At 48.1% G+C, this 57,671-nt stretch carries 52 protein-coding genes and 1 tRNA gene (1 of these 53 cut by a window edge); 28 read left to right on the top strand and 25 right to left on the bottom strand.

Annotation, left to right across the window (positions count from 1 at the left end):
- Positions 1–72 precede the first annotated feature (72 nt).
- Positions 73–1,044, top strand: a complete 972-nt coding sequence (rhuM, locus tag ACTJJJ_RS30910; protein ID WP_440703828.1) for a RhuM family protein — start codon at positions 73–75, stop codon at positions 1,042–1,044.
- A gap of 56 nt (positions 1,045–1,100) precedes the next feature.
- Here rhuM and ACTJJJ_RS30905 read toward each other — a convergent pair whose 3' ends face one another.
- From ACTJJJ_RS30905 to ACTJJJ_RS30890, 4 genes are read right to left on the bottom strand one after another with little or no spacing between them, the layout of a single operon-like run.
- Entirely contained in the window at positions 1,101–2,873 is a 1,773-nt protein-coding gene (locus ACTJJJ_RS30905; RefSeq protein ID WP_440703827.1) for an SAVED domain-containing protein, read from the bottom strand.
- 4 nt (positions 2,874–2,877) lie between these two features.
- Positions 2,878–3,357 carry a Mov34/MPN/PAD-1 family protein gene (locus ACTJJJ_RS30900; protein WP_440703826.1) on the bottom strand — a complete coding sequence of 160 codons (480 nt, stop codon included), beginning with the start codon at positions 3,355–3,357 and terminating at the stop codon, positions 2,878–2,880.
- Complete coding sequence (locus ACTJJJ_RS30895; protein WP_440703825.1) at positions 3,350–5,110, bottom strand: ThiF family adenylyltransferase; 1,761 nt, start codon at positions 5,108–5,110, stop codon at positions 3,350–3,352. Before ACTJJJ_RS30895 ends, ACTJJJ_RS30900 begins: the two co-directional genes overlap by 8 nt.
- Positions 5,111–5,112: 2 nt before the next feature.
- On the bottom strand, positions 5,113–6,165 hold the full coding sequence (locus ACTJJJ_RS30890) for a nucleotidyltransferase domain-containing protein (protein WP_440703824.1): 1,053 nt from the start codon (positions 6,163–6,165) through the stop codon (positions 5,113–5,115).
- Positions 6,166–6,288: 123 nt separating this feature from the next.
- Here ACTJJJ_RS30890 and ACTJJJ_RS30885 point away from each other — a divergent pair, with 123 nt between their 5' ends.
- Genes ACTJJJ_RS30885 through ACTJJJ_RS30875 form a run of 3 tightly spaced genes read left to right on the top strand, consistent with a single transcriptional unit; the run spans position 6,289 to position 8,126 of the window.
- Positions 6,289–6,960 (top strand): sigma-70 family RNA polymerase sigma factor, encoded by a 672-nt coding sequence (locus ACTJJJ_RS30885; RefSeq protein WP_440703823.1) that lies wholly within the window; start codon positions 6,289–6,291, stop codon positions 6,958–6,960.
- A gap of 3 nt (positions 6,961–6,963) precedes the next feature.
- On the top strand, positions 6,964–7,320 hold the full coding sequence (locus ACTJJJ_RS30880) for a hypothetical protein (RefSeq protein ID WP_440703822.1): 357 nt from the start codon (positions 6,964–6,966) through the stop codon (positions 7,318–7,320).
- Entirely contained in the window at positions 7,317–8,126 is an 810-nt protein-coding gene (locus ACTJJJ_RS30875; RefSeq protein WP_440703821.1) for an ImmA/IrrE family metallo-endopeptidase, read from the top strand. Before ACTJJJ_RS30880 ends, ACTJJJ_RS30875 begins: the two co-directional genes overlap by 4 nt.
- A gap of 236 nt (positions 8,127–8,362) precedes the next feature.
- On the opposite strand, the gene ACTJJJ_RS30870 is transcribed toward ACTJJJ_RS30875, so the two are convergent.
- A tRNA-Phe gene (locus ACTJJJ_RS30870) sits at positions 8,363–8,435 on the bottom strand.
- A 236-nt stretch (positions 8,436–8,671) separates the two neighbouring features.
- On the opposite strand from ACTJJJ_RS30870, the gene ACTJJJ_RS30865 reads away from it, so the two are divergent.
- From ACTJJJ_RS30865 to ACTJJJ_RS30850, 4 genes are all read left to right on the top strand, one after another.
- A complete protein-coding gene (locus ACTJJJ_RS30865) occupies positions 8,672–10,030 on the top strand; it encodes a 4Fe-4S dicluster domain-containing protein (protein ID WP_440703820.1) in 1,359 nt (452 codons plus the stop codon).
- A 12-nt stretch (positions 10,031–10,042) separates the two neighbouring features.
- A complete protein-coding gene (locus tag ACTJJJ_RS30860; protein ID WP_426292541.1) occupies positions 10,043–10,840 on the top strand; it encodes a (Fe-S)-binding protein in 798 nt (265 codons plus the stop codon).
- 90 nt (positions 10,841–10,930) lie between these two features.
- Positions 10,931–11,431: a hypothetical protein gene (locus ACTJJJ_RS30855; protein ID WP_188939047.1), complete on the top strand. Its 501-nt coding sequence runs from the start codon at positions 10,931–10,933 to the stop codon at positions 11,429–11,431.
- A gap of 47 nt (positions 11,432–11,478) precedes the next feature.
- Positions 11,479–11,961 (top strand): gliding motility lipoprotein GldH, encoded by a 483-nt coding sequence (locus ACTJJJ_RS30850; RefSeq protein ID WP_188939048.1) that lies wholly within the window; start codon positions 11,479–11,481, stop codon positions 11,959–11,961.
- Between the two features lie 9 nt (positions 11,962–11,970).
- Here the strand turns inward: ACTJJJ_RS30850 and ACTJJJ_RS30845 are convergent, their stop codons facing one another.
- Complete coding sequence (locus tag ACTJJJ_RS30845) at positions 11,971–13,188, bottom strand: AI-2E family transporter (protein ID WP_229223362.1); 1,218 nt, start codon at positions 13,186–13,188, stop codon at positions 11,971–11,973.
- Here ACTJJJ_RS30845 and ACTJJJ_RS30840 point away from each other — a divergent pair.
- The gene (locus ACTJJJ_RS30840) at positions 13,187–13,996 is read left to right on the top strand and encodes a hypothetical protein (protein ID WP_440703819.1); all 810 of its coding nucleotides are present in this window, start codon (positions 13,187–13,189) and stop codon (positions 13,994–13,996) included. The two genes, ACTJJJ_RS30845 and ACTJJJ_RS30840, sit on opposite strands and share 2 nt — an antisense overlap.
- An 87-nt stretch (positions 13,997–14,083) precedes the next feature.
- Positions 14,084–14,794, top strand: a complete 711-nt coding sequence (locus tag ACTJJJ_RS30835) for a response regulator transcription factor (RefSeq protein WP_188939050.1) — start codon at positions 14,084–14,086, stop codon at positions 14,792–14,794.
- A 3-nt stretch (positions 14,795–14,797) separates the two neighbouring features.
- On the opposite strand, the gene ACTJJJ_RS30830 is transcribed toward ACTJJJ_RS30835, so the two are convergent.
- Positions 14,798–17,293, bottom strand: a complete 2,496-nt coding sequence (locus ACTJJJ_RS30830; RefSeq protein WP_440703818.1) for an AsmA-like C-terminal region-containing protein — start codon at positions 17,291–17,293, stop codon at positions 14,798–14,800.
- Positions 17,294–17,505: 212 nt separating this feature from the next.
- Between ACTJJJ_RS30830 and lysS the strand changes: the two genes are divergently transcribed.
- Positions 17,506–19,221, top strand: coding sequence for a lysine--tRNA ligase (lysS, locus tag ACTJJJ_RS30825; protein WP_440703817.1), 1,716 nt, complete (start codon positions 17,506–17,508; stop codon positions 19,219–19,221).
- A 63-nt stretch (positions 19,222–19,284) separates the two neighbouring features.
- Here lysS and ACTJJJ_RS30820 read toward each other — a convergent pair whose 3' ends face one another.
- Positions 19,285–19,479 carry a cold-shock protein gene (locus ACTJJJ_RS30820; protein WP_188939053.1) on the bottom strand — a complete coding sequence of 65 codons (195 nt, stop codon included), beginning with the start codon at positions 19,477–19,479 and terminating at the stop codon, positions 19,285–19,287.
- Positions 19,480–19,831: 352 nt separating this feature from the next.
- On the opposite strand from ACTJJJ_RS30820, the gene ACTJJJ_RS30815 reads away from it, so the two are divergent.
- A complete protein-coding gene (locus ACTJJJ_RS30815; RefSeq protein ID WP_106594006.1) occupies positions 19,832–20,053 on the top strand; it encodes a PspC domain-containing protein in 222 nt (73 codons plus the stop codon).
- On the opposite strand, the gene ACTJJJ_RS30810 is transcribed toward ACTJJJ_RS30815, so the two are convergent.
- The 4 genes from ACTJJJ_RS30810 to ACTJJJ_RS30795 all read right to left on the bottom strand — a co-directional run bounded on the left by ACTJJJ_RS30810 (position 20,034) and on the right by ACTJJJ_RS30795 (position 25,571).
- Entirely contained in the window at positions 20,034–21,062 is a 1,029-nt protein-coding gene (locus ACTJJJ_RS30810; RefSeq protein WP_188939054.1) for a glycosyltransferase family 2 protein, read from the bottom strand. The genes ACTJJJ_RS30815 and ACTJJJ_RS30810 overlap by 20 nt on opposite strands.
- A gap of 10 nt (positions 21,063–21,072) precedes the next feature.
- Positions 21,073–21,420 carry a YbaB/EbfC family nucleoid-associated protein gene (locus tag ACTJJJ_RS30805; protein WP_188939055.1) on the bottom strand — a complete coding sequence of 116 codons (348 nt, stop codon included), beginning with the start codon at positions 21,418–21,420 and terminating at the stop codon, positions 21,073–21,075.
- Between the two features lie 57 nt (positions 21,421–21,477).
- Positions 21,478–23,406, bottom strand: coding sequence for a gliding motility-associated C-terminal domain-containing protein (locus tag ACTJJJ_RS30800; protein ID WP_440703816.1), 1,929 nt, complete (start codon positions 23,404–23,406; stop codon positions 21,478–21,480).
- A gap of 188 nt (positions 23,407–23,594) precedes the next feature.
- Entirely contained in the window at positions 23,595–25,571 is a 1,977-nt protein-coding gene (locus ACTJJJ_RS30795; protein ID WP_440703815.1) for a gliding motility-associated C-terminal domain-containing protein, read from the bottom strand.
- A gap of 181 nt (positions 25,572–25,752) precedes the next feature.
- On the opposite strand from ACTJJJ_RS30795, the gene ACTJJJ_RS30790 reads away from it, so the two are divergent.
- From ACTJJJ_RS30790 to ACTJJJ_RS30780, 3 genes are read left to right on the top strand one after another with little or no spacing between them, the layout of a single operon-like run.
- Complete coding sequence (locus ACTJJJ_RS30790) at positions 25,753–27,006, top strand: bifunctional 3,4-dihydroxy-2-butanone-4-phosphate synthase/GTP cyclohydrolase II (RefSeq protein WP_188939058.1); 1,254 nt, start codon at positions 25,753–25,755, stop codon at positions 27,004–27,006.
- Positions 27,003–27,431: a GNAT family N-acetyltransferase gene (locus tag ACTJJJ_RS30785; RefSeq protein ID WP_440703814.1), complete on the top strand. Its 429-nt coding sequence runs from the start codon at positions 27,003–27,005 to the stop codon at positions 27,429–27,431. Before ACTJJJ_RS30790 ends, ACTJJJ_RS30785 begins: the two co-directional genes overlap by 4 nt.
- A 39-nt stretch (positions 27,432–27,470) precedes the next feature.
- On the top strand, positions 27,471–28,448 hold the full coding sequence (locus ACTJJJ_RS30780) for a bifunctional heptose 7-phosphate kinase/heptose 1-phosphate adenyltransferase (RefSeq protein ID WP_188939060.1): 978 nt from the start codon (positions 27,471–27,473) through the stop codon (positions 28,446–28,448).
- Here the strand turns inward: ACTJJJ_RS30780 and ACTJJJ_RS30775 are convergent, their stop codons facing one another.
- On the bottom strand, positions 28,449–29,429 hold the full coding sequence (locus ACTJJJ_RS30775) for a hypothetical protein (protein WP_440703813.1): 981 nt from the start codon (positions 29,427–29,429) through the stop codon (positions 28,449–28,451).
- 56 nt (positions 29,430–29,485) lie between these two features.
- Positions 29,486–31,009 (bottom strand): hypothetical protein, encoded by a 1,524-nt coding sequence (locus ACTJJJ_RS30770; protein WP_440703812.1) that lies wholly within the window; start codon positions 31,007–31,009, stop codon positions 29,486–29,488.
- 54 nt (positions 31,010–31,063) lie between these two features.
- Between ACTJJJ_RS30770 and ACTJJJ_RS30765 the strand changes: the two genes are divergently transcribed.
- Positions 31,064–32,059, top strand: a complete 996-nt coding sequence (locus ACTJJJ_RS30765) for a polysaccharide deacetylase family protein (RefSeq protein WP_440703811.1) — start codon at positions 31,064–31,066, stop codon at positions 32,057–32,059.
- A 581-nt stretch (positions 32,060–32,640) separates the two neighbouring features.
- Here the strand turns inward: ACTJJJ_RS30765 and lpdA are convergent.
- Positions 32,641–34,038 (bottom strand): dihydrolipoyl dehydrogenase, encoded by a 1,398-nt coding sequence (gene lpdA / locus ACTJJJ_RS30760; protein WP_188939064.1) that lies wholly within the window; start codon positions 34,036–34,038, stop codon positions 32,641–32,643.
- Between the two features lie 331 nt (positions 34,039–34,369).
- On the opposite strand from lpdA, the gene prfB reads away from it, so the two are divergent.
- The 4 genes from prfB to ACTJJJ_RS30740 all read left to right on the top strand — a co-directional run bounded on the left by prfB (position 34,370) and on the right by ACTJJJ_RS30740 (position 38,174).
- A protein-coding gene (gene prfB / locus ACTJJJ_RS30755) for a peptide chain release factor 2 (RefSeq protein ID WP_188939065.1) occupies positions 34,370–35,444 on the top strand; the annotation gives its coding sequence in 2 pieces (ribosomal slippage) (positions 34,370–34,429 and positions 34,431–35,444; 1,074 coding nt in all).
- A 100-nt stretch (positions 35,445–35,544) separates the two neighbouring features.
- Positions 35,545–36,327, top strand: a complete 783-nt coding sequence (locus ACTJJJ_RS30750; protein ID WP_426292527.1) for an alpha/beta fold hydrolase — start codon at positions 35,545–35,547, stop codon at positions 36,325–36,327.
- 23 nt (positions 36,328–36,350) lie between these two features.
- Entirely contained in the window at positions 36,351–37,646 is a 1,296-nt protein-coding gene (locus ACTJJJ_RS30745; protein WP_188939069.1) for an MFS transporter, read from the top strand.
- Between the two features lie 93 nt (positions 37,647–37,739).
- A complete protein-coding gene (locus tag ACTJJJ_RS30740; protein WP_188939070.1) occupies positions 37,740–38,174 on the top strand; it encodes a DoxX family protein in 435 nt (144 codons plus the stop codon).
- Here ACTJJJ_RS30740 and ACTJJJ_RS30735 read toward each other — a convergent pair whose 3' ends face one another.
- The 5 genes from ACTJJJ_RS30735 to ACTJJJ_RS30715 all read right to left on the bottom strand — a co-directional run bounded on the left by ACTJJJ_RS30735 (position 38,175) and on the right by ACTJJJ_RS30715 (position 43,000).
- Positions 38,175–39,050: an AraC family transcriptional regulator gene (locus tag ACTJJJ_RS30735; protein ID WP_188939071.1), complete on the bottom strand. Its 876-nt coding sequence runs from the start codon at positions 39,048–39,050 to the stop codon at positions 38,175–38,177.
- A gap of 151 nt (positions 39,051–39,201) precedes the next feature.
- Positions 39,202–39,525, bottom strand: coding sequence for an RNA polymerase sigma factor (locus ACTJJJ_RS30730; RefSeq protein WP_188939072.1), 324 nt, complete (start codon positions 39,523–39,525; stop codon positions 39,202–39,204).
- Between the two features lie 31 nt (positions 39,526–39,556).
- Entirely contained in the window at positions 39,557–40,537 is a 981-nt protein-coding gene (locus tag ACTJJJ_RS30725; protein WP_440703810.1) for a dihydrodipicolinate synthase family protein, read from the bottom strand.
- Positions 40,538–40,603: 66 nt separating this feature from the next.
- Positions 40,604–42,187, bottom strand: coding sequence for a sodium:solute symporter (locus ACTJJJ_RS30720; protein WP_440703809.1), 1,584 nt, complete (start codon positions 42,185–42,187; stop codon positions 40,604–40,606).
- A 126-nt stretch (positions 42,188–42,313) separates the two neighbouring features.
- Positions 42,314–43,000: a TVP38/TMEM64 family protein gene (locus tag ACTJJJ_RS30715; RefSeq protein ID WP_426292523.1), complete on the bottom strand. Its 687-nt coding sequence runs from the start codon at positions 42,998–43,000 to the stop codon at positions 42,314–42,316.
- A 109-nt stretch (positions 43,001–43,109) separates the two neighbouring features.
- Between ACTJJJ_RS30715 and ACTJJJ_RS30710 the strand changes: the two genes are divergently transcribed.
- The 3 genes from ACTJJJ_RS30710 to crcB all read left to right on the top strand — a co-directional run bounded on the left by ACTJJJ_RS30710 (position 43,110) and on the right by crcB (position 45,103).
- Positions 43,110–44,255, top strand: a complete 1,146-nt coding sequence (locus tag ACTJJJ_RS30710) for a cystathionine gamma-synthase (protein WP_440703808.1) — start codon at positions 43,110–43,112, stop codon at positions 44,253–44,255.
- 79 nt (positions 44,256–44,334) lie between these two features.
- A complete protein-coding gene (locus tag ACTJJJ_RS30705; protein ID WP_188939076.1) occupies positions 44,335–44,694 on the top strand; it encodes a DUF3127 domain-containing protein in 360 nt (119 codons plus the stop codon).
- A gap of 25 nt (positions 44,695–44,719) precedes the next feature.
- A complete protein-coding gene (gene crcB / locus ACTJJJ_RS30700) occupies positions 44,720–45,103 on the top strand; it encodes a fluoride efflux transporter CrcB (RefSeq protein ID WP_426292520.1) in 384 nt (127 codons plus the stop codon).
- A gap of 6 nt (positions 45,104–45,109) precedes the next feature.
- Here the strand turns inward: crcB and ACTJJJ_RS30695 are convergent, their stop codons facing one another.
- Both ACTJJJ_RS30695 and ACTJJJ_RS30690 read right to left on the bottom strand, forming a co-directional pair.
- Complete coding sequence (locus tag ACTJJJ_RS30695; protein WP_440703807.1) at positions 45,110–45,763, bottom strand: AlbA family DNA-binding domain-containing protein; 654 nt, start codon at positions 45,761–45,763, stop codon at positions 45,110–45,112.
- A gap of 189 nt (positions 45,764–45,952) precedes the next feature.
- The gene (locus tag ACTJJJ_RS30690; protein WP_013927448.1) at positions 45,953–46,174 is read right to left on the bottom strand and encodes a DUF2795 domain-containing protein; all 222 of its coding nucleotides are present in this window, start codon (positions 46,172–46,174) and stop codon (positions 45,953–45,955) included.
- 322 nt (positions 46,175–46,496) lie between these two features.
- Here ACTJJJ_RS30690 and ACTJJJ_RS30685 point away from each other — a divergent pair, with 322 nt between their 5' ends.
- The 4 genes from ACTJJJ_RS30685 to ACTJJJ_RS30670 all read left to right on the top strand — a co-directional run bounded on the left by ACTJJJ_RS30685 (position 46,497) and on the right by ACTJJJ_RS30670 (position 50,814).
- The gene (locus ACTJJJ_RS30685) at positions 46,497–47,228 is read left to right on the top strand and encodes a copper homeostasis protein CutC (protein ID WP_188939079.1); all 732 of its coding nucleotides are present in this window, start codon (positions 46,497–46,499) and stop codon (positions 47,226–47,228) included.
- 36 nt (positions 47,229–47,264) lie between these two features.
- A complete protein-coding gene (locus tag ACTJJJ_RS30680) occupies positions 47,265–49,721 on the top strand; it encodes a penicillin acylase family protein (RefSeq protein WP_440703806.1) in 2,457 nt (818 codons plus the stop codon).
- 10 nt (positions 49,722–49,731) lie between these two features.
- Positions 49,732–50,097, top strand: a complete 366-nt coding sequence (locus ACTJJJ_RS30675; protein WP_440703805.1) for a hypothetical protein — start codon at positions 49,732–49,734, stop codon at positions 50,095–50,097.
- 96 nt (positions 50,098–50,193) lie between these two features.
- Positions 50,194–50,814, top strand: a complete 621-nt coding sequence (locus tag ACTJJJ_RS30670) for an OmpH family outer membrane protein (RefSeq protein WP_188939082.1) — start codon at positions 50,194–50,196, stop codon at positions 50,812–50,814.
- 163 nt (positions 50,815–50,977) lie between these two features.
- On the opposite strand, the gene ACTJJJ_RS30665 is transcribed toward ACTJJJ_RS30670, so the two are convergent.
- From ACTJJJ_RS30665 to ACTJJJ_RS30655, 3 genes are all read right to left on the bottom strand, one after another.
- Complete coding sequence (locus ACTJJJ_RS30665; protein WP_229223366.1) at positions 50,978–51,730, bottom strand: succinate dehydrogenase/fumarate reductase iron-sulfur subunit; 753 nt, start codon at positions 51,728–51,730, stop codon at positions 50,978–50,980.
- A gap of 75 nt (positions 51,731–51,805) precedes the next feature.
- The gene (locus tag ACTJJJ_RS30660) at positions 51,806–53,794 is read right to left on the bottom strand and encodes a fumarate reductase/succinate dehydrogenase flavoprotein subunit (protein ID WP_188939085.1); all 1,989 of its coding nucleotides are present in this window, start codon (positions 53,792–53,794) and stop codon (positions 51,806–51,808) included.
- 46 nt (positions 53,795–53,840) lie between these two features.
- Entirely contained in the window at positions 53,841–54,512 is a 672-nt protein-coding gene (locus tag ACTJJJ_RS30655; RefSeq protein WP_188939086.1) for a succinate dehydrogenase cytochrome b subunit, read from the bottom strand.
- A 289-nt stretch (positions 54,513–54,801) separates the two neighbouring features.
- On the opposite strand from ACTJJJ_RS30655, the gene ACTJJJ_RS30650 reads away from it, so the two are divergent.
- A protein-coding gene (locus ACTJJJ_RS30650; RefSeq protein WP_440703804.1) for a gliding motility-associated C-terminal domain-containing protein crosses the window boundary here: on the top strand, positions 54,802–57,671 show its 5' portion. The gene runs 37 nt beyond the window's last position; the window shows 2,870 of its 2,907 coding nt (coding positions 1–2,870); it begins with the start codon at positions 54,802–54,804; the stop codon falls past the right edge of the window.

The raw sequence follows: 57,671 nt of genomic DNA, 5'->3' as shown, positions 1-57,671 counted from the left end.
CATAAACAACTAACAATCAAAATGTTACGAGCCAAAACTAAGGTGCAAGGCTTAATTCTTTAAATTATTGAAATGCAAAAGCAAATTGAAATATATCAAAGTACTGATGGTCAAACTCAAATAGAGGTAAAGTTCGGAGAAGAAACCGTTTGGTTAAGTCAAAGGCAGATGGCTGAACTATTTGATAAGGATGCAGATACCATCGGGCTGCACCTGAAAAATATATTTGTCGAGGGGGAGTTGGAAGAGGAGGCAACTACCGAGGAATCCTCGGTAGTTCAGCAGGAAGGTAGACGTAACGTACGCAGGAAAATTAGGCTTTATAATCTTGATGCTGTCATTTCCGTAGGCTATCGAGTGAATTCAAAACGCGGTATCCAATTTCGCCAGTGGGCAACCCAACGCCTTAAAGATTATCTGATCCAGGGCTACGCCGTTAACGAGATACGCCTGGCTCAAAAGCAACAAGAAGTTCAAACCTTAAAAGACGGAATCCGAATATTAAGCCGAGCAATAGAGACGAATATTAACCATGATGACCTCAGCTGGCTCGAACAATTTGCCAAAGGGCTTGAGTTGCTTGACGACTATGACCATGAACAATTGGATATGCAAGGCATTACTGTGCGTCAGGCCATATATCCTGACCTGGCTGCCTACCAAAATATAATTGTAGCCATGAGAACCGATTTCGACTCGGCCATTTTCGGAAAAGAAAAAGATGACAGCTTCCAAAGTTCTATCGCTCAAATCAGTAAGGGCTTTGGTGATGTCGATTTTTATCCCTCAATTGAAGAAAAGGCGGCTACCTTACTCTATTTGATAATCAAAAACCACTCGTTTGTTGACGGAAATAAGAGGATTGCTGCCGCATGTTTTTTATTCTTTTTGGAGGTCAATGACCTATTAAAATCAAAAGAAGGCGTTCCAATTATTAGTAATGAAGCGCTTGCAGGGTTGACCCTTTTTTCGGCTGCAAGCGGAGCCGAGCAAATGGAAACAGTTAAGAGACTGATTCTCAGTGTACTTAATAGAAATCAATAACTCATAATATACGACTCGCGAAATGAGAAGCATCGTGAAATGTCTTACCCAATATTTCAACGAGGTAGTGCGCCACCCAGCTGGTGAGCCGCCTCAAATATACCTTCAAAAAACAATTTGACAGATTCATGGTCTCGATATAGAAATGCTTCCATTAGTTTTCCCATATTAGCATTTACAGCATCCTCACGTCTAAAAAACTTAGCGTTTTCCAAGACGATACCAAGGGACAGCTCTACTGATTTGTCAATTTCCTCCATTGACATAAAAATTCTTCCAGAGCCAACCGTCACTTGAGGACCTATGAGTTCAATTGTTGGAGCCTGTGAAAGTACTTTCAAAGCAATACTTAGACTATCGCAACGGTTTACTTGTATATGCCTCCAATACCAGTTCAATAGCCGCCTTACGGACCTAACTTGAAACCGGGTTACTTTCGCACCTGGAATGAATGCCCAGGTAGAACGTAAAAGAAGATCCAACTGTCCTGTCAAAAAGTCAATCTCACGATCTGTTACCTGTCTTCTGTTATTTAGCTTTGTATAGTCTAATTGATGCATTATGGCATATAAATCTGCCATGTAGTCCAACCTTTCAAGACAGTTTTCAAATCTGCCGATCCCTTCGACGCTAAATTTAGTCAGTGAATGGTGATGGTGGATGTATTCATGAAATAGGAATAGTCTGATTAGCTCTTCCACCTCATTTTCATCTTTACAGGCCTTCCAAAGTCCAATCAACATAGAGTCACTAAACTTCCATTCGTTACGAAGATTGGTATACTCATTCCCGGGACGCGGTACCCGATCTATCCTGTCCTTTTGGTTTACCACTTCCCATATCGCAGGCAGCGGCGGGAAGGGTCGGACCTCCTTTAGAATTTCATGGTAGGAGAGTTGGTCAAACCAGTTAGCTTCTTTTGCCCTCTCTTTTTTGTTATCCGCATACTGTTGGACTTGATCTAATACCCTTGGAAATATTTCCTCCCTAACTTTTCTAACGCTCTCAATTTCATCCTCGGTCAATTGAAGCGTGCTAGATCTAGCCTCCTCCGCTGTGAGATGTATAGCTTTTCTTTGCCCTGTTGCCGTGCGATACCTGTATGTTTGCACTGTTACATTATTTCGTAACTGCAGTTCCTGGCCTATCACGAAACAAACCGGGGCGGGAGCAGCAACAAAAAGATGAATCAATGACAGATTAGGCCTGTTAAGGATCAGCGACGCAAGAGCTTCTCGAAACTGTAACCTGATCTCCTGAACATGACGGTCACTCCTAACAACGCTCGCAACCGAAGGCACCAAACCGTCCAACTGGATCCGAATGTCAGCCAACCGATCCTTGCCTGTCACCGATTCCACTCCATCATCATCGATGGCAGCCGATATTTCAACCCGTATTATTGCAACCCCGCTTTGCGTTACTATTTCCTTTGGTAAGCCTAGGGTTTTAAGCTTTAAAGCCTTGTCTTCCTTATCCCAGTCCCAGGAATCATTGTCTCTATCGTAGTTGAACGTTTTCACGTAACGAGAGTCACTCAAGTATGCTCCCAAAGTAATGATATGAGGAATTTCCGCTATGCCGAGGTACAATACTTTCACCGCCTCCTTAGCGTCAGCTAGCTTGTGAATCTCCCTAGCCTTCTCCAAAATATAACTTTCTGAGTCATCCCATACTCCCCCTTCTATATCGTATTTTTGCATGTCCACCTCCACTATCTCCCGAGGTAACTTAGAATCCGCGTCGGACAAAACACTGAGTGCTTCTTTTGTATCGATTGAGCGTAATCCAGGCTGGATAATTATTAATAAATTTGAATAATCGTTCATTATATTAAATTTGATTTAGCTGTTGAATTTTGAACGGTTTACGGTAAGCCTTCCAAACTGCAAATGTTTTCGTACCGACAATTACAAAGTACAAGGCCTCCCTTTCCTCGAAGACTTTCTTACATTGCAATTTCCAGGCACGAATGTCTCGCTTTGACGGTTTCGGATGACATTCCGCGTGTGTATGCCACTCCCCAAGGTAATTGCAGGTGCCTTGACTTTCAATCCATTTCTGATCTAAGATAGATTGATGAGGGCGAGCTGATCGTGAAAATCCAAACCGATTCTGCTGATCTCCGAGCATCGGCATTGTAATGTCATCGATGACAACATCATGGTTGCCACTTATCAAACGCCCTAGTAGGATGCCACCCGCCTCCGGCGCAGCTATGGACGTTTGGGAAAACTTAACCATGCGAGACAAAATTCCCGACGAAAACTTCAACAACCCCTTATTGTGCTGAAAAACAACAATGTCATCCATTAGGCTCACGTTTCTTGCCACAAATAGGGCAATTTTCTCTAAAAAAAAACCTGCTTTGTTGATCAAGATTTTCTTGGCTTAAATTGTACCGCTTGTTTAAACGGTATCCTTCCTCCAAAAAAGTGCTTGAATCTCCCTTCCAAGATATGAGTTCGTTTTTGCACTCCCTCGATAAGGACCTTAACGCCAGGCGTACTGATTGGACAGCTGTTCGTACAGAGTCCAAAGAACCGTAAGGTGTGTACAAACTGCCACATCCGCTTAAATCTTTCAAAAAAGATTGATCGGCTGCCGCGAAGGCAGCCCTGTTAATCAAGCCCTCTTCTGTAAAATCATAAAGACATTCTAAACATCCTGGTAAATGCGGATCTTGGACTACAATCGAATGCCCACCTATACCATACGGTTCTAGCCAGGTGAATAATACAGGCGTATTTTTCTCCGGTTGACGTATCAATCGATTTATAAAGCGATTAATTGTCGGTTCACCGGTAGCAAGAATTACGAGATCATAAGAGATCCAGTCAAACTTATTATCTAAGAGAAGGTTCTCAATACGAGCAGTAATAGTGTTGATCTGGACGAAAGGAACATTCTGCTCTAGTTCCTGCCTCAACGCTTCTGTCTTAAAATTTCCGACTGCATATTGACCTACCGCATGCCGTAATACGTTTTCATGAGAAAGTACATCATTGTCTATCAATGTGAGAGTTCCAACGCCTGCCTTCGCGAGTTCAGTAATGATGTAACCTCCCACAGAGCCGCAACCTATAACGGCAACGCGTTTTTTTTCAAGTAAGGGACTCGCTCCCCCCCGTGGGAAAAGATAATCTCTATCTACACGATCAACAAACACCGGCTGGAGGCCGGTTATTTCTGAACCTTCAAAGAGCGGGTGTCGATTCGCTACTCCCGTGAAATATACACCGAATACGATCATACCACCTGCCGGTCTCCGTAATCCGAATATGACTAACTCTTTCCTTTTGTAGTCCGATGACAGATATTTTAATTTTCTCTTCGTTTCGGTGGAGGTATATTGTTCAAACATATTTTGTACAAAATTCAATGTCCAAAAGCTATCGTGAGGCGGTGGTAATAATTCACATTGCGGTTCCAATGGGATGTATACAGCTGTGTGATTCAGAAACTTCATCTTCTTCGCCTCGGCGGAGAACGATCTGATCTGGCTTTCGTCATCAGCAACGAACGCTTGCGGCTTTATTTTCGAATTGTTACTGATCTCTTTGGCCAATAAAATTTTCTTTGCACCGTGCGATAACCTTAAAACACCTTTGACGGAGATAGAATTGGGTAAGCGGGCCCAATACTCTGAAAAGCTATTGATTAAATCACTTCTATTTTCACCAGTGCTGCCATCCATAAGAGTCTTTGTCACTCTTTTTAAAGCTTCTACAACGATCGTCTCAGGATTATCGAAGTCTAGAAGCTGGCTGTCAGCAGCGGAATAACATATGTACCCATCATGCTCTAAATGGGGTATTTGCCCTAAAACATCATGCGGGCGTAGGTAGACGATCGGAAGAGATAACGGAAAAGAGATGGTAAATCCAATATTGATTCCAACTTTGACACCATTTATCTTTATGAATCCCTCAATCGCAGAAACTATCCCCTTGGATCTAAAATCCTTCGGTAACGTCGCCATTACGGTCCATTGATCAGATTCCAATAAGCTTATAGAAAGCCGCTCAACAATCGAAGGCAAATCGTAAGTAGGATAATCATTCATACTCAGGCAGATTCATGCGTCCCGATTATTCCGGCAGATCCAGATCGTTGAGCCGTTTGGCTTTTTTCCGGTACTGGGAAATCATTGCCAAAGACCTTCTTACTCAATTTTTCACAGGCAGTTACTGGATCCACGTCATTTTTCGCGGCGAGCAATGCTTCAGAGAAAGCCATCAGACATTCTCCAAATGCTTTCATTTGTTTTGTTGTCATCTTTTCAAACAAGTCATTACCTGGGGCCACGGGGAGATGCACCTTCAGTCTTTCGGCGGCGGATGTGTAGTCATATTGAAAATTAGCCAACATACTCTCGACCAAGGATTTTAGGGCTTCCAAGTCGTTATACTTCTGGGATATAGGATCGGAACAGTGTGGTTGAAACCAGTTGTACGCAGCAACTGTAAGCGCAATCCCACGAGGAGCTTGGTATCCTTCGCTTGCGAAGTTGAAATCTTTCCAACGCTTTAAGTACCGGATTATTCTTCTAAACTGATGACGTTCGTTTGTCTGAGCAAACTTCCTCTCCAATAAATCTGCAAGCAATCTAGGATTAGATTCTATCCATAACCTTTGACTTGAATCCGAGTTCTCCCTGCCTATTGCCAAGTAATCCAGGCCTGAAGCATTTTGTGAACCTGCCGAGTAAATCGCGATGTCGACATGATAAATTTTCTCACTATTTTGCTGGTAGAATACCGTCACGCATGGACGTCTTACCCTCACCTCCTTCGTATGTCCTGACAACGCTTCGTAAACGCGGCTTTTCAGTACAACCGGATCTACATAATCATCCTTGGATATCTCAAAATAAAGGCCCTGATCTATGTCGAAATCTCCGTTGAGGGGCTTAATACCGGTCCCTAGTTCATAGGAGCCCTGATCTCTGAAATAGTACTTCGGGCATTTCTCTCCATATTTTTCGAAGATACCCGGCAACCTATCATTCAATTTTGTACGTATGATATCTCTCTTCTCAATGAGTGTTTTCTCCTCGTTGAATCTGCCCAAGCGGATTGACGCGTTGAACTTTTCAAAATACTTCTGCAAATCTGCCATTTTAAAATTCCGTTTAAGTTAAATTAAATCACCGTTTAATATGATAAGTGGGAACCGTGACAAAGTACTGTGTCACGGTTTTTATTTATATATTTGAGCTCCCCCAACTCTATCTATAGTACAATGGAAATCGAAAAAAAGCCATTAATTGAAACCGGTGAGGATTCGGATGAAGATCTGCTCGTCATCATTTCAATGAAGGATGAAATTGAAGCCCGTAAATCTGCGTTTGATACTTTTTATAATAGGCACGCGGGATTCCTGTGGGAGTATATCAAAAGAACTGGCACCTATATTTTCTCTGAACAGGAAATGCACGACATCTTCAATCGTTCCTTTATGAACGTTTATGACTATAGTGATTCATTTGACCTGAGAGGAGAATCAAGCCGTGAAATTATTGGAAAAAAGATCAGAGGTTGGTTGGTCGCAATTGTTAAGACTCAGGTAAAAGTCTATCTGAGCAAGGGAAGATTTATTGCAAACGACGAGATTTTGAACTATCAAAAAATGGTTCGCGCATCAAAGTCTTCTTCTCAACCGACTGTCTCGGGAGAGATTCTTTCAAAAGCTCTTTCTACGCTATCAGAAAGAGAACAGCACATCCTGCTAACTTATTGGCAGTTTCATGAACCAGGACAAGGGGAGCAATCCAAAAATATGCCATCTGTTGTTCTCGAGTCTTTATGTGACAGATATGAAACCTCCAAGGCTAATATCCGGCAAATTGTACATAGAAGCTACGGTAAGGTAGTTCAATTTATCAAGACAAATTACCCTGATAGCCTTAAATAAATAATGGAACACGATAATACATTTGAATCGGATCGCTCGGCCGAAGATAGAATAGATGACCATCTATTAAGGTCTCTGAAAGTCCATGGTTTCGTTTTTTCCGACACGGAAGACGAAGTAGAAGCATTTTATCTAGATTATCTCGCACAAAGTCCCCCTCTGCCAGAAAATCTGAGAAATTCTTCGGATATTTTTAAAAATAATGAGGTAAAAGAAACTAGAATAATCGATCTCCCTTCAAATAAGCAGGTTGTTGAGAATTTGGCACAAGCGGCAAGGGACGGAAGTAATATTCCTGTCGAAGTAATGGAAAAAATGAAAAAAGACAGGCTTGCCACTGAAAAATCAAAAAAATCATGAGCTCATTTTTCTGGGAAGCTAGAAAACGAATCGTTGGCTCATTAGCAGAAGAAATATCTTCCTACTATTTCCCTCTTCAGTCTGTCGATCCTGCTCTTATTGCGAATGACGAGGGCATTACATTTAGCTACGGAAATTACCAGAATTCATTTGATGGCTTGTTGCAACATCAATATGGAAACTTCCATATTTATATTAATCTCGACCGTTTACAATTCGAAAATGCTCCGAGAACGCGTTTCACTTTTGCCCATGAATTAGCCCATTATTATATTGATGATCACAGAAATGCATTAAAAAATGGTCTAGTCCCTAGTCACCCGTCCTTCAACGCCCTTTTTTCCAAAAATCCTGTCGAAATCGAAGCTGACTATTTTGCAGCATGCCTACTAATGCCGTCAAAAAGTTTTCAGAGCAGATGTTTAAAAAAACCACTATGCTCAGACTTAATAGCCGAATTGGCGAAATACTTCAATACGAGTATTTCTTCGGTCATATTCAGGTATTTTGAACTAAATATGTTTCCTATGGCTATTGTGTGCTCAAAAAATGGGCGCATTGAATGGGTGCGACCAACTCGGGACTTCAAATACAAAAAATTTTACGACAAAGGAGACGCAGTGCCAAATTCAACGGCTGCTGGAGAGTTTTTTTTTCAAAATAGAAAGTATGAAACGACAGAGATTGTTTATCCAGATGACTGGTTCCTAGACGAAGAGATGGACACATCGGAGCAACTGTACGAAAAATGTTATTACCAATCTAACAATACTGTTTTTAGTCTAATTTGGAAAAAAGAGAAGTAGCTTCCTGATTACCGAGGAGTATGTATCATTCGTGAAGAATAGTTGTTCGAGACGCCACCCGTGCAAGTAAGAGCACTACGTTTGTTCTAGTTCAAGAACCAAAGCTCGGTATTCCTGACAAACCCTGAAATCCGACAATTTGAATCTAAAATTTTCGTCTGTAAACTATTTTGTAAACCAAAAACAATAACGCCTTGATAAATCATTGATTATCAAGGCGTTATGACATTTTAAAGTGGTGATGGACGGAATCGAACCGCCGACACATAGATTTTCAGTCTATTGCTCTACCGACTGAGCTACATCACCGATTCAGTTGGTACCTTTTGGGACTGCAAAAATAGATGTCTCTCTTGGGTTTACAAGCGTTCAAGCAAAATATTTTTTCAAATGTTTATAAAAATGTTTCATCTGAGCGCTATCCAGTTGACTTTCTTTAACTTACAAAAAAGACATTTTATTTAATACCAAATCCATTTGCGCCGAAATACATTTTTATCATACCTTGTTAGTATGCAAGCATACCAAACTAGCCCCATTTCGCTATGGCGATCATACAGCAAATCATCTTTATAGCCGCCCTCGCAGCGGTGGCTTGGCTGATCTACCGGCGCGTCGGCATTATCGGAAAGACGATCCGGCTCGGGAAGGATGAGGACCGGACCGACCAGCCCGCCCGACGACTGTCGATTATGATGCGCGTCGCGTTCGGGCAGAAAAAGATGTTCGATCGCCCGCTGATCGGCTTCCTGCATTTCGCAGTATATGCCGGGTTTATATTGATCAATATCGAAATACTGGAAATCATCCTGGACGGTGTTTTGGGCACGCACAGGGTGTTTGCCGGCCCGCTGGGTTTCTTTTATCGTGTTCTGATCGGCTTTTTCGAGTTGCTGGCATTGGGTGTGCTCATTTCCTGCTCGATCTTCCTTATCCGCCGCAGCCTTCTGAAAGTTGAACGTTTCCAACCGGCGCGTCATCGTGAAATGAACGGCTGGCCGCAGCTCGACGGTAAGTTAATTCTCGTCTTTGAGATCGTACTGATGATCGCGATCCTCAGCATGAACGCCGCCGATAGCGCATTGCAGGACCTTGGATCCGCGCATTATCCACTCGCGGGCGACTTCCTGATCAGCCAGTGGCTGAAACCGCTTTTTGCGGGATGGAGCGAGGGCGCATTGATCGCCTACGAACGCGTCGCGTGGTGGATTCATATCCTCGGGATATTCGTTTTTTCTGTGTATCTCACCTATTCAAAGCATTTGCATATTGCATTAGCATTCCCCAATACCTATTTCTCCCGCCTGGAACTCAAAGGAGAAATGAAGAATATGCCCGAGATTACCCAAGAGGTGAAAATCATGCTGGGGCTGGAAACACAGGCGGGTGATGCCGCGGTCCCCGAGCGGTTCGGTGCAAAGGATGTGGCAGATTTGAGTTGGAAAAATCTGATGGACGCCTATTCGTGTACAGAATGCGGTCGCTGCACAGCGGCATGTCCGGCGAATATGACGGGCAAAAAGCTTTCGCCTCGGAAGATCATGATGGACACGCGCGATCGCCTCGAAGAAGTCGGCCGCAATATGTTGGCTAACAAGGGCGAATTTGTGAATGATAACAAAAGTCTGCTCGGTGACTATATCCTGGAAGAGGAAATACTCGCGTGTACCACGTGTAATGCATGCGTGCAGGAATGTCCAGTGCTCATCAACCCGCTCGACATTATCCTGCAATTACGCAGGCACAAGGTCATGGATGAGGCGCAAGCGCCGGGTTCGTGGAATATGATGTTCCAGAACCTGGATACCAACCAGGCGCCGTGGAAGTTTTCACCGAGCGATCGTTTCAACTGGGCTTCCGCAGTGGCGGATAGCGGCCCGGAAAGCAATTCAACAGCGTCATAAAGCATTATAAATATGAGTGAGATCGCATACCGGGTGCCTACAATGGCCGAAATGGCGGCAAATAACGAAACGCCCGAAGTTTTGTTCTGGGTAGGCTGCGCCGGCTCGTTCGACGATCGCTACAAAAAGGTGACGGTCGCTTTTGTGAAAATACTTAATAGCGCCGGGGTGAAATTCGCGGTGCTTGGTACCGAAGAAAGCTGCACCGGCGATCCGGCGCGACGGGCGGGAAACGAGTTTACGTTCCAAATGCTGGCGATGTCGAATATCCAGGTTTTGGATATGTACAATGTAAAAAAGATCGTCACGGCGTGCCCGCATTGTTTCAATACACTTAAAAATGAATACCCGGCACTGGGCGGAAATTACGAGGTCCTGCACCATTCGGAATACCTTCAGCAACTGATCGATGCGGGTCGCGTGCGCTTGGAGAGTGGCGAATCATTTAAAGGGAAAAAAATAACTTTCCACGATTCGTGCTACCTCGGCCGCGCGAACGATGTGTACGAAGCACCGCGGCATGTACTGGAAGCGCTGGATGCGGATCTGGTCGAAATGAAACGCTCTCGTACGAAGGGGCTTTGCTGCGGCGCAGGCGGTGGGCAAATGTTCAAGGAGCCTGAACCAGGAAAAAAAGATGTGAATATCGAGCGAATCGAGGAAGCATTGCAGACCGGCGCCGATACGATTGCCGTGGCTTGCCCGTTTTGTATGGTAATGATGACCGACGGTGTCAAGAACAAGGAAAAAGAACAGTCGGTGAAAGTATACGACCTTGCCGAACTTATCGCACAGGCAAAAGATTTGTAGCCGGAAGTTACGAGAACTATGCCGTTAGCACGGTTGTTTTAAAATAGCAATACAGTAAACCGTTTGACCGGCATTTAACCCTTTTTAATCATGTACATCCCTTTTAGTGATATCGATTTTCAATCCCGGGTCTGGGTTTATCAGGCCGATAGGGAGCTGACACCCCAGGAAACGGGAATTATCACCGAAACGCTGAAAGCTTCTCTCGACACCTGGGAAGCGCACGGCAAACCACTCACCGCATCCGGGAAAATATTCGAACACCGCTTCGTCGTGATCGCCGTCGACGAACGCGACGAGCTGCCAAGTGGTTGCTCGATCGACAAATCAGTGCATTGGTTGCAGGAAATCGGGCAACGGATGAACATCGATTTCTTCGATCGCTCGCTCGCTTATCTCGATGACCATGGCCACGTGCAGACTATCCCGGTACCGAAAATCAAGCAGGCGATCATTCAGGAAACGATCCAGCCAACGACCACGGTCTTCGATAACCAGGTTGGCACGAAGGCACAATGGATGAACGGCTGGAAGATCTCCGCGTCCAATTCGTGGCTGAACCGTTATTTTACGGAACAAACCAGTTTATAGAGAGCGAGAAACAGGTACTTTTGCAATTCAACATATCAGAGTCTTTCATGAAGTTCTTCCGGCTGGCTGTCGTCGTCTTTTTTGTGTCCCTTTTATCAGGTTGTGATGAAAACGTCGTCTACAAGGCCCATGAGGACATTGATGACGGGCTCTGGTATATTAAAAACAGGCCTTCGTTCAAGGTTGAGATCACCGATACGACCCAGACTTATAACCTGTACTATTTGCTGAGGAACGCACTGCAGTATCCTTACCATAACCTTTATATTACCCGTAACTTCACCGGGCCCGACGGAAAGGTCATTTCCAATACATTGGAAGAGGTTTTCATTTCAAATGAAGTCACTGGCAAGCCTTACGGCCACGGCCTGGGCGATCTGTTCGACCATAAAATCCCTTTCCTGAAAAACTACCGGTTTCCGCGTTCGGGAACCTACACATTTACAATTTCACAATCCATGCGCCAGAACCCGCTTCCATTTATCATCAGCGCAGGCATTAGCGTAGAAAAAATCCCGGTAAAAAAATAACGAAACGGCTTATACAGCCGGCGGCGCAGGAGGAACTTCACCCTCCGGCTTCTTCCTCGGCCTGTTGCGGTTTCGGCGATAAGGCTTTTTCTTGAATTCTTTTACAACGGTCTGCTCTCTGGCCATGTCGGCTTTTTCTTCCGCTACCTCATGCACGGGCTCTCCCAAAAGGAACCCGTAAGGTTCGAGGCTCGGGATCGTGTCCATGATCACTTTAAGAATTGCCGTAACAGGTAGCGCGAGGATCAAACCGGAAAGCCCCCAGAGCTGGCCTCCGAGAAACAACGCAATAATAGCAGCCAGCGGGTTCACACTCACCTTAGATCCTACAATGTGTGGTGTAATGAGATTTCCTTCGAGGAACTGCACGAAACTCATAACCCCTATTACTCCCACCGCATACCAGGGCGAATCCATGGTTACTATGGCCAGTAACGCCGGTAATATCGAACCGATGAGGATTCCGATGTAAGGTATCAATATCAGGAAGCCGGCCAGGAACCCGAAAAATATCGCATGCGGAACGCCCAGGATCAGCAAACCAACGCTGTTCAGTACGCCCACGATCAGGATCACGAGGAACAGGCCCGAGAGATAGCTCTGGATTACTTCATAGATTTTTTTCAGCAGCAGATTCAATTCCTCATTTGGCACGCTACGGACTGCCTTGTGCACAAACATCCTGAAAAAATCGCGGTAGAGGAGAAAAAAGAATATGTACAGCGGGATCAGCACAAAGGTTGAAATCGCACCGGTTGTCGTCACTAGCGTGTTGAGCAGCACAGCACGGCCTTCGCTCAACGCATTGATCAGGTACTTTTTAGCTTCGCTCACCTGCTGGGTCCGACTGATATTCAGGTAACGCTCCCCCATCGTGAGCGTCTGGTCGAGAATTGCCTCGGCTTTTTCGGTTATGCGTGGAAGCTCTTCCGCAAAACTGCCGATTTGGACGGAAACGACGTAAACAAGGACCACAATTACCGTAAACAGTGCGAGAATGCTTAACAGAATAGCTCCTATTCGCGGAACCCTGCGTACTTCGAGCCATGCGCAGACCGGGTGCAGCAGGATGGCCAGCAATATCGAAAATGCAAGCGGGATAATCGTTTCCCTGAGTATGTAGAGGATGTATACCGTCGCAATGAGCGCTACCAGCGAACTGGCGAGCTTCAGGTACACCGGGGTTTCTCTATCTTTGTTTGGAAGAGGACGCAACGTTGAATTCATGAACAAGTTGATATATCTGTGGTTAGCGGTCAAAACGGTGTTCTGTACCTGCCAGCCGGATCACAGAACGAATCATTTCAAGAAAGTTAATGCGCATTACAAAAATAGCAAAATAGGAAAGCTTCCCGCGGTAGCGTCGGAAAGTTCGGGATTGGCCAAAGGGCCACAGCCCGGTACATTCTGGACGCATAATGACAGCGGCGGCAAACCCGAACTCTACCTTTTCGACCTTGACGGTAAATTACTGGATACAAAAGCCGTTCCCAATGCGAAAAACACCGATTGGGAGGATCTCGCTCAGGACGGGGAAGGCAACATTTACATCGGAGACTTTGGTAATAACACCTCTCAACGCAGCACTTTCGATATTTACCGCTTCAATCCGGAAAGTAACAGCTCCGAGCATATTACTTTCCACTACCAGGCCGCAGCGCCCGACTGCGAGGCCTTTTTTTATCACCGGGGAAGTTTGTATCTTTTTTCGAAAAACTGGGGCAAGAACAAATGGGTTAAACTGTATCGTCTGCCCGCCGAACAGGGCGACCACACCATCGCCGCCTCGGATAGCATTCGCATCGACGCCCAGGTCACCTCAGCGGCTATCGGCCCGGACGGTAAAACATTCGCGCTGCTGACTTATGGGAAGGTGTTGCTATTTGAGACAGCCGGTGACAACATCGATTTCAGCAAGCCAAAGGGATGTTTTCGCTTTTCAAGGAAACAAACCGAGGCCGTTGAATTTTTGAACAATACCGATATGCTGATAACCAACGAACAGGGCGGCTTCTATCGAACTACTTTTCGATGATGTTATGTTTGTGTTAACAATAGATTTCCTCATGTAATGTGAACATCACATCCACTAATTTCGAATCGCGTTTTAATCAACAAAACAATGAGCACTGCCAAATCTGCAAACTCGGCCCCGAAAGTACTGGTAGTTGACGACGATTCCGATATAGTTGAACTTCTCGAATATAATTTAACCAAGGAAGGCTATTCGGTATTAACGGCTTCCAACGGAAGGAAGGCCATCGACATTGCCAAGGCATTTGTACCCGACCTGATCCTTCTCGACATTATGATGCCGCAACTCGATGGTATCGAAACCGGAAGGATCCTCCGCCAGAACCCCGATATCAGGAATACCTACATCCTCTTTCTCACTGCCCGTTCGGAAGAATATTCGGAAGTAGCGGCGTTCGAAGTAGGTGCCGACGATTATATCACGAAGCCCATCAAGCCGCGTGCATTGATGAGCCGCATTAATGCACTGTTCCGCCGTGAAGCCCAAAAAGCCGAGTCGGGCGATACTATTGAAATCCTTGACCTGTCGATCAACAGGAAGAACTATACGGTAACCCAGGGCGGGGAGAAGTCGACTGTTCTGCCTAAAAAGGAATTTGAATTGCTGTTTTTCCTCGCGCAAACACCTAATAAGGTTTTCAGCCGCGACGAACTGCTGCAAAAGATCTGGGGTGCAGACATTTACGTACTCGAGAGAACCGTCGACGTTCACATCCGCAAATTGCGGGAGAAGCTTGGTGACAGCTACATCAAGACTTTGAAAGGAGTGGGCTACATGTTCAGTAACGAGCGGGAGTAACCGTTACCGCTCTACGCCTTCCAGCTTTTTGACCTCAGATTCCTCGTCTTTCGACTTGTCCTTCTTCTTTCTGCGGAAGGCAAGTTTGATATTGACCTCTCCGTTTTCATCGATGGCCCGGAGGAATATTTTGGAGCCATCTTTCTTTTCTGGATTATTGGGATCTAAAACGTAGGTCGAATCACGTTTTTTGAGGTTGCTGAGGGGAATTTGAATGTTGATATCGGTTTTGTTCCCAAAGCTGTAAATACCGTCGATGTAGAGTGTGAGCACGTTTGATTCAACTTCCATCGGCGCTATTTCCACCTCCTGCCCGCTAAGCCTGAAATCATTCCGGATGGGGGCGAATTTGACACGCTCGAAGTTCCTCTTTTTGAAAATGAGCTTCTTCATCTTCATGAAAGGCTCGAAGTTAATAATGTACGCATTCGTCAGGTCGATCCTCAGCAAGCCTTTCATACTCGAAGGCACCAGCTTCACACTATTATTCAGGGTTGATTCAAAGCTGAAATCGGTGTTCAGGATACCTTTCAGGTTCTCGTGTGTAAGTGTTTTTTGTCCAAAATCGTCGAAGGAGTAAAAAACGGAATGAACATCCGCGTTCGCTATCTTTCCGCGGACAGCCATGCGTGGCATTTTACCGGCATTGTCCATCTCTCCCGAAATTCGCACCTGACCTTTGCCAAAAGCTTTCAACTGAAAATATTCGATGCTTACCGCATTGTTGCTGATCGTAAACTGACCTTTCACATCCCGGCCCGTAAAGTGCCGATACATTACTTTTTTGGCGTCCAGTTTTGCGACGATCTCCAATTTGTCGATCGCATTGTCGAGCAAATCCGAAAGTTTCAGCGAGTTTTTGGGTTTCGACCTGGTGGTACCCCTTGCCGCGAGCAGCGTTTCGAGCCAGTTCAGTTGCCATTCCGGAATGTTAATGTCGACATTGGCGCGCAACGGTTTGGGCGAGCCGAAGAGATAAGGTATCAGGTCGAGCAGCGTTCCACGCACATAGAGCATATTCTGGCCGTCGTGAAACCGGAGATTGGGCAGCACCATCACCTTTTCGTTGAAAGTAAGATCTCCGTTGACTTTGCTGATTCTTACTTTCTGCGGCAGGTAATCCATCGCAATATTTTTAAGCATAACCTTCCCAGTGACCTTTCCGTCAAAGTTGTCGTTTTTGGCATTGTAGAACTTCCTCAAATTACCGCTGAAATGGAAGTCGATCCTGGCCGAGCCATGTTTGAAACGGTAACGAGCGGGATCGAGTAATGCACCCATATTGGTGGAATCAGCTTCGATACGGCCATCGATATCCGCCCTTGGGTTGCGGAAGTTATTGACAACCAGCTTGAATGCGAATGGTATTGTTTCGAAAAAGCCCGTGATCTTGGGTGCTATCAGCCTCGAATTGAAGACATCGGCCAGTTTTGTCGTATCGGCGCGGTTGGTGAACGTGCCGGAGGCCCTCATTTTGCGTAGCACACCCACCGGAAGATTGTACCGGAATGTATCTGTTTCAAAATGCACATCTACCTGTGGTTTAAGTCCCGGTCGGCCTAGTATTCCGGCTATTTTGACCTGCGTATCCACATTTGTCTGAACGCCGATCGAATCGATCTGTTTTTGCAGCCGGTCGTTCAGCAATGGTAATGCATTCTTAACCGCAATACCTTTTGCATCGAAGTTGAGATGGAATATTTTAATGGTATCCGAAAAGTCGAAAACGCCGTTAATTCCAATCCGATCGTGTGTAGCGCTTTCGAGCGTCGAAGGATAGATTTTCAGCTGCTTTTCATCATCGTCATAACCCAAAACCAAGGCCAGTGAAGTTTCCTGATTTTTCAGAAAAGTACCTTTATCGACCTTAAACGTCAATCCATTGAACAGCACTGCCCCTGTCAAAGTAGCGTTCGTACTCGAATCTGTTCGTTCGATAATGTTAGTGGCGTCATGAAAGAGCGCACCGTAATACTTCTCTTTGACAGAATCGGAATAGGCCAACGCAAAATTCAGAAAGCGTACATTCCCCAATTTTTCTATGATTTTATCGGGGTCCTTTTTTTCTGACTTATCTTTCTTCTGATCGTCGGATTTGAAAATCGAAGCATTCGAATAACCATCCCGCTGAACGAACATTTTTAGGCCGCCGTCTTCGAGCACCAGGTTTTTTACTTGTATGTCTCCTGAAAAAATACGTTTGAGGTCGAGTGCGACGTGAATTTTCTCCGCTTGAAGAAACGGTTTATGGTGAACGTTGTAGAGCGAGTCGGTCAGCTTTACGTCGTACAACGTAAAATTCAATCCCAATCCGCCATAAAACGGTCGAAACTTAAAATCCCCTATTTCGAGGTTTCCGTTAAGATTTTCATTAATCAGTTCCTGCGCCCTCCTGAATAGCTTTTCCCTGTTTTTATAAACCCAAAGTTCCACAGCTCCGAACAGCAACGCACCGACCAGAGCGACGATACCGATGATTTTTAAGGCCTTTTGAAACATGAAACGAAGAGGTTTTAGCGCTATTGATGAAAGAGGAAGAATTCGCTCCGATTTACAATATAAGGAAGACAATAATAGCGTGCCAGAAATAATGTCCCACCGGCAGTTACAGCATCTTACCGGCCGCCATACTCGCTATTCAACGCAAAATGTAGTAGTTTTGCGCACTCTTTTGGAATACCTAGTTCCATTTACCAATCCATTGCTGTAAGATGCTACTGAGCGAACAGGAAATACTGCGCCGTCAAAAACGCGAGGAACTCATGCGAATGGGCATTGAGCCTTATCCTGCGGAAGAATTTGTCGTAAATGCCTACGCGGCCGACATTCTTAAAAACTACGAAAACAATAAGATCGACTATAAACACGTGACAATGGCCGGTCGGCTGATGGGCTTCCGTATTATGGGAAGCGCTGCATTTGCCGAGTTCCAGGATGCCACGGGACGTATGCAGCTGTACTTCCGCCGCGACGATCTTTGTCCCGGCGAAGACAAGACTTTGTATAATACCGTTTTCAAAAAACTGCTCGATATCGGCGATATTATTGCCGTAACGGGTTTTGTTTTCACGACGCAAACCGGTGAAATCTCCGTGCACGTGCAGGAGTTCAAAATACTGAACAAATCGCTTCGCCCGCTGCCGGTTGTGAAACGCGACGAAGACGGGAATGTGCACGACGGCTTCACCGATCCGGAGCTGCGTTACCGCCAGCGGTACGTGGACCTGATCGTGAACCCGGAAGTTCGCGATATATTCATCAAACGGGCACGGATCATCACCACTATGCGCTCCTATTTCGATGCGAATAGCTGGGTGGAAGTTGAAACGCCGGTACTGCAATCCATTCACGGCGGCGCAGCTGCACGTCCGTTCACGACACATCATAATGCGCTCGACCTGGGTCTGTACCTGCGCATCGCGACCGAGCTGCATTTGAAACGCCTCATTGTGGGCGGCTTCGAAGGGGTTTATGAATTCGGGAAGCTGTTCCGCAACGAAGGAATGGACCGTACCCACAATCCCGAATTTACAACCGTGGAGCTTTATGTGGCTTACAAGGATTACCTCTGGATGATGAATATGACCGAGGAAGTGCTCGAAAAAGTGGCGGTGGCCGTCAACGGTACTACCAAAGCGAAATTCGGCGAGGTTGAGCTGGATTTCGCGGGACCTTATCCGAGATTAAGCATTACCGACGCGATCAAGCAATATACCGGCCTGGACGTAGAAACGCTGGACGAAGTAGCGATCCGTGAGCAATGCCGCGCCTGGGGAATGGAAGTGAACGAGAGCATGGGCAAAGGCAAGCTGATCGACGAGATATTCGGGGAAAAAGTAGAATCAAACATCATTCAGCCTACTTTCATTATTGACCACCCGGTTGAAATGTCACCGCTGACGAAGAAACACCGCACCAAAAAAGGGATGGTAGAGCGTTTTGAGCTCTTTGTGAATGGCAGAGAAATCGCAAATGCTTACTCTGAGTTAAACGACCCGATCGAGCAGAAAGAGCGCTTTGAAGACCAGCTGCGCCTGAAAGAAAAGGGTGACGACGAAGCGATGGAGATGGACGACGACTTTATCCGCTCGTTGGAATACGGTATGCCGCCCACCGCGGGTATCGGTATCGGTATCGACCGCCTCACCATGCTCCTGACCAACAATGCGAGCATTCAGGAAGTGATTTTCTTCCCCCAAATGCGCCCCGAAAAGAAAGCGGAGATCGCGAAAGAGTCGGATTACGTAAGCGCTGGCGTACCGGCGGTGTGGGTACCGGCGCTGCAGAAGATGAATATCCTAACGATCGAGCAACTGAAAAGTGCAAATGCGAACAAGATCTTCAATGATTTGGGGGGAATGCGCAAGAAGCTCAAAATAGACGAAAAAATGCCATTGCTGGACGACGTGAAGTCCTGGGTGGAATAGCTTATAAAATAAAAATGCCGCTAGTGAGCGGCATTTTTATTTTCTCTTGCAGAAAAAATACAATTATAACTTTTTTACCTGCACAGCGTTAAGTCCTTTTTTTCCTTCAACGACTTCGTATTCCACTTGGTCATTTTCACGGATAGTAAGTCCTCCCAATCCTGTCACATGGACAAAAATGTCCTTTTTTGTGTCGTCTTCCACGATGAAGCCGTATCCCTTAGCTTCATTGAAAAATTTTACAGTACCTGTTGGCATAATAGTTGAAATAAAAAAATTGAAATAAGGTGAAAATACCGGAGATATGTAGGCGTTTCAGTTAAAAGTCGAAATGGCTCTACCAAATAATTGAGGGAGGCTCAACGCATTAGCAAAAGAAATTTTGGAAATTCTTCCGAAGACATCTTGATTATAATGAACTACTTACAAAATCTTCAATCACAAAGAAACAAAAATTGTTTGTAAAACAATTTATTTGATTAAAGAATTTGAAAATTTAACGAGCAAGCGGTATTTTGCCATTTTGGCTCATTTAAAGCAAATTTCATGCATCAAAATTGCATATTCCAGTGAAAATCGCTAATTATGAGGCAATTATCAAAAAACAGGTATGAACAAGTTTAGGTATTTCGTTGAAAACCAAATATTTGGAGTTTGTGCGGAACTGGGAGAAAAGCTCAATTTCCCGGCTAGCAGCATCCGGAAATACTTCATTTATGCCACTTTCATGACATTCGGCTCGCCCATTATCCTGTATCTTGTGCTTGCGTTCTGGATGGATCTGCACCAGCATTGGCGCCGGCATAACAGCCCTACAATCTGGGAGCTTTAATAGGGTCAATACCTGTAAGCTTGCCGAATTTGTGTTTTCCAAGCACAAAATATTCCCAAACGACACTTCTGTAATAAAGCGGTGCCCTGTACCGGGTCCGTTGCGTCTTCCGTGTTAGTTCCGGGATCATGCCGTAAAAGGCAAAATGCGCCCTGACGATGGCCAATACGTCGGGCCATGCGCCTGTGGCCATAAACCGCACGCTGGAAATACCGTCGAGCACGAGCCTGATCAGCACCGTTTTCCACCGCCGGCCTTTCGGCAGGTTTTTGTAGAGCATGATCAGGTTATTGCGGTAGTTCAGAAATGTCTTTCTCGGGTTGGATTTGTGCAGGGTTCCGCCGCCAACATGGTAGACCGTCGATTTTCCGCAATAGGTAATACGGAAGCGCATATTGAGCAGCCGCCAACAAAGGTCGATCTCCTCCATATGTGCAAAAAACGATTCGTCGAAACCTGATGCTGCATGGAATGCGGAAGACCGTAGGAACAGGCAGGCGCCCGTGGCCCAAAACACATCCTTTTCATCGTCATACTGGCCCAGATCTTCTTCCCGGGTATCGAAAATACGTCCGCGGCAGAAAGGATAACCCAGGTAATCCATGTATCCGCCAGCCGCGCCCGCGTATTCGAAGTGCGTGGGTAGGTCGTACGCGCGTATTTTGGGCTGACAGGCCGCGATAAGCGGATCCGATTCCATGAATTCGATCACGGGAGTGATCCAGTTTTCGGTTACTTCAATATCCGAATTAAGTAAAATGTAATAGTCGGCCTGAATGCGTCGCAAAGCATCGTTATAGCCTCCCGCATAACCCTTGTTTTCACTGATTACAAGCGTATTCAGGGTGGGATAATGCGTATTCAGCCAGTCGAGAGACTGATCTGTGGAAGCGTTATCGGCAATCCAGATCGCATGGTTTCCGGAGAACTCGATGACTTTTGGAAGGAATTTTTCGAGATAATGCTGACCGTTATAATTCAGGATTACAATCGCAACAGAGGGAGTCATCGGTGTTCGGTTATTTCATAAAACCGCCCAAATCCAGCCCTGGAATATTGGGAAGCACCCCATCCGTTACCTTTTGCAGATGTTGTTGGATTTTGGATTCGATATTTTCATTGGCCTTATTGACGGCAGCAACGATGAGATCTTGCAGCATTTCTTTATCGTCAGCGTTGATGAGATCCCTGTCAATATCCAGGCTCAGCAGCTTTCTCTTTCCGTCGACGGTAGCCTTCACCATTCCACCGCCCGATTCCGCGGTCTCAGTGATGTGGACAAGCTGGTCTTGTGCTTCTTTCATACGCGACTGAAGATCCTTCATTTTGCCCATGAGGCCCATCATGTCCGCCATATTTCCAAACATAGCTGTACTTATTAAGTTTAATAACTTCAAAAAACTCCTTTTTACGGAAATAGTTCCTTACCGTAAAAGCATAAAAGTACCGCTTTTTTCAACAGTTTGATTGATGTCGTCGACGAAAGTCATCTTGTAGTAGTAATACCCGACGGGCGCACTGGTCCCTTCGACGGTTCCGTCCCAGCCCTTGGCAATGTCGTCGGAGTGGAAAACGACTACCCCCCAGCGGTTCATGACGGATATGTTAAATGACTGTAATTGCTCTGATTTTGCTTCCAGGATATCATTAAAGCCGTCGCCATTCGGGGTAAATGCATCCGGAACGAACACGCCCGCACTCCGGCGGTAATTGATGACGTTCGACAAACTTTCGAAATCGCCGTCTTGCGAAACGGCTTTTATCAGGAAATTATATTCCAGGTCGCTCTGACTATTCAGCTTTACGGTGTAGCTCGTATTTTTTTGCACCGGGATATCTTGGGAAGCCCCAGCCGAACCTGTTTGAACGACATTGTATTCTTCAAAACCGCCCATGATCGGGCTAGCGCCGGTCCAGTTCAGAGTTGTCAGGTTTTTATTTAAAAGTATGGTACAAATGGGTTCCGAAACAGGCACTTTCTGTCCGCAGGAGTTTTCGTAGCTCATTCGATAACAATAAGACAACTCGCTGGTTTTGGCATTATTATCGATGTAATCGCTCTGGTTGTAAAGCGTTATGATTTTCTTAAATAATGTACTGCCCGCTTCTGCCCGCTCGATCGACAGTTCAAACGATGTATTAGGGCCCGCGCCAGGCACTTTGGCCTTGATAGCCACACTATTCTTGTCCAAAACTGAAACCGAGCCGCCACCGATAGGCTTCGCGCTCCCTGTTTCAACTTTGATACCCACAGGAGCAGACGTGGACGTAGCATCCTTCAATTTCGCCACCACCTGGTATTCTACAAACGTGCCGCATTCTACATCTTCATCGGTGTAACTGGTTTCTCCTATTGCGGTGAAACTCTTGATAATTGTACCGTCTCGAAGCAGGTCGTACCCCTCGAACTGAGACGCATCCCCGTACTGATTCCATTTCAAACTATTCGCACCGTCGGCTGTATTCCCGGAGAGCGTCATTGTAGTAATTGGCAGCGTTTCGGTGCTGCCCGCGCAAAGGTCTTCGGATGATAACCTTACCTTGTATACCTGATCTTTGTTAAGTCCTTTGATGTCGTAAGGCTGTGTCCCCCCGGAGGAACGCGTTCCGGAAGTAGTGAAAGAAGTACCATCTGTACTATATTGAATGTTGGTTGGAATACCGGCTACGCCCTTGTAAGTAAGCCGGACGGTACCGTCACTGCGCATTTCCACAGCACTTGTTTGAATTTCGTTAAGCTGAGGGCGTTCAAATGTAATCGGAAGGCTATTAACCCTGCCTTTATCACAAGCCTTGCCTCCTGCATACAACCCTGTGATCGAAACGGTAGGGGGTGTCGCCACGCTTGTATAATTATGTTCAAAAGTCAGAGAACCCCCTTTTGTCCAGGTCGTCGTTTCTTTATCACCCCATTTAATCTCTACTTGATCGTATGCTTTCAAAATCGCATTGTCGATCAGCGTCATAACGATTTTACCGCCTCCACATGACGAATATTGGGCTCCGATCACCCGGGTTTCAAACACTGTGGCCTTGTTACATTTATAGGCAATGGTACCGCCGGAAAGAAAGGCCTTTTGGAGGATGGTAAAAGTTCCGGGAACATTGTATTGATACGAAGGTAGATCGCCGCTATAACCGGGGTTTGCCTGGCCCCTGTAATCAAAATTGTATGATACGTCTATAGAATTACTTAATTGATTGGTTATCTTCACAATAAGTGGCGCACAACCTTCTGAAGGGGAAATGGAAAATGCACCATCTGCTTTTCCACAAAGGTCCTGGGCGGAAACAAATGACGGGAAGTACGAAAATAATATTCCGAGACAAAGAAGAGGTAGTGTTATTCTCATAAGTGTGGCATATTTAACCCTAAGCTTTTTTCAAAGACGATAGATAAAACAATAAGTTTCCGGGAATCTTAACGAATTCAGAAAATGCAATAGCAAAAATAAGCTATTTAGGGGTGGCAATTGAGCGTACCTATTAAACGGGCATATTAAAAAAGTATTATCCCGCGAGAAATTGTCTTAGAAAAATCCTATCTTATTAGCAGAAAGCTCCCATTTTTGACCATAGTCTGGCCAGTAGCGTTGGTCGCTTCGATCTTATAGAGGTAATAACCGCCCGGCGCTTTGCCGGTCTTCACGTTCCCATCCCAGCCTTCGGCGATGTCGTCGGTATGGTAAATCACCTCCCCCCAGCGGCTGAAAACCGACATTTTGAAATCCTTGATAAAATATCCCTTCACCTCGAAGCGCTCATTGTAGGCGTCGCCATTCGGTGTAAATGCATCGGGAACGAGAAGAATCGCTTCACTTCTGAAATTCAACAGGTTGGATAAACTCGTGAAGTTCCCGGATTTAGCCTCAATACGGTATCCAAACTCGGATTGGGATGCGAGGTCGAGCGTATGGCTGGTTGAAAGGCCTTTCGGCATTGCATCGATCACGTTCCCACCCTGGTCCACTTGTTGTAAACTATACGTTTCGATGTTGCCTGTGAACGGCGGATCCGGAGTCCAGACAATGTCGGGCGTATTGGCAGTCAGCAAAATAGAACAAACCGGCGTGCTGAACGACGGCGATTTCATTTTACACGCGTTCTCATACTGGAAACGGTAGCAATAAGAGTTCTGCGAAGTACTTACATTCGTATCGTCCCATTGCAAGCTCTGGTTACCCGCAGGCGAAACCAGCTCAAAATTTGAGCTACCCAGTAATGCGCGCTCCACGATCAGATTATAAGTGCTCGTGAGCCCCTCACCCGAGAGCTCCACTCTGGTAGCGATGGTATTGTCGTCCTTAACAGTAACCAGCGCACTGGCAATATCGCCCGGCGACGAAGTTTTGGGCTCCAGACTGATAGGCGCCGAATAGGAGCGGACGTCGTTCTCTACAATCGCAACGATCTCATATTTGTAAGTATTACCGCATTTGACATCCGTATCTTCATACGAAAGCTTGTCCGAAGTGTTGAAAATTACAGCTCCGTTGCGTTTCAACTGATACTCTACCAAGCCATTGGTATTGGGTTCGCTCTCCCATTCGAGTGAAATGATTTCATCGAGCGACAGGCTTCCCTGTCTGATCGCAATGCTGCTCACGATCGGGCTTTTTATTACATTCCCGCAAATGTCGGTCGACCAGAGCTGAAACCGGTAAACTACTTTCGGATCCAGCTGAGGCACGGTTGCAGATTGAGCGCCGCCAGTCTGCCCGCTTTGATTGGTATAAATGAATTCTTCGTTTCCCCTGGCAATGTAAACTTTGGTCTCAATACCTTCCATTCCATCATATATAAGCTTCGCATCGCCATTGCTTGCAGGCATTTCAACACTTCTGATGCGGATACCGGCCAGCGATTGCGGCGCGTCCGCCGCCAAGGTGGTCGAATTGGATTCCGTGGTACACACACTGTTGGTATAAGAACCCTTCAATGTAATGGCCGGCACACTGTTGCCCGACGCGTAGGTATGCTCGAAAAAAGCAGTGGAATTTGTTTTTAGATTGACATTCTGCGTCCTCCCGTCGCCCCAGTTGATCGTCACCACATCATATGCTTTGGTAATAGGATCGTCCCCGAGCGTAACCCTCACCTTGCCGTTGGGACACGTTACAAGCTCAGCCTGGGGCCCGCGGGTTTCTTTTACGGTCACATCTTTGCACAAGCTGAACCCGGCCACATCCTTGACACTCCCGTATTGCAGGATCGTGTAGGTGCCAGGTTCCTGGTAGGTGAAGGTGGAATCCTGCGTTGTTTCGCTGATATTAGGAGGGGAATTCTGGCTGCGATCGAAACGGAAAGCGTATGTAAGGCTCTCAGGTTTCGGTACCAGGTTTTTTACATTGACCGTCATCGGTGCGCAACCGACTTCCGGTGTTACGGTAAATGCTCCCGTAGTTCCACAAAAGCTCTGAGTAGCCCCTGTCCTTGCACCAGCGCCCTGACCTGAAACTTCTTGAATAACAAGCGAAAAGATGCTGAAAAGAAATAGGGTCAGTAGCTTATGTTTCATAGTGAGTAAAGTAGGTTCCGCCGGGTGCGCTGATGCGGGTTGCCCCATTGAAACGGATCATGCAAATCCTTTGTTCAATTTGTGACGGATGTCCAAAAATAGAACTTTCGACATTATCAACGTACCTTTGCAGAGTAAAAACGAGTTTTAGTTTAAAACTATTTTTTCATTAACCCGATTAATGAGTAACAATACTAACCCGATTGCGCTGGACTCTATCGAAGACGCCATCGAAGCAATCAAAAGAGGGGAGCTTATCATCGTTGTAGATGACGAAGACCGTGAAAACGAAGGTGATTTTATCTGCGCTGCCGAGCTGGTAACGCCGGAAATAGTCAATTTTATGGCGAGGGAAGGCCGCGGGCTCATCTGCGTGCCGATTACCGAAGAGCGTTGCGCCGAACTCGAACTCGAAATGATGGTGGGCAACAACACCGCCCTGCACGAAACCGCATTCACGGTTTCTGTCGACCTGCTCGGGCATGGCTGTACCACCGGTATCTCGGCCAGCGACCGCTCCAAGACCATCCAGGCACTTGTAAGCAAAGATACAAAGCCCACAGATCTGGGCCGCCCCGGGCATATTTTCCCGTTGAAAGCCAAAAGAGGCGGAGTGCTTCGCCGCACCGGCCATACCGAGGCTGCGATCGACTTTCCGCGTCTGGCGGGACTGTCGCCTGCCGGTGTTTTGGTTGAGATTCTAAACGAAGATGGGTCGATGGCACGCCTGCCTCAGCTGCGTGAGATCGCCAACCGCTTCAATCTGAAACTTGTCAGCATCAAAGACCTCATCGAATACCGTCTCCGCGAAGAATCGCTGATCAAGCGGGAGATCGGGGTGGATATGCCTACTAAATGGGGCCATTTCGACCTGATCGCCTACCGGCAGATCAACACCGGCGACCTGCACCTTGCATTGGTGAAAGGGACCTGGGAAAAAGACGAGCCGGTTCTCGTACGCGTACACTCGTCGTGCGTTACAGGCGATATCTTCGGTTCCTGCCGTTGCGACTGCGGCCCTCAGCTGCACGCTGCCATGGAAATGGTAGACCAGGCCGGTAAAGGTGTGATCGTTTATATGAACCAGGAAGGTCGCGGAATCGGTCTTTTGAATAAATTAAGGGCATATAAATTGCAGGAAATGGGCCGCGATACCGTGGAAGCCAATCTTGAACTCGGCTTCCCGATGGACGATCGCGATTATGGCGTGGGCGCACAAATCTTGCGTGACCTCGAACTGACCAAAATCAAGCTCATTACCAATAATCCCAAGAAACGCGCCGGACTGATCGGTTATGGCCTTGAAATTGTGGATTCGGTAGCCATCGAAATCCCGGCTAACCCGTACAACGAAAAATACCTGCTCACCAAGCGTGATAAAATGGGCCACAGCCTGAATAATCTGACCATCGTAGGACATAACAAAGGGGTATGACGATCGAAACCGTCCAAAACGATGCCGATATTCTCAAATGCCGCGGCGCCATCCAGGCGCTGCGGCCATTGTTGACCGACGACATTTATACGGAAGCCGTCAGGCAAACCCTCGCCGATAACCGGCAAATCATTTTCATCGAAGATGGCAACCCCGATGCCGCCGCAGTAGCCGTTTTTGAAACCGGTTACAATCTTTTTCGTGGAAAATACATCTACATCGACGATCTTTCGACTTTGCCGACGCAACGTGGCAAGGGTTATGCAGGAATGCTGCTCGACTGGATCGCGGATTACGCGCAAAAAGAAGGATTCAATGAAATCCACCTTGATTCGGGCGTAAATGCGGCCCGAACCGACGCGCACCGGCTCTATCTCAATAAAAGATTTCAGGTTACCAGCCTGCATTTTGTTGCCAAAGTCTGATTTTTAATAGCAGATCTGGCAATTTTAGCACATAACTACATGACAATCGATCAGGTTTTTGAAGCATTTGATACCCTTCGAGTACTGGTAATCGGCGATGTGATGCTCGATTCCTATGTTTGGGGAAAAGTTGAAAGAATATCTCCGGAAGCACCCGTACCGGTGGTCAATGTTCAAAAAAGGGAATACCGGCTGGGCGGCGCGGGCAATGTGCTGCTGAATGTACAATCATTGGGTGCAGAGGCCATTATCTGCTCGGTAATCGGCACCGACAGCCCCGGCGACCTCCTCGAAAACAGTCTGAAAGAAAAAGGATTGAACTGCGAAGGCCTGATCCGCAGCGACGACCGCATTACTACTATTAAGGAACGCATTATCGCCGGATCTCAACAGGTTGTCCGCATCGATACCGAGACCGACAAACCGGTTTCCAAATCAGAAACTGAAAAACTGATTGCGAAAGCCAAGGAGCTGATCCCATCCTGCCAAGTCATCATATTTGAAGATTACGACAAAGGCGTACTCACGCCCGAATCTATCGCTGAGATCACCGCATTTGCCAACGCGAACAACGTTCCGACCGTTGTTGACCCAAAAAAGCGCAATTTTCTGGCCTATAACCACGTCACGCTTTTCAAACCTAACCTGAAAGAGCTCCGCGAAGGTTTAAAATTGGATTTCAATGTGGATAACCTCGAAGAACTGAAAACAACGGTTCAGCATTTGAAAGATTCGCTCCAAGCAAAAGGCGCATTGATCACTTTGTCGGAAAGAGGCGTTTTTATTGATTTTAATAATGAAACCCACAAGCTTCCGGCACACATTCGTCAGATCGCCGACGTTTCCGGTGCAGGCGATACGGTAATCAGCATTGCCGCGTGCTGCGTGGCATTAGGCCTTCCGCCGAAAAGCGTGGCAGCTATTTCTAATCTTGGCGGCGGACTGGTGTGTGAAATGGTCGGAGTGGTTCCTATCGATAAGGCATTGTTGAAATCGGAAGCCCAAAAGCTCGTGTAGCTACCAATTGATGCCGCCTTCTCCGAGACCCATTCTTCGTGTAAATCGGGACGACAGCCGCGACCGGCTCGTGATGTAGCGCACGCTCGCACCTATGTAAGGCGTGGTTGCGGGTGTGTACGAGGTAAGGTTTTCACGGGCGCTGTTGAATGTGCGCAATTGCCGGAAAGTAGTCACACCAGCTTCCACCGACACATTCAGCACCGAAAACAGATGTACATTGGCAGCAACGCCGGTTTTGATCTGGCGGTAATTCTCGCGCCGCAATGCTTTTTCCTCCGGTGTCTGCACCTGGAACCCGCCGCTGTAACCGCTCAGCCCCGCCAGGAAATCGACATTGAACCATTTGGTAGCCTTGTAATTCGCATTTACCATAAACGGCAGCAATGCGGACACGCGCCAGTGTTTCCCCAACCCCTTATTTACCCCAAATACCGGGATAAAACGCAGCTTCTGGTTATAAGCCAGCACCGAACCATACATGAACTGGGTACGAAACCCCAAAATGTGCATTCTTGCCGCACCGCCCCAGAAAAACGGCTGCGGGCTGAAAAACGTCTCATTACTCTCCGTCATCCCCAAGCCGCCGCCATACACCCAAAGCCTGTCCTTAATGCTCGCCTGCAAACGAATCACCCCGAGGGATAACGTTTTATAGCCGTTGGCTGGATCATTCTTACCATCGAAAGTGGGCTGTATTTGTGTGTACTGGGCGATGGCGACTGTGTGTACAGCTCTCAGATCAAACTTTTTACGCAGGCTGTAACCGAGCTGCACCTCGCTCTGCAAAGGTATGATCCCGAAAAAACCTGTCCTTGAAACGCCATACTCCCGCGTCCCGTCGAGGCTCGAAGGCACGGTGTAATCTGCTTTGAGGGTCAGATTGGGATAAAAAAGGCGGCTTAGGGAAAAGTGCTGGGCTTGTGCGGGAATAATGGTGCACAATAGCAGACAGGTTAACAGGTTGCGCGAGTTAGCCATGCAGGAAGTTAGGGGGATGCGTTAAATGTTGGCACATAACGGATAAACGGGCCGTGCTATTGTCCGCGGACGCTGCGGCGGAATTGTTCATAGCTCATTTCCAGCGGAGCGTCACGTGTCATGCCATGCGGGCAAATCATCTTTTCAACCGTTAATGCCTCCCGGTCAACCATGTCACACAAGTTTTTTGCCCAGGGCGCGTCATTTTGCTCTCCTGGTGGCATGGGCCCCAGGTAGCCATTGACATAAATAACTTTTTGATTACTCAAATAATAACACACCTGCCATTGATCGTATTTCGGATTTGGGTTAGCATTGAGAATAATCGCCCGGCACCCGTCCTTTTCAAAACCTGTTTCGAATGGATGTAAAGTTCCGCTTGAAAACCGCATACGCCATGCTGAGTCCTCTTTGGGATTGTAGCCGCGCCATTTATCTTCCGACAAATAACCCAACCCTTTCGGAAAATATAGCTTCGTCCGTGCATCAAACAGTCCGGAAAGCGCGCAAAGAGAGGAAATCGTCTCTGCTCCGAAAATATTCCGGATACCTTTTCCCGGAAACTTCTCTTCAACCGATTTTCTCATTTTATCAATAATTACCTCATTATAAATGAACCCGGTAAAAAGATCGACTACCTGATCATTTGTCCTGACTAGTGTACGCACGTTCCCGAAGTGCTGCCCCGTCAACTCCATAATAAACAAACCATTACCAATATCCGTAAACCTAAATCTGGCTTTCTCTTCCGGAGTTGGTTCACGAGCGAAGGTTGAATCAGGAAATGGTTCATTAATGTTACTCCAAGCCAGGTTGTATTTGATAGTGATATCCATACGAGTATTTATATCCTCCCAACTGGACGGCATCAAAAACCCCGCGGACTCCCGGTAATCCCTGAAAACATAAATGTCTTTATAATGCTCCGGCCCCTTTCCAATCAAGGGGTCCGTGTCAACACGTGCCATGACGATACGGTGCAGAAGCCCGCTTTCCTTTGCTATCGCCACATCAATCCACTTTCCGTCTATTTTAACCTGTACGAGATGGCAGTCTTTATTTTCCAGCGTTGTTGTGCCTGTGTAATGAAGTTCGACAGAGTCCGCAACCATATATTGCAGCATGAGAACGGGATTATCGCATAATAAGCTTTCCATTTTTCCCTGGTTAAGCCCTGTCACGCTCCGGCTCGTATCTAATGAACTTGTTCTTATTCGGACCATCTTTTTTAAGCTCAAATCGGCAAGAAGAATTTTCACCTGTCCTTCATGCATTGCCGTCGATTCCCGATAAAAACTCTCATTGGCACGTTTCATTTCGATAGCAATTTGTTTTTTGACCGAGTCGGGGGCAGCCCTGGCGATTGAGTCAAGCAAATCGAGCATTGCATTGCGTTGCACAAGTTCCGAAGACAGCTTGCCAAGCCCGTCGAAAGTGGCAAGGCGTTTGAAACTATTGAGTTTTTTCCCGCCGGTCATTTTCAAAAGAGACCTCTTTGCAATTTCCTTTGGCGATATTTTTTGGGCAAATAAATAACAGGGGCAAAAAAGAAGTAAAACCGCTAGTACAAAGTTCTTCATGAATGGTATAGCTTGTTAATGATGCAATGGCAAACATAACCAAATAATGATATTATGAAGAAACTGGTACTGCTATTAATCACGTTGCTGTCCGGTAACGTGTTCGCTCAAACCGAACCCACCTACGCCGAAAAACTGGGCTATCCCAAAGGCAAAAAGGTACTCATCATCCACGTTGACGATGTGGGAATGTCCTATGAATCCAATCAAGGTGCCATCAAAGCTATTCGCGAAGGCGTTGCGAACTCGCTGAGCGTGATGATGCCCTGCGGCTGGGTGCCGGGGTTTGTGCATTACTGGAAAGAGAATAAAGATATCGACGCCGGCCTGCATTTGACGATGACCTCCGAATGGAAGGACTACCGCTGGGGCCCGCTGGCGGGTAAAACCAATGTCAAAGGCCTCACCGATTCCGAAGGCGCGTTGTGGCGGAGCGTAGCAGATGTTGTTAAAAACGCATCGCCCGACGAAGTGGAAACCGAAATTCGCGCGCAGCTCGAACGCGCACGCACAATGGGATTCGAGCCCACGCACCTCGACTCGCATATGGGCACGCTCTTTGCAACGCCGGAGTTTTTAGAGAGATATTTAAAAGTGGGAATGCAGGAAAAGATTCCGGTAATGTTCCCAGGCGGCCACAATACGGCCATTAAGGGAGAGGAAAAAATGATTGCGGAACGCTTCGAAATGACCCAAAACGTTGGAAAGCAACTCTGGGCAGCCGGATTACCCGTACTCGACGATCTCGAAAACAGCAGCTACGGCTGGAAAGGCCCCGAAAACGGCGACAAATCCGAAAAAGCATTACAGAAATACAAAACTGCCAAGTACATTGAAGCGATCGGCAAACTGAAACCCGGTCTCACGATGGTGATCATGCACTGCACCATCCACACCGAAGTTTTCCCCCACATCTCCGACTCGTGGCCTACCCGCGAAGGCGATTTCCTGGCCATGATAGACCCGGAATTGCGGAAGTATATTGAGAAGGAAGGGATTGTGCTGACGACCTGGCGGGAGGCGATGCAGAGAAGGCAGAAGGTGAAGTGACCATTGTTCTTCCCAAATACGCTGTAATTCTTCTACATCGGCAAGATCCTTCTTTTTTGCCGATGCTTTTTTCTCCGTAATGAGATCTCGCAAATGAATCACGCGGAACGGTATGCCGTCGAAATCGTTTGCCAGCAATGCATGTACAAATGCTTCGGTATTCTCACGGGTATTACCTATCCAGAGGTCCATATCCAGTGTCGTTCTTATATACCCATGAACCACCCCAGCCATACCTCCCACCAAGAGATATTGAACCTGATGTTGGTTTAAACTTTTCAAGAGCTGCAAAACGTCCTCACTGCTAATGTCCATCGAATGCTTGTTTTTGTTTCTTGGATTCGAACGATAGAGCTTGTCCGCCACGCCATTCAAGTGAATAAGCGCTTCGAGGTTTTCAGAATATTGCTTGGTGAATACGCCGGCAGACATGGAAGTTGAGCAGGTGTTTTCTAATTCAATTCCTTTAACTCCCCAAAACCAACAATGCCCGGGAAAACCTCCCGGGCATTGCCATTATCATATTTCGAACGCAGACGGCTGCCACTCGGCGGTCAGTCGTCAGCGATCGGCGGTCCTGCTTACAAATCGATCGCCTCACCGTATGCCGCCTCAGTTGCGCCTTTCAGTGCTTCCGACATGGTTGGGTGCGGATGGATCGCGCGCATGATTTCGTGGGAAGTAGTTTCCAGCTTGCGGGCTACTACCACCTCAGCGATCATTTCGGTTACGTTCGCGCCGATCATATGGGCTCCGAGGAATTCGCCGTATTTCGCGTCGAAAATTACTTTTACGAAACCGTCGGTAACGCCCGCTCCCACCGCCTTACCAGAGGCTTTGAATGGGAATTTACCAACTTTGATATCGTAACCCGCCTCTTTCGCCTTTTTCTCGGTAAGACCTACCGATGCGATTTCAGGCTGGCAGTAAGTACATCCAGGAATGTTGCCGTAATCCAATGCTTCGGTTTTGTGACCTGCGATTTTCTCTGCGCAAATGATTCCTTCGGCAGTTGCCACGTGTGCCAATGCCTGGCCAGGGGTACAGTCGCCGATCGCGTAGAAGCCGGGAACACTGGTTTCGTACCACTCGTTTACGACGATTTTGCCTTTATCGGTTTTGATACCTGTTTCTTCCAGACCGATATTTTCGATGTTTGAAACGATACCTGCTGCCGAAAGCACTACATCAACTTCGAACGTTTTCTCACCTTCCGGCGTCTTAACAGTCACTTTGCAGCCTTTGCCACTGGTATCCACTTTCTCAACCGAAGAGTTGACCAAAGTTTCGATACCGATCTTTTTGTATTGCTTCGCGATCTCTTTTGAAATCTCTTCGTCTTCAACCGGAACCAGATTAGGGAGGAATTCCACCACGATAACCTTGGTTCCCATTGAGTTATAGACATAAGCAAACTCCATTCCGATCGCGCCCGAACCGATTACCAACATGGATGCCGGCTGTTTTTCAAGACTCATCGCCTTGCGGTATTCGATGATTTTCTGTCCGTCGAGCTTGATGTTCGGCAACTCGCGCGCGCGCGCGCCGGTCGCGATGATTACCCCTTTTGAAGCGCTGTAATCGGTCTTTTTGCCATCCTTATCAGTTACTTCAACCGTTTTCTGGCCTTTTACTTTCCCAGCACCCATGATGACGTCGATCTTGTTCTTTTTCATCAGGAACGACACCCCTTTGCTCATGGTATCGGCCACGCCTCGGCTGCGTTTGATCACCGCACCGAAATCAGCGGCGTATTCAGTTGCATTGATACCATAGTCTTTTGCATGCTTGATGTACTCAAATACCTGAGCACTTTTCAGGAGCGCTTTGGTTGGGATACAGCCCCAGTTGAGGCAAATCCCTCCTAAACTTTCTTTTTCAACAATAGCAACTTTAAGTCCTAATTGGGAAGCACGAATGGCCGCGGGATAACCCCCAGGGCCGCTACCAATTACAATCACATCATATGTTTGAGCCATTTTCCGGTATTTTTATTGTACGAAATGGGTTGACAAAATTTTGACGCAAAGTTAAGACGATTTGCCAGAATGCCTACATCTGAACTTCGGCCTATTTAAGTGAAACAGACCGTTATGGTTAATTGTTCTACCTTTGTGAAAGGTTAGTTCCTGCCATAATCGGAATGGTTTAAGCACAATGTCACCCTGAGCGAAGTCGAAGGGTAAATGCGACATCGTTCACGCCCTTCGACTCCGCCCAGGGTGACAATACCGTAACTATCAAGACAACAGGGACATAATTACCTGACTAACAGTAAAGTATTTTTCAAACTTAAATTCAAAAAATTCAATGACTGCAGAGCAATTGAAAGACTTGAAAGCCCGTGTAGAGGCTTTGGGGAGGTATCTTTGACTACGCTAACCGAAAACAACAGCTAGCACAACTTGAACAGCAGACTGTTCAACCCGAATTCTGGAACGATTCGACCCGTGCGGAAAAGGTGATGAGAGAAATCCGCGGTCTGAAATTCTGGACCAACGGATACGAAGAACTCGCCCGCCTGCGCGACGATCTGGACACGATCTGGGAATTTTATGAGGCCGACGAGGCCACCGAAGAAGAGGTCGACGAAGAAGGCAAAAAGCTCTCTGACAAACTGGACGAAATCGAGTTCAGAAAAATGATGGGAGAAGAAGGCGACGAATTACCTGCCGTGATCGAAATCAATGCGGGAGCAGGTGGAACCGAGTCGCAGGACTGGGCTTCGATGCTCATGCGGATGTACATCATGTGGGCGGAAAAGAATGGTTATAAGGTCCGCCAGGTGGATTTGCAGGATGGCGATGTGGCCGGAGTAAAATCCGTAACGCTCGAAATTGACGGCGAATATGCCTATGGTAACCTGAAATCGGAGAATGGTGTACACCGCCTCGTCCGCATTTCGCCGTTCGACTCGAATGCACGCCGGCATACCTCGTTTACGTCGGTGTATGTGTACCCGCTTGCGGACGACAACATCGAGATCGACGTCAACCTCGCCGACATCACCTGGGACACTTACCGCTCGGGCGGCGCCGGTGGGCAGAACGTAAACAAGGTGGAAACCGCGGTACGTTTGCATCACAAGCCGTCGGGAATTATCATCGCCTGCCAGCAGGAGCGCTCACAGCTGATGAACAAAGAGGTGGCGATCCGCTTGCTGAAATCGCGTTTGTACCAGATCGAGCTCGAAAAGCGCAACTCGGCCCGCGCCGAAGTGGAAGCTTCCAAGCGCAAGATCGAATGGGGCTCTCAAATCCGCAGCTACGTCCTCGACGACCGCCGCGTAAAAGACCACCGAACCGATTACCAGACTTCGAATACCGAAGCGGTACTGAATGGGGATATTAATGCGTTCATCAAGGCTTATTTGATGGAAGCCTAAGGTTACTCTAAAAGACCTCTCAAACGGGCTGTTTCAATGAGCAGGGCGTTTGGAGGTCTTTTTGTTTTAGCTTAAATTTAATTTTAACGTTTAAACGCTTTTGACACTTCCGCTCCCATACGCTCAACTCGGCTCAGGCCAGCGCATTCTCCTCGCATTCCACGGAATTGGGCAAGACGGTTCCTCATGCTTCGCTCCAATCCTCGCCTCTCTCGGCATACATTATACCATCTACGCATTCGATCTCCCCTTCCACGGTCAGCATAGCGATGCACCATTCGAAGTCATTTCAAAAACCGAATGGAAACAAAGCATTCAGCATTTCCTTCAAGAAAACAACATTACCCGCTTCGACATTACCGGTTTCAGCATCGGCGGCCGCTTTGCGTTGGCAACGCTGGAAGCATTTCCGGAAAATATCGATAATGCCTTCCTGATCGCGCCTGACGGCGTTTCCGAACATCCCATGTACACGCTCGCGACGCGCGTTCCGCCCGCACGGTGGATTTACGGCTGGCTGATGCGGCATCCCGGCGTGTTTTTCCCCGGTGTACAAGTAGCACAAACCCTGAAACTAGCCAGCAAAAGCCTTGTTAGATTTACGCAACAGGTTTTAAATACCCCCGAAAAACGGCAAACCATTTACCGCTCCTGGGTGGCATTCCGGAATCTGAGATTTGATATTCCGGCATTGATCAAAACAGCGAGTGCCAATCAGGTGACGATTTACCTTTTCGCAGGAATTTATGACAGCCTGCTCAAACCCAAAGCCGTTCGAAAGCTGGCGGAGCTACTTCCTGAAAAGCAATACATTGAACTAAAAAGCGGCCATACACGCCTGGTGGAGCACGCGGCTGCGTGGATTTGCACTTTATTTAAGTAAATTGGGAAAACCTATCCCGATTTATGGAGCAAACTTTACAAAAAGACGACACCAGCTGGCGCCTCAAAGCCATTATCGGCGGATCGGCAGGTAACCTCGTCGAATGGTACGATTGGTATGCATACTCCGCCTTTTCTCTCTATTTCGCCGGCACATTTTTCCCCGATTCGAACCCGACTGTCCAGCTGATCAATACAGCGGGAATTTTTGCAGTGGGTTTCCTGATGCGGCCGATCGGCGGTTTTGTATTTGGAAAACTGGCGGATAACCGCGGACGCAAAGTGGCCATGACGGTATCGGTGTTGCTGATGTCGCTGGGCTCACTGCTGATTGCATTCCTGCCCGGCTATAACAGTATTGGAATTGCGGCACCGCTGCTGCTTTTAATCGCCCGGTTGCTCCAAGGCCTCAGCGTCGGCGGCGAATACGGCACTTCCGCCACATATCTAAGCGAAGTAGCTACCGAAGAAAGGCGCGGCTTCTTTTCAAGTTTCCAATATGTAACACTCATCGGCGGGCAGCTGATCGCATTGGGTTTGCAACTGATTTTGCAAAATATTTTTCTCACCGACCAGCAAATGCACGACTGGGGCTGGCGCATTCCGTTTATAATCGGGGCATTGCTGTCGTTGGTGGCACTATACCTCCGCGCTCACCTGAACGAAACGGAAGCTTTTCAATCCAAAGACCTGAAAGTAAAAAAAGAAGGCTCGCTGAAAGAGCTTATGAAGCACCCCAAGGCCATTTTAGTGGTAATAGGCCTCACTTCCGGCGGCACGCTGGCATTTTACACCTACACCACTTATATGCAGAAATTCCTGGTGAATACCGTCGGGCTCACGAAATACCAGTCGACCATACTGACTTTTTGCTCACTATTCATTTTTGCAGCTTTGCAGCCGGTTTTCGGGGCGCTCAGCGATCGCATAGGTCGTCGGCCGTTGCTCATTGCATTCGGGGTTTTAGGAACCATCTTCACTTATCCCCTACTTACCACCTTGAGCCATACCACCGAAATGTGGTCGGCGTTCGGGCTTCTGATGGCCGCCTTAATCATCGTCAGCGGCTATACGTCCATCAATGCGGTCGTGAAGGCCGAATTATTTCCCGTGGAGGTGCGTGCGCTGGGCGTAGGATTGCCCTACTCCATTGCAGTGGCGGTGTTTGGCGGCACGGCCGAATACCTGGCGTTGTGGGCCAAAAACCTGGGACATGAAACGTGGTACTATTGGTATGTGACGATCTGCATTTTCGCTTCGCTTATAGTATACGTCAAAATGAGGGATACCAAACACACTTCCCTGATCGAAAAACATTGATTTCTGCCCCGAAAAGGCTTTGAAAAAAGCCATTTTCTCTTGATATAGTCCATGCAATACTGTAACTTTCTTGAAACCAAAATTTGAGAAGTTATGAATATGATGGATCGAATCGAGCATTGGGGTGATACGCACCATCCGGCGTGGATGGACATCGTTCGTATCGCTTTGGGAGTATTTTTGTTTGCTAAGGGTATCAGCTTCATCAGCGATACCGCCAAGTTGTCTCATCTGGTTACCGGCCTCGATTTCCATTTGTACACCGTCACAGCCGTTCACTATGTAGCTTTTGCGCACATTTTTGGCGGGTTCCTCATCGCAATGGGATGCCTGACCAGAGTTGCATCCGTCATTCAGATACCGATCCTGCTGACTGCCGTGTTCTTTGTCAATATCCGGATGGGTTTTTCCTATCTCAATTCCGAGCTATGGCTTTCGATGATCACGCTTATGCTGGTAGTAACGTTCTCCATTATAGGCTCCGGAAGGTTCTCGATGGATGAATGGATGAAAAATCACGACAAATGATCAGACCATTTCGGGTGCGGCTTTATAAAGGTATTTCCGTTTGTATTCCAAAGGCGTCATGTCGGTAACTTTCTTGAAATGCCGGTAAAAATTGGATACATTATTGAAACCGCACTCGAAACAAATTACTTCCGTTGCCATTTTATCCTCGATCAGGAACCGGCAGGCCTGACTGATCCGGATCTCCACCAGGAAGTCGTTATAGGTCTTTTTGGTCATCAATTTAAAATACCTGCAAAAAGAAGTAATACCCAGGTTGGCGATCGACGCCACATCCTGCAATGAAATATCGTTGCGGTAGTTCGAAAGCGTGTAGGCGTAAATTTTGTTCAAGCGCAGCGTTTCCGCGTCGTTGGATTTATAGAATGCATGCGCCGATGCAATTGTTTCATATTCACTGGCTTCCGCCAGAATTTTAAGGATCGAAAGCAATGCGATCAGCCGGTCGAGATTTTCCGCATCCACGGCGGAGTGCATCAGGCGAATTACCTTCTCCCTTGCTTCGCCACGAATTAGCAGGCCTCTCTTCGCACGTTCGTATAATTTCGGGATCTGATAAGCCTCGGGCAGCAGCAGCAGCTCACTGCCGAGGCAATTAGGCAAAAAGTGGATGATAATCACTTCCACCGCCGTACTACTGGCCCCCTCCTCTGCCCGCCAGGTGTGCGGCAGGTTTTCACCGAGCAGGATCAGCTCGCCGTCGGAAAAGTTACCGATATTGTCCCCTATGAACCTGACCCCCTTTCCTTTGACCAAATAATGCAGTTCGAGCTCGGGATGATAATGCCAAACCGTGCCAAAGCCTGAGTCTTTGTCATGACGGATACTGAACGAAGTCCTTGACGCAATAGGGACCTTATGGAAATGCGGTTTCATTTTAAATCAATGCCGGCAGAGTTTAGGTTGGCTGCCATTGCTCAATTTAAAAGAATTTTTTTTAATAATCCATCCTGTACGGTCTACAAGATGCTAAAAAAATACTATTAAATAGCGTAATACTAATATTACTCACCGCCGGTTGCATAGACTAACTGGCGCGAAACGACTGAATACGGTCAAGATACTGCTTGCGTGCCGCCGGATCGTTGTATTTTTTCATCTCTCCGAAAATCTGATCTTTCAGGCTGCTAAACAGATAAGACTGAAAGTTACCCTCGCTCCGCAAGGCCAGCCGTTCGTTCCATATCTTGTTAAAAACACAATTGATGACATTCTCCGCTTCTGTTTCGTCCTTCAAAAGAACGGAACAAAATTTAAATGCAGGGACATGGAAATACGAACGGAGTTGTGTAAATGCAGCTTCGTCACCCTGGGTTACCCGATCCAAAATTTGCTGGTTAGGAAAAGTCATAGCTCAAAAATTAGGGTTTGATCCGATTGGGTTATTTCAATGGTGCTTCGAGAGTCTTTTTAAAAACACTGGTAATCCCAAGTTCCGCCTGTATCCGGTCTACCTCGTCGAGCAACTGATCCGCGCGCTCCTGCAAGTCGCCCGTCAGCTCGCCTACATCGCGACGGGTGTAAGTTGAAATAGGGAAACCTCTCTTTTGCAGACAATACTTTGCAACAATCGGATATGCCGAATGCACGATGTCCATCGAGTCCTCAAAGAAACTTTGTAGCGCTTTTACATCCTCCTGCCGTGCTGCATTGTCGTAATTTTCGCAAATCCAGACGATCAGCTCGGGATAAATGTTTCCCTGAATGCATGATAACCCAGCCGCACCTGCATTAAGCGATGCAACCGCATTCACCATATAGGCATCATACAGCCCGAAACGGTAGCCATCAGCCACTTTAATTCTACGGATAACTTCTTCGATATCCAGGCAGGTGTCCTTATGATAAATAATGCGGTTCGAGGGCAGCAATTCTGCCAGGACTTCACTGCTGATCAATCTTTTATATGGAACGGGGCATTCATAAAAACCGAGTGGAATGTCGTCCGTCAAGCTGATCAGTTCTTTGGCCCGTTCGATAAATACTTCGTCCGATTCGTCCTCATCTGCCAGCAATCCGGTAATTACGATCACCGCTTGCACACCGGTGTCATGTATACGTTTTACAAACTGCGCTTGCTCCGGGATAGGCCCGCCGAACGTTCCTGTCGCTACCACCGGCACGCGTCCCGCCGTATGTTCGACGACCGCTTGCGTTACTTTCAGCCGCTCCTCCGCCGACAACTCATACATTTCGCTTGAAAGGCAGTTGGCAAATAGCCCGGCGGCGCCCGCTTCGAGGTACAGGTCCGTCAATGCCTTTAATCCATCATAGTCGACTTCCCCCGTTTCAAGGAAAGGCGTAAGCATGACGGGAATGAAGCCTTGCGGCAACGACACGGAGGAAGACGTTACAGATGACATCGTGTTTGATTTAATATGCGTATGAGAAAAATCCCTCTAAAATCCGGCTCCTGGCCGGGCTTATGGTTACTTGCTGTGCAAAAGCACATCTTTTTCAACCGGTTCCTTACGCCTCAGCCTGGTAAGCAGCACACCGGCCAAAAAGATCGTCAGTGTTCCTACCACCATGATCATATTCTGGTGGAGCGGGTTTCGCCAATGTGAATAGGTATCGGGAAGCTGTGTCGAAAACGTCATCCAGATGATGACCACGATCCCGATAATGGTTGCCGTAAGCGCCTCGGTGTTCTTTGTGCTTTTCGAGATCATACCAAGCAGGAACAATCCCAGCATTCCACCCGCAAAAATCCCGGAAAGCATCCACCATACGTCCAGCACACTTTTTACACCGATCATCGCGATGCCGGTTACCATGCCCAGCAAACCAAATGCGGTAGTTGCGATGTAGAGCAGGCGGAGCGATTGCTTCGGTGACAGATCAGATTTGATATATTTTTGATAAATATCCACAGAGAATACCGTCGCCGAGGCGTTCATCCCCGAGCTGATCGTACTCATCGCAGCCGACATAATCGCCGCAATGATCAAACCGAGCAATCCTACCGGCACTTTGTTAACCATGAAATGCGGCATTACTTTGTCGCCATAGTCGGCTGGCGTGAGCGTCGCAGCAAGGTTTGTGATAGCGTCCGTGGTACCTCCCGGCAGCTTTTCGGCAGCTACCTGCATTTTAATAGTTTGCAGCAGCTCCGGATTGCCCTGGTAGTAGGCAAAAAGGCAAGTTCCCAGCAAGAAGAATATCATTGACACCGGCACGTAAAGGTATACGCAAAGCCACACTGAGCCTGCCGCCTCTTTCGCCGACGACGTGGTATGGTACCGCTGTACGTAGTTCTGGTCCATGCCGAAATTGTTCAGGTTCATAAAAAACCCGTAGAACAAAATGACCCAGAACGATGCCTGCGTAAAATCCGGCGCCAGCGTCCCCAGACTAAATTTATCGTTTGTTTTACCAATTTCGATAATGCTCGGCATACCGCCCGACACCCCTGCCACAACCAGGTAGAGTATCACCAGCGCACCGATGGTTTTGATCACCCCTTGCACGACCTCCGTCCAGATCACCGCCTCCATACCACCCATCACGGTGTACAAAACAATACAGATCCCCACGACAACCATAATCGTCGACATCGGGTAACCCGTTAGGGCCTGAAGGCTCAATGCGATTCCGAAGAAAATCGATCCCATACGGGCAAGCTGCGTGAGCAGGAAGCAAATCACCGCGTAAGTACGCGCCCAGGGCCCGAACCGGTGTTCGAGGTGCGTATAGGCCGAAACCTCGCCAGTACTTCTGTAAAAAGGTATGAAAAACTTGGTCGCCACCCAGGCTGCAAACGGCATCGACACGCTAAATACAAAGGAACTCCAGTTGCTTCCAAACGCCTTCCCCGGCACGCCGAGAAAAGTGTTACTGCTCAAAAACGTCGCATAAATGGAAATACCGATCGCCCAGCCGGGAATGCGCCCCGAGGCCTTGGTAAACTGATCGGCGCTGGTATTTTTACGTGAAAAGTAAACACCTACGGCAACCATCCCTGCCAGGTATGCAATCACAATACTGAGATCAATAAAAGGTAAGGATTTCATTCTACTTTTCGGGTATTTATAACTTTACCACAAAGAAACAGGATGAAGCCGATGGTTTTGTAGCGTTTTGTACCCTATTATTGTACGATATTATCAAAGCACATTATTAATTTGTAAACAACGTGCCTATGATTCTACCATACTCTTGTCTTTGAAGAAATAACCAATGCCCACGGTCGAAATAATGATCAATGCAATTAACACGATCTTCGTAGCTAATCCTTCATTCGGATGTTCGAGCAAATAGCGGATATCCTGCGCTTCCTTGCCTGCCCAGACGGCCAGTAACGTCCTTGGGATCATACCTAACGTCCCGCCGGTGAGCACTTGTTTAAAGCGTGCGCCGGCCATGGCGAAAAACAGATTCGTAATAGCGAACGGTAATACGGGCGATAGTTTTGCAAAAAATATCAGTCTCAGCTCATTTTTGTAAAACCGGCGCAGCAATGAACCCACCTGCGGATACACCTGGATCAGGTAGTTTCGCACAGACGCCGCGTGCAGGAAATGCGCGGAAACATATATAATGGATATGGCACCGATGTTCAATGCAAAAAGCATCGGGAGCGAGGACCAGCCAAGAAAGTAACCATACACCAGCGCCAGGAATGTTGGGGGCGTCAATGCGGTGGAGGAAGCCAGCGTGAGTATGAACGTCACACCGAGCCACCATTCAATCGGTAGCTCCCGGAGAATTTTTTCATGATTAATAGCCCACGCAGTTAGAATAGAGGTCGTCACCAATGGCACGATCGTCATCAATATGCTTACGACGACCGGAAGTGAGAATCTTTTTGGTGTAGACGTTTCCAAGGCTAATCGGCTTTATTTCTAATTGAATAACCAGTTGCTTTGACAAAAGGTTTTTGTGAACTTGCTTTTCTACATTAATATTTTGCGGCCACCAAGGCACCACTAAAAAATGAAATTCGCAACCAAAGCCATACATGCAGGCGTCGAGCCAGACCCGAGTACAGGCGCTATCATGACGCCGATTTACCAGACTTCCACCTACGTCCAGGAAAGCCCCGGCAAGCACAAAGGCTATGAATACGCCCGCAGCAGCAACCCCACGCGTACGGCATTGCAGAACGCATTGGCAGCCCTCGAAAACGGCAAACACGGCATTTGTTACGCCTCCGGCCTTGCCGCTACCGACGCTGTACTCAAATTATTCAAACCGGGCGACGAGATCATCGCCCCCAGCGACATTTACGGCGGTACCTACCGGCTCATGAAACGCATTTTTGAGCCGCTGGGTCTGGTTTTTAAATTTGTGGATATCGATGAAGTCGGTGAGATAGGCCGGTTGCTGTCAGAGAAAACACGCATGGTATGGCTGGAAACGCCCACAAATCCTTTGCTGAAAATCATCGATATTGAATGCATCACCCGTGTTTGCAAAGAACATAATATCCTGACCTGCGTCGACAATACATTTGCGTCGCCCTACCTGCAAAACCCGCTAGACCTTGGCGCGGACATTGTCATGCATTCGGTAACCAAATACCTGGGCGGCCATTCCGACACGGTAATGGGCGCACTCATCACCCGCGACGACGAACTTGCGGCTCAGTTAAAATTCATCCAGAATGCTTCCGGCGCAGTACCGGGTCCGCAGGATTGTTTTTTGGTGTTGAGAGGAATTAAGACACTCCATATAAGAATGCAGCGCCACTGCGAAAATGCCGGGCAAGTGGCCGTGTGGCTGGCCGCTCACCCGAAAGTCGGGAAAGTGTATTACCCCGGCCTGCCCGACCATCCCGGCCACGAATTAGCCGGAAAACAAATGCGTGGGTTCGGCGGCGTCGTGTCTTTCGAATTGAAAGACGACAGCTATGAAAAAGCCGTTCGTACCATGGAAAACCTGCAGGTGTTTGCATTGGGTGAGTCACTAGGCGGCGTGGAATCGCTTTGTACGCATCCCGCAAGCATGTCGCATGGGGGAATGCCGCGCGAAGAACGCCTTAAAATTGGTTTGAAGGACACTTTGATACGGCTCAGCGTAGGCATTGAGGATGTAGAAGATATTCTCGCCGACCTCGACCAGGCAATCGGCATCGATTAGCATTCAGCATTGCAATCGACAACCAAAACCCTTACTTTTGGAACCATTTTTGAAAGAGACACTAAAACATATTTGATCAATGGAAGTATCAGGAACTGTCATTGCTTTGCTGCCGGAAGTTACAGGCCAGGGAAAAAACGGGATGTGGCGCAAACAGGAATTTATTCTTGAAATACCCTCGCAATATCCTAAAAAAGTGTGCATTTCGCTGTGGGGCGACAAGATCGACCAGTCGAACCTGCAAGTGAACGACTCGGTGACCGCTTCCATCGACGTGGAAAGCCGCGAGTACAACTCACGCTGGTACACAGAGGTGCGTGCCTGGAAAGTAGAAAAAGCAGGAGCAAACGGTGGTGGCGCACCTTACAATGCAGGTAGCAGCCCTGTTCCACCGGTAACAACCTTCACCGAAGACGAGTCGGACGACCTGCCGTTCTAAAAATCACCTGACGCTGCCTGCCACAATGAATAACCTGATTATCGTTTTTGTAGGAGGCGGAGTGGGCAGTCTGGCACGTTACGGAATCGGAAGAGCACTCTCCCAATGGCCGTCAGTTTTCCCGTTCGGAACATTGACGGCCAATATTTTAGCCTGCCTGATCCTGGGCACCTTTGGCGGGTGGGCCACATTCAGGTCTGCCGACTTGGTGGCGACTTCAAGGCTTTTTGTAGTCGTTGGTTTCTGCGGCGGTTTCAGCACCTTTTCGAGTTTTAGTAATGAAACCATTCAGCTTTTTCTCAACGATCGCTGGATCGAGGCTTCCCTCAATATCATCATCAGCATAATTGCATGCTTCGCAGCCACTTTTCTGGGAATGTGGCTGGGAAAAACCTTTCTGGCGATATAACTGCGGTTAGCTCGACTGGTAGGCCATCGACATGGTGAACTTGTCGATCATTTCTTGCGGATGCACGTCCAGTATCCGGGCCAGCACCATTACAACCAGTGTATTCGAAGCAATTTTACGGGGGATACCCGCAAATGTCGCGAACAAGTCCACGGTCACCGATTCCTTCTCGTCGAGCAGCTTCATCAGTTTTTCTTCCTTATCCCCATATTGAAAACTGATATCCCGCTCGCCACGGCCCCGGCGCATGATTTCCTTCATTTCGCGGCTTGCCTGAATGGACTTGTCGTTCACGCGGATATACGCCTGGCGCGCGCCGGTGTCGTCTACCACATAATGCGGCTTGTCGATGCTTCGCGGGATCGTCAGCACGAGCACATCGCGGTCGGGCGTGATAGCCACACGCTCTTTTTTGAAACTGATTTTGGGGAAAATGTACTTGTCGATGGCGCGCGTGAGGGTGTATTCATCCTCATCGGCATCTTTAAGACCTTTAATAGTCTTGTCGTCACCCACTCCGACCATCAGCTTGCCGCCCCCTGAATTTGCGAAAGCAACCACTTCGCGGACGATCTTTTCGGGGTGATTGGATTTCAGTTTGAATTCCAGATGTTCCCCCTCACCTTTCTTAACCAGCTCTTTCAACAATCGAAGCTCCATCGGGTTGGAATGGATAAATTATGAGTTATGACTAAATCACTTTCGGTAACTTACCTCGTCCTCCTCATTAGTTAACGCTAACAATTTACATTCCTTTTGTCAGATTTAAAAAATATGGAAGATTGAGTTACGTAAAAAAGCGGACCATATATCATAAAAAAAACGGCACCGATAGAGTGCCGTTTTCATTTAGTATTCGTCTTCGTTGAAAAAGAAATCGTCTTTCGTGGGATAGTCGGGCCAAATCTCTTCAATGCTTTCATAAGGCTGACCATCATCTTCAAGCTCCTGAAGGTTTTCAACTACTTCTAACGGAGCGCCTGTTCTGATTGCAAAGTCAATTAGCTCGTCTTTGGTAGCTGGCCAGGGAGCATCTTCAAGGTACGATGCGAGTTCGAGAGTCCAGTACATAATATTTTCGCCTATTAATGGTTACTTTACTTTTCTGCAAAAGTAAAAAATTTGATATCTTTTAAAAGCTTAAAGCAAAAAAAAAGAAAAATAATTACCGGGTTACATGTTTAATTTTTTGACACAGAACAACCAGCTGATTATCAAACAATTGAATATTCACCCGTGATTTCAGAACTTCTCTGCGGGAGAAGCCGACATCGCCGTTGCCAGCACATTTTGTTAATGCTATGAGATGCAATATCCATGCCCGGACTTTCAATCGTCCGCTTTTCTTTCCCGAAAAACCCTTAATTTCCCTCACCATTACAAATACCATATTATGACTATTGAAATTTGCGCCTATTCGCTGGAATCGTGTATCAATGCGCAGGCCGGCGGGGCGGGCAGGATTGAACTTTGCGGCGGGCTCGGGGAAGGTGGTACCACACCCAGCGCCGGACTCATCGAAATCGTAAGAAAAAACATCGATATCCAGCTATATGTGATGATCCGGCCCAGGGGCGGTGATTTTGTGTATGATTTTTTTGAAGAAGAAATCATGCGGAAAGATATAGATCTCGCTAAAAACTTAGGCGCAAATGGCGTCGTGCTGGGCATTCTTACCCCCGACGGCAATGTAGACGTCGCACGCACGAAAGCACTCGTCGAATATGCCGCACCTTTGAAAGTCACTTTCCATCGTGCATTCGACCTCACGCCCGACCCGGTGAAGGCACTCAAAGATATTATCGCCACTGGCGCCGAGCGTATCCTCACGTCCGGTCAGAAACCATCGGCCATTCAGGCGACGGAACTGCTAGGTAAGCTCTCCAAAGAGGCCGATGGAAAAATAGAGATCATGGCAGGCGGCGGGGTTAACCATAACAATGCCGCGGAATTGAAAGCGGCGGGAGTACACGCATTACATTTGACAGCTAAAAAATTCCGGCCGGCACGCCAAAAGTTTTTCCCCGAGGGGATTTCGATGGCCGGAGAAATTCCTGATGAAAAATCAGTCATGTATTCAGACCTTGGACTGATCGAAGCGATGGTACAAGCAGTCTCCGAATAATGCCCTTTCTTCTAAAAGCACGTCAATATCCTCTCTATGAAGTTCGTAAAGGCAATTCTGTTTATCGCTATCACGGCCGGGCTCGTTTATGTGCTCGACAAGCCATGGGCGCCGGCACCCGCGCTCGGGCCATTTCTGAGCCCCTTTTGCGGGTTATGGCAAAACAGTGAAAAGGTTATCGACCCGAAAACACGCGTAACCCTGCAACTCGACAGCCTCCGCGACGAAGTGACGATCCGCTACGACGATTCGGGAGTACCGCATATTTTTGCCAAAAACGACTTCGACCTTTTTTACGCACAGGGCTACGTTACGGCCAAAGACCGGCTGTGGCAAATGGACCTGCAAACCCGAGCCGCAGCGGGTCGGCTTTCCGAAATCCTGGGCCCGGCCACGCTTGCTCTGGATCAGCAGAGCCGCCGGTTGGGAATGGGTTACGGTGCAGAAGCTAATCTGAAAGTAGCCATGACCGACCCGCGCTCCCGCGAAGCACTACTGGGCTACACAGCCGGCGTCAATGCATTTATCCGGCAACTTGCCCCAAAAGACTATCCCATAGAATTCAAGCTTCTCGGCTATAAACCGGAAGCCTGGAAGCCGATCAACACCATGTACATGCTCGAACAGATGACGCTCACGCTTACGGGGCGCTCCAACGAGCTCGCTATGACCAATGCATTGAAAAAATATGGCCAGCAAACCATCGCGCAGCTCTTCCCCGACTACCCGATGTTGCAGGAAAGCCCGATTATCCCCTCCGGCACAGCATGGGATTTCCCAAAACTACCGGTTCCGAAGGCCATTCCGCCAATGATACCGGGCGACAGCTCTTTATTGTCCTCAAAACCTTTGACCGCATTGCCCGAAAAAGCTCCCAAGGAAGAAGGCATCGGCAGTAACAACTGGGCCGTCAGCGCGGAGAAATCCATTACCGGCTACCCTATCCTCGCCAACGACCCGCACCTCGAACTTTCGCTGCCGTCGATCTGGTACCAGGTGCAGCTGCATTCACCCGACGTCAATGTGTACGGTGTGTCGCTGCCCGGCATTCCAAGTGTAATCATCGGTTTCAACGAGCGCGTGGCATGGGGTGTTACCAACGTGGATGCCGATGTTTTCGATTTGTATAAAATCAAATTCAAAAATGAATACCGGAATTTCTACTGGCATGATAATCAATGGAAACCTACGCATAAGCGCGAGGAAATTATCCATGTCAAAGGTCAGCTGAGACCCTACCGTGAGCAGATCATCTACACCCACCACGGGCCGGTAACCGATTCGGATGGCACATTCAACGATTTGCCTAACCTGGCGATCAAATGGATCGGTCATGAGCCGGGCAACAGCTTTATCACCTTTTATGAGTTGAACAAAGCGAAAACCTATGACGATTACCGCAAAGCGCTGACGCATTATGTAGGGCCGGCGCAAAACTTCGTATTTGCCGATAATGAGAAGAACATCGCCATTACCGTCAATGGAAAGATCCCTTTGAAATATAAGGAGCAAGGCAAATTCGTGCTGGACGGATCATCACGCGCCGACGACTGGAATGGCTGGATTCCCGCGGAACAGAACCCGTTTGTAAAAAATCCGCCGAGAGGCTTTGTGAGCAGCGCCAACCAGTCGTCTGCCGATACCACCTATCCTTATTATATCAACTGGAGTTTCGCGCCGTCCGAGCGGGCCATACGCATCAACGAACGTCTGCAAGCGATGACGAATGCCAATGCCGACAGTCTGCGAATGCTGCAAAATGACAATTTCAGCGTCCTTGCGCGCACATTACTACCTAAGCTGCTAAACATTCTCGAAACCCGTTCACTGACGCCCAAACAGAAGGCTGCCCATATCTTGCTTTCTAACTGGAATTATCAGAACGCGCCTGAATCGGTCGCAGCCTCCATTTTCGAGACATGGTTTCCGCTGTTAGGCCAGGCCATTTGGAACGATGATTTCTCGTCTCCTGAAAGCCCGATGGAATATCCCTCTCGCGACCGGACGCTATACCTGATCTTGAAGCAGCCGAATGAAAAATGGTTCGATAATGTCAACACGCCTGAAAAAGAGACATTACCCGACCTTGTTTATCAAAGTTTCAACGCCTCGCTCGACACGCTTACTGCCCGCAAGGGTGCCATGAGTCCCGAATGGCAGTGGTCGAAGGTGAAAGCAGCGGAGATCAGGCATCTGAGCCGGAGCATCAAGCCCTTCAATGCGCCACCGCTTATAACCGGCGGAGGCAGCAGCATTGTCAATGCGATGACGAAGCGAAAGGGGCCTTCGTGGCGAATGGTGGTTGAACTTGGCCCTACGCCGCGCGCCTATGGCATCTATCCGGGAGGCCAGTCGGGCAATCCGGGTAGTCCCTATTATCTCAACTTATTAAAAAAATGGGAGAAAGGAGAGCTTAATGAGCTGATCTACCTTACCTCGCCGGATCAGAAAGTACCGCATCTGGCTTCCAGTCTTGTATTGCAAAAACGTTAACCCGGAACTCATGAACTTCTTTATCATAGCCATACTGTCGGCGATCTTGCAAATATTCGCCCCGTGGTGGGTAATCGCCATCGTTCCGTTCGTCGTCCTGTTCTGGCGCCCGGCTACCTCGTCAGGCGCCTTCTGGACGGGTTTCGGCGGCATTGCCGTGCCCTGGCTGCTTTATGGGTACTACCAGCATTTCATCTCCGACGGCGCCATGTCGGACCGCGTTGCCAAAATATTCATGCTGCCCAACGGTATTCTTTTATTGCTGGTGACAAGCCTTATTGGCGGCCTTGTAGGTGGCTTTTCAGGCCTTGCGGGCCATTGGGCACGCCAAATTTTCCGCAAACACCCGGCACCTCTTTCGACACACGCCTCGTAAAAGCTCCGACCTGGCTCCCCGGAGGCACTTATTCATTGTACTTAAACACAAATCATTATCTTTGCGGCTCGTTCAAAACAACCAAACCTTAAAAACGTGAACAACAATACTTCATTGATCTGGAACGTCGTCCTTTCGCTTGCTGTGGCGGTGTTATTCTTCCTTCATTTTTCAAGCAAATCGTCAGACTCAGGTGCAGCCGCAGATGGTGCAGTAGTGGCAGGCCGCCGCACTGTTTACGTTCAGGTTGATTCGCTTCTGAAAAACTACGATTTCTTTAAGGATACCAGAAAAGAGCTTGAAAACAAAAATTTCCAGCTTGAAAACGAGCTGACGACCAAAGGACGCTCTTTGCAAAATGAAGTAGCCTTTTTTCAGCAGAAAGCACAAACCATGACGCCCGAGCAAGCACGCTCCACAGAGGCTCAGCTCATGAAAAAGCAGCAGGACCTGGTGGCTTACCGCGACCAGTCGGCGCAGGCACTGGGCCAGGAAGAAGCTAAAAAGAACGAAGAGCTGTACAAAAACATCCGTTCCTACATCGACAAATACAATAAGGAAAACGGCTACGAATATGTATTGGGCTACTCCCTGGGCGGCGGTATCCTGTTCGCAAACCCATCCCTGGACGTAACCCAGAAGATCCTCGACGGACTGAACAAAGAATATAAAAGCTCAGGCAAAGCAGCAGCTCCGGCTGATACTACCAAAAAGTAGTCTTTCCCCGATCAAAATAAAGAGCGAAGCAGATGGTCAAGTGGCCGTCTGCTTCGCTCTTTTGGTATAAGCCATATTCTCACCTGGTGGACGATTGCTCTCAGTCAAAACAAAACAGGGCAGCCGGTTTCCCGACTGCCCTGCGTCATGCATTTGATATATTCTAAACCGCCGAAGAAGAGAACTTCGCGCCGATGTACTCACGGTTCATGCGGGCGATGTTTTCGAGGCTGATTTCCTTAGGGCATTCTGCCGAGCACGCACCAGTGTTGGTACAAGCTCCGAAGCCTTCTGCGTCCATTTGGGCAACCATTTTCTCGGCGCGGATACTGCGTTCTGCCTGTCCTTGCGGCAACAATGCCAGCTGAGAGATTTTGGCAGATACGAAAAGCATTGCAGAGGCATTTTTACAAGCTGCAACACAAGCACCGCAACCGATACATGCCGCCGCCGCAAATGCGTCGTCCGCAGCTTCTTTTGCGATCGGCAATGCGTTTGCGTCTTGCGCATTACCGGTATTAACAGAAACGAAACCACCGGCCGAGATCACGCGGTCGAATGCGTCACGGTCTACTACGAGGTCTTTAATCACCGGGAATGCCTGCGCTCTCCATGGTTCTACCACAATCGTATCACCGTCCTTGAACGAACGCATGTGCAGCTGGCAGGTAGTTACACCACGCAGGGGCCCGTGCGGACGGCCATTAATATACATCGAGCACGCGCCACAGATACCTTCGCGGCAGTCGTGGTCGAACGATACAGGTTCCTTTCCCTCCTCGATGAGTTGTTCATTCAATACATCGAACATTTCAAGAAATGACATATCAGGAGAGACGTGATCCAACTTGTAGTTTTCAAAGCCTCCTGCTGCATCTTTATTGCTTTGTCTCCATACTTTGAGAGACAAACTCATATTTCCTTCCATACCTATATTCTTTATATCTGATTCAACTTTTAAGCGTGGCATAAATCCGTGCCACCGGAGGTTTTATTTATAGCTACGCTGAGCGATCTTGATGTTTTCATACACCAGCTCTTCCTTGTGAAGCTCCCAGTTTTCGGGTCCTTTGTGCTCCCAGGCCGAAACATACATGTAGTTTTCGTCGTCGCGCATTGCCTCACCTTCTTCGGTCTGGTATTCTTCCCGGAAGTGTCCGCCGCATGATTCGTTGCGGTCCAATGCATCTAGACACATCAGCTCGCCGAGTTCGATGAAGTCCGCAACGCGGTTGGCCTTATCGAGTTCAGGGTTGAAGTAGTTGGCGGTACCCATTACTTTCACGTCTGACCAGAAATCTCTTCTAAGCTGACGAATCTCTTCGATCGCTTCTTTCAAGCCCTGGGCATTACGTGCCATGCCGCATTTATCCCACATGATTTTGCCCAAACGGCGGTGGAAAAGTTCAGGAGAGGTTTTTCCCTGGATGCGCAGTAGCGTTTCGATACGCTCTCTCACTTCTGCTTCGGCTTTCACGAATGCTTCGTGGTCGGTAGAGATCTTTCCGGTACGGATTTCACTCGCCAGGTAGGCACCGATCGTGTAAGGGATCACGAAATAACCGTCGGCAAGGCCCTGCATCAGTGCCGAGGCACCGAGGCGGTTCGCACCGTGGTCGGAGAAGTTGGCCTCTCCCAGCGAGTACAAGCCAGGGACGGTCGTCATCAGGTTATAGTCAACCCAAAGCCCGCCCATGGTATAGTGTACCGCAGGATAGATACGCATAGGCACTTCATACGGGTCTTCGCCGGTGATTTGCTTATACATATCGAAGAGGTTACCATATTTTTCTTTCACAACAGCCTTACCCCACGTGACAATGTCGGCGTCTGACGCATTGTGGATATTGTTCTTATTGGCTTCCCCACGTCCGTAACGCTCAACCGCCGCAGCGAAGTCGAGGTAAACGGCCAGTTTGGAAGTTCCTACACCATAACCGGCATCGCAACGCTCCTTGGCAGCACGCGACGCGATGTCACGCGGAACCAGGTTACCGAATGCAGGGTAGCGGCGCTCGAGGTAGTAATCGCGCTCGTCTTCGGGGATTGCATTACCGGGACGGTTGTCGTCTTTTTTCTTAGGAACCCAGATACGTCCGTCGTTACGAAGCGACTCCGACATCAGGGTCAGTTTCGACTGGTGCTCGCCTGAAACAGGGATACAAGTCGGGTGAATTTGGGTAAAACAAGGGTTACCGAAGAATGCGCCTCGTTTGTGGGCTTTCCAGGCTGCAGTTACGTTACTACCCATCGCATTGGTCGAGAGGTAAAAAACGTTTCCATAACCGCCGGTACAAAGCAACACCGCATGGCCGCCGTGCCTTTCCAGCTCTCCCGTGATCAGGTTACGTGCGATGATACCGCGGCATTTGCCATCGATATTCACAACGTCGAGCATTTCGTGGCGGTTGTACATTTTGATAGTACCCATACCCACCTGGCGCTGCAAGCCGGAATAGGCTCCCAGCAACAGTTGCTGGCCGGTCTGGCCTGCCGCGTAGAATGTACGCTGCACCTGCGTTCCACCGAATGAACGGTTGGACAGCAAACCGCCGTACTCACGCGCGAAAGGCACACCCGCCGCTACGCATTGGTCGATGATGTTACCCGAAACTTCGGCAAGGCGGTGAACGTTCGCTTCACGCGCACGGTAGTCACCTCCTTTGATGGTATCATAAAAAAGACGGTAAACCGAGTCCCCGTCATTCTGGTAATTTTTTGCTGCATTGATCCCTCCCTGTGCGGCAATAGAGTGCGCACGGCGTGGGGAATCCTGAAAACAGAACGCTTTCACTTTATAACCGAGCTCCGCGAGCGTAGCAGCGGCAGAAGCACCGGCTAGTCCGGTACCTACTACGATGATTTCAAGATTACGTTTGTTCGCCGGGTTGACAAGCGGAACCGACGAGCGGTATTTGCTCCATTTACTTTCAATCGAACCCTGTGGTATTTTGGCATCCAGACGAGATGACGTTGCCATATATCAATAGTATTTAATCAGAAATTGAGAATGAAACTTTGCCGGATTATTTCACCCAGCCCAGATAAATCGAGATCGGCATGAGCGCGAAAAGGAGCGGGACGATGATCGAAAAAGCCGTTCCTACAAATGAGATCGCGCCGTTGTATTTCACGTGGTTCAGTCCCAGCGACTGGAATGCGCTTTTGAAACCGTGCAGCAAATGCCAGAAAAGGGAAATGCAACCCAGCACATAAATCAGCACGACCACCGGATTCTGGAAAATGTCGAGCATCATTTGGTAAAGGTTCAGCTCTTCGCCGGTCACAAACTGGTTGGACCGGTTAGGGATCCAGAAATGCGAAGTGTGAATCACGAGGAAGATCAAAAGCAACGTTCCGAGCAAGCCCATGCTGCGCGAGTACCAGGTACTGTTCGCCGCTGCATTATTGACGGCATATTTAACCGGACGGGCGTCACGGTTGTTTTTCCAAAGGAGCAAACCATCAGCGATATGGATGATAAAGCCCGCAACGAGGCCTATTTCAAGCGTACGTATAATCGGGTTGGTACCCATGAAGTGCCCCCAGTGGGAAAAGGTCTCTCCGCCATCATTATAAAATATCATGGCATTGATAGTGGCATGAATGACCAGAAAGCTAATCAGGAAAAGTCCGGTAAGAGCCATCAGAAGTTTCTTACCGATAGAGCTCGTTAACGTTTGTGAAAACCACGACATAATAAAAAACGAATGGTTTTAGTGCAAAAAAAAGAGGTATATTTAGAACCTTTCAAAGGTATATCACAAACGTGTGCGAGGCAAAAAATCCCTTTCATTTTTGCCTACCCCCTGTTTATTTATAATCATTATTAAGAATTATTTAGACTGATTAGTCTTTACAAAAGCAAGACGCTCAGCGCGAATGGCTCAGCGCCGTCTTTCAGGTTATTTTGTAACCGATTAGCACACATTTTCAAACCAGTGTTTCGTTGAGTTGTTACAACCCGGACGACTAACGAACCGCCCCATGCCCAGATCTCTATCTCCCAGGATTCTGCTTCTTATTCTGATGCTGACATTATCGCTTGGCCAGGTTTTTGCGACACACTTCCGGGCCGGGGAAATCACAGCCAGAAGGCTATCGCTCACAACGCCTACTTACGAAATCAAACTAACCGGATATTTCGATATCATAGGAGGGAAGGACGCCGCCGACCGGCAGAATTCGGTCATTTTCACCATCAACAATGCGGCGGGAACCGGGACGCCTGACTTCATTGAAGCACCCAGGATTCTTCCCTTTGTCGATATCGGCAACAACACAACACAAAACACATACATCGCCATTTACACTTTTCGCGGCGTGGGTGCCTACCGCATCTCAATGGAGGTGGATGCCCGCAACGACAACATTCTGAACCTCAGCCCCAAACCTACCCGGGCACTTAATTTTTACGTAAGCACTACATTAGAAATTAATGCCGCCTTCGGTTTGAACCGTACACCGGTCCTGCGCAACGCGCCTATTGATATCGCGGCTGTGGGCCAGCGTTACATTCATAATCCCGCGGCATTCGATGCCGATGGCGATAGCATTGCCTATCGCATGTACGTCCCGCAGCAGGGCGGCACCAACGGAGCGGGCGTTAACCTCGGATACGAAGCCCCTAACCTGACCACCCCGCCCGGCCAGACGGAGACGGGCGCTTCGCCGGCGACATTCGGCATCAACCGCATTACCGGCGACATTATCTGGGACGCCCCGGTCACGAAGGGTTATTATAATATCGCATTCATCGTGGAAGAATGGCGCGATGGAGCACTCATCGGGCAGATCGTCCGCGATATGCAGATCATCGTCGATGATGCCCGCAACGACCGGCCGGTAATACCTCCATTGCAGGACATTTGTGTCGAAGCCGGGACGTTGATCAATCAGAAAGTAAATGCTACGGATAAAAACGGGGACAAACTCAACCTGACGTCCGTCAGCGGGCTGTATGATGCCACGCTTATTAAACCAGCAATAGCCAGTTTCGCCGTGGCCAATCAGGGCGCACAGAGCAGCGTCACCGGGACATTCACCTGGCAGACATCCTGCGACCATATCCGATTGGAGCCTTATAATGTACTTTTCAAAGTGGAGGACGCCGCGCCTCCCGGATACCCAAACCCGTCCCTTTTCCGCAAGCTGGTTGATATGACGACCTTGAATATCCGGGTATACGGGCCAAAACCCACCGGCTTGAGAGGCACTCCCGTGACCGACCCTTCCGGGCCGGCTTACCGCCTCAACTGGGACGCCTACAAATGTCAGGTAACAGGCGCCAAAATCGTCATTTACCGAGCCGACCACTGCACCGATATCCCCGAGGATGTTTGTATCACAGGGATCCCGGCTGGCTCGGACTATGAAGAAATCGGGCGGGTGGATGTGAACCAGACTACCTTCCTGGATAACAATGGAGGCGAAGGCCTACGCCCGGGGGTTTCTTATTCTTACCGCATTGTGGTATTGTTCCCAAGGCCCGGCGCGAGCCCCGGCGAACCGGGCTATCTGTTTGGCGGCGGCGAGAGCGTCGCGTCGGCGGAGTTTTGTCTTAATTTACCAGTCATAAGGCCGGTCATCACTAATGTTACGGTTGACTCTACCAGCACGACCAAAGGAGTTATCACTGTTAAGTGGATGAGGCCTGCGGCAGCGGCGGGGTTGCCGGCTCAATACCGGCTGTTCAGAGCCACAGGACAAAGCGGCACTGCATTCACGCAAATCGCAACCATTAATACCAACCTCACACCCGGGGCTGCCGACACCATTTTTGTAGACAGAAACCTGAATACCGAAGCCAACGCCTACAACTATAAGCTCGAATATTATACCACCCAAAACGGCCAGCTTACCAGGTTCGACGAGTCGGAAACTGCCAGTTCGGTCAGGCTCGAACAGGCCGCTGCGCAGCCCGATCAGATCGGGTTGAAATGGACAGCCCTCGTGCCCTGGGACAATAGCAACCGCATTCACCGGGTTTACCGCGAGGATAAAACAAAACCGGGAACATTTAACCGCATTGCCGAAGTGGCTGTCGGAGCAACGCAGATATTCAGCTATCTGGATGATGGCACGGATAAATATGCGGCCGACGGCACAGTCAATGTGACCATTGTGAAAGACTCTACCTATTGTTATAAAGTAGAAACGGTGGGTTCATACAACAACAGCCAGATCAAGCCGTCGGTACTCTACAACTTCTCGCAAATTCTTTGCGTGTCGTCGTCGGATACCATCAGGCCGTGCCCACCGGTACTTACCCTCGACCCGCTGAATTGCGATTCGCTCAGACAACATCCCGAAGCTTTTTGTACTACCACCGGGTTTACCAATCACCTGAGCTGGACATACCCCAAACAAGCCGATGGCCGCGATTGCGACCCGCTGATAAACGCTTACAGGGTGTATTATGCAAGATATGAAGGCGATGCCCCGACTTTGATCGCCACAGTAACCACACCGCCGTCGCCGCTGAAAACCGCTTTCGACCATGAAGGCCTGGCGTCTTTCGCGGGTTGTTATTATGTTACGGCCGTGAACCGCTTCGGAAGCGAAAGCGCGCCCAGCAACACCACCTGCCGGGACAACTGCCCGATGTACGTGCTGCCGAACGTATTTACCCCCAATGGCGACAACAAAAATGATACATTCCAGCCACTTGAATGTCCGGCATTTGTACAATCACTGGAATTCAGGACCTTCAATCGTTGGGGCGCCGAGGTCTTCTCGACCAGGGATGTCAACATTAACTGGGATGGCAAAACCAACGGCGGCAAAGAGCTGGCGGCAGGACAATACTATTATGAAGTAACTATCAATTTTGAGTCATTTAAAAAAGAAGGTGTAGA

This window comes from Dyadobacter sp. 22481, from assembly GCF_052044875.1.
GTDB classification, from domain to species: Bacteria; Bacteroidota; Bacteroidia; order Cytophagales; family Spirosomataceae; genus Dyadobacter; species Dyadobacter endophyticus.
Note: the sequence above shows the minus strand (reverse complement) of the source record. Positions and strands in the feature narration are given on the sequence as shown.

Coding starts and splice junctions, on each gene's coding strand:
- rhuM (WP_440703828.1), top strand. CDS start 73: ATGCAAAAGCAAATTGAAATATATCAAAGTACTGATGGTCAAACTCAA.
- ACTJJJ_RS30905 (WP_440703827.1), bottom strand. CDS start 2,873: ATGAACGATTATTCAAATTTATTAATAATTATCCAGCCTGGATTACGC.
- ACTJJJ_RS30900 (WP_440703826.1), bottom strand. CDS start 3,357: ATGGATGACATTGTTGTTTTTCAGCACAATAAGGGGTTGTTGAAGTTT.
- ACTJJJ_RS30895 (WP_440703825.1), bottom strand. CDS start 5,110: ATGAATGATTATCCTACTTACGATTTGCCTTCGATTGTTGAGCGGCTT.
- ACTJJJ_RS30890 (WP_440703824.1), bottom strand. CDS start 6,165: ATGGCAGATTTGCAGAAGTATTTTGAAAAGTTCAACGCGTCAATCCGC.
- ACTJJJ_RS30885 (WP_440703823.1), top strand. CDS start 6,289: ATGGAAATCGAAAAAAAGCCATTAATTGAAACCGGTGAGGATTCGGAT.
- ACTJJJ_RS30880 (WP_440703822.1), top strand. CDS start 6,964: ATGGAACACGATAATACATTTGAATCGGATCGCTCGGCCGAAGATAGA.
- ACTJJJ_RS30875 (WP_440703821.1), top strand. CDS start 7,317: ATGAGCTCATTTTTCTGGGAAGCTAGAAAACGAATCGTTGGCTCATTA.
- ACTJJJ_RS30865 (WP_440703820.1), top strand. CDS start 8,672: ATGGCGATCATACAGCAAATCATCTTTATAGCCGCCCTCGCAGCGGTG.
- ACTJJJ_RS30860 (WP_426292541.1), top strand. CDS start 10,043: ATGAGTGAGATCGCATACCGGGTGCCTACAATGGCCGAAATGGCGGCA.
- ACTJJJ_RS30855 (WP_188939047.1), top strand. CDS start 10,931: ATGTACATCCCTTTTAGTGATATCGATTTTCAATCCCGGGTCTGGGTT.
- ACTJJJ_RS30850 (WP_188939048.1), top strand. CDS start 11,479: ATGAAGTTCTTCCGGCTGGCTGTCGTCGTCTTTTTTGTGTCCCTTTTA.
- ACTJJJ_RS30840 (WP_440703819.1), top strand. CDS start 13,187: ATGAACAAGTTGATATATCTGTGGTTAGCGGTCAAAACGGTGTTCTGT.
- ACTJJJ_RS30845 (WP_229223362.1), bottom strand. CDS start 13,188: ATGAATTCAACGTTGCGTCCTCTTCCAAACAAAGATAGAGAAACCCCG.
- ACTJJJ_RS30835 (WP_188939050.1), top strand. CDS start 14,084: ATGAGCACTGCCAAATCTGCAAACTCGGCCCCGAAAGTACTGGTAGTT.
- ACTJJJ_RS30830 (WP_440703818.1), bottom strand. CDS start 17,293: ATGTTTCAAAAGGCCTTAAAAATCATCGGTATCGTCGCTCTGGTCGGT.
- lysS (WP_440703817.1), top strand. CDS start 17,506: ATGCTACTGAGCGAACAGGAAATACTGCGCCGTCAAAAACGCGAGGAA.
- ACTJJJ_RS30820 (WP_188939053.1), bottom strand. CDS start 19,479: ATGCCAACAGGTACTGTAAAATTTTTCAATGAAGCTAAGGGATACGGC.
- ACTJJJ_RS30815 (WP_106594006.1), top strand. CDS start 19,832: ATGAACAAGTTTAGGTATTTCGTTGAAAACCAAATATTTGGAGTTTGT.
- ACTJJJ_RS30810 (WP_188939054.1), bottom strand. CDS start 21,062: ATGACTCCCTCTGTTGCGATTGTAATCCTGAATTATAACGGTCAGCAT.
- ACTJJJ_RS30805 (WP_188939055.1), bottom strand. CDS start 21,420: ATGTTTGGAAATATGGCGGACATGATGGGCCTCATGGGCAAAATGAAG.
- ACTJJJ_RS30800 (WP_440703816.1), bottom strand. CDS start 23,406: ATGAGAATAACACTACCTCTTCTTTGTCTCGGAATATTATTTTCGTAC.
- ACTJJJ_RS30795 (WP_440703815.1), bottom strand. CDS start 25,571: ATGAAACATAAGCTACTGACCCTATTTCTTTTCAGCATCTTTTCGCTT.
- ACTJJJ_RS30790 (WP_188939058.1), top strand. CDS start 25,753: ATGAGTAACAATACTAACCCGATTGCGCTGGACTCTATCGAAGACGCC.
- ACTJJJ_RS30785 (WP_440703814.1), top strand. CDS start 27,003: ATGACGATCGAAACCGTCCAAAACGATGCCGATATTCTCAAATGCCGC.
- ACTJJJ_RS30780 (WP_188939060.1), top strand. CDS start 27,471: ATGACAATCGATCAGGTTTTTGAAGCATTTGATACCCTTCGAGTACTG.
- ACTJJJ_RS30775 (WP_440703813.1), bottom strand. CDS start 29,429: ATGGCTAACTCGCGCAACCTGTTAACCTGTCTGCTATTGTGCACCATT.
- ACTJJJ_RS30770 (WP_440703812.1), bottom strand. CDS start 31,009: ATGAAGAACTTTGTACTAGCGGTTTTACTTCTTTTTTGCCCCTGTTAT.
- ACTJJJ_RS30765 (WP_440703811.1), top strand. CDS start 31,064: ATGAAGAAACTGGTACTGCTATTAATCACGTTGCTGTCCGGTAACGTG.
- lpdA (WP_188939064.1), bottom strand. CDS start 34,038: ATGGCTCAAACATATGATGTGATTGTAATTGGTAGCGGCCCTGGGGGT.
- ACTJJJ_RS30745 (WP_188939069.1), top strand. CDS start 36,351: ATGGAGCAAACTTTACAAAAAGACGACACCAGCTGGCGCCTCAAAGCC.
- ACTJJJ_RS30740 (WP_188939070.1), top strand. CDS start 37,740: ATGAATATGATGGATCGAATCGAGCATTGGGGTGATACGCACCATCCG.
- ACTJJJ_RS30735 (WP_188939071.1), bottom strand. CDS start 39,050: ATGAAACCGCATTTCCATAAGGTCCCTATTGCGTCAAGGACTTCGTTC.
- ACTJJJ_RS30730 (WP_188939072.1), bottom strand. CDS start 39,525: ATGACTTTTCCTAACCAGCAAATTTTGGATCGGGTAACCCAGGGTGAC.
- ACTJJJ_RS30725 (WP_440703810.1), bottom strand. CDS start 40,537: ATGTCATCTGTAACGTCTTCCTCCGTGTCGTTGCCGCAAGGCTTCATT.
- ACTJJJ_RS30720 (WP_440703809.1), bottom strand. CDS start 42,187: ATGAAATCCTTACCTTTTATTGATCTCAGTATTGTGATTGCATACCTG.
- ACTJJJ_RS30710 (WP_440703808.1), top strand. CDS start 43,110: ATGAAATTCGCAACCAAAGCCATACATGCAGGCGTCGAGCCAGACCCG.
- ACTJJJ_RS30705 (WP_188939076.1), top strand. CDS start 44,335: ATGGAAGTATCAGGAACTGTCATTGCTTTGCTGCCGGAAGTTACAGGC.
- crcB (WP_426292520.1), top strand. CDS start 44,720: ATGAATAACCTGATTATCGTTTTTGTAGGAGGCGGAGTGGGCAGTCTG.
- ACTJJJ_RS30695 (WP_440703807.1), bottom strand. CDS start 45,763: ATGGAGCTTCGATTGTTGAAAGAGCTGGTTAAGAAAGGTGAGGGGGAA.
- ACTJJJ_RS30690 (WP_013927448.1), bottom strand. CDS start 46,174: ATGTACTGGACTCTCGAACTCGCATCGTACCTTGAAGATGCTCCCTGG.
- ACTJJJ_RS30685 (WP_188939079.1), top strand. CDS start 46,497: ATGACTATTGAAATTTGCGCCTATTCGCTGGAATCGTGTATCAATGCG.
- ACTJJJ_RS30680 (WP_440703806.1), top strand. CDS start 47,265: ATGAAGTTCGTAAAGGCAATTCTGTTTATCGCTATCACGGCCGGGCTC.
- ACTJJJ_RS30675 (WP_440703805.1), top strand. CDS start 49,732: ATGAACTTCTTTATCATAGCCATACTGTCGGCGATCTTGCAAATATTC.
- ACTJJJ_RS30665 (WP_229223366.1), bottom strand. CDS start 51,730: ATGAGTTTGTCTCTCAAAGTATGGAGACAAAGCAATAAAGATGCAGCA.
- ACTJJJ_RS30660 (WP_188939085.1), bottom strand. CDS start 53,794: ATGGCAACGTCATCTCGTCTGGATGCCAAAATACCACAGGGTTCGATT.
- ACTJJJ_RS30655 (WP_188939086.1), bottom strand. CDS start 54,512: ATGTCGTGGTTTTCACAAACGTTAACGAGCTCTATCGGTAAGAAACTT.